Source organism: Streptomyces sp. NPDC051183 (assembly GCF_040682455.1).
In the GTDB taxonomy this organism is placed as follows: Bacteria; Actinomycetota; Actinomycetes; order Streptomycetales; family Streptomycetaceae; genus Streptomyces.
This window is the reverse complement of record NZ_JBFBBA010000047.1, coordinates 1-53,356: the sequence shown is the minus strand read 5'-3', so window position 1 is coordinate 53,356 and position 53,356 is coordinate 1. Positions and strand designations below refer to the sequence as shown.

The window sequence follows — 53,356 nt, the reverse complement described above, 5'->3', positions numbered from 1 at the left end:
CCGGCGTTTGAGGCGCGGGTCCGGGCAGAGCCCGGGGAACGGTGGAAGGGCGGGTAGGGGACGGCCCCGCGCAGCGGCAACCCGCGCCCCCGGCCCCGCCGAGGCCCGACGGACGGAGTCCGGCGCAGCGGGCCGAAGCCGCGAAGCGGTGCGAGGGGCGCGTCGGGAAATGGGTCCGCGCAGCGGTGCGAGGGGCGCGTCGGGGAAGGGACGCGTCAGGAAAGCGCGGCTTACGAAGCCTTCGGCTTCGTCCACGGCCACCGCGGCCTCGGCCTCACCCCGGACGGGGAGTACGCGTACTTCCAGCCCTTCTGGAGCCCGAGCCGCTTCGAATACCCCGCCGGGACCCGCTCGTAGAGCAGCACCGTCGGCGGCCCCCCGTCCGCCGCCGGGACCGGGATCTCGTACCACTTCGGGGGATGACCGGTCGGACCGAGGAGGATCGGCAGGACCCGGCCGTCCATCGGGCCGCCCTCGAAGGGGGTGGGTTCGCTTCTCACCCCACCAGTGTCACAGCAGGTGCGCCGCCTCGGAGACCACCGGGATCACGCGCCGGGCGAGCACGCCCACCGGCCCGTCCGCGGATTCCATCGCGAGCGCGGCCCGCGCGGCGGCCGCCGTTTCGGGGTCCGTGGCCGCGGTGGCCGTCAGCAGGGCGATGAACTGGTCCACCAGCCAGTCCCGGAGGGACTCGACCTGCGGCTGCTTGCCCTCGTCGATCCAGACGAGCGAGGCCGCCTCGACCGCAGTGATCCAGGTGCGCACCATCATCCGCAGCCGCGGCCCCGGCGCGGGCACGGACAGATGGAGGAGGATCTGCTCGGCCGCCGAGCGGCGGATGCCGTCGACCGTGGCCGTCGTGCGGGAGGTCTCGACGACGCTGCCGCCCTGGAGCAGCGCTGCGAAGCCCGCGTCGTGCTCGTCGACGAAGGCGAGGTAGCGGTCCAGGGCGCGGGACAGCCGCTGGGTCAGCGGGCCTTCCTGGGGTTCGGCGAAGCAGAGTTCGAGCAGGTCGGCCGCCGAGCGCAGGGCGGCTTCGTACAGCTGCTGCTTGCCGCCCGGGAAGTAGCGGTAGACCAGTGGGCGCGAGACCCCGGCGGCCTCGGCGACGTCGTCGAGCGAGATCTCCTCCGGCGCCCGGTGCGCGAACAGCGACAGGGCCGCGTCGAGGAGCTGGGCCCGCCGCTCCTCGACGCTCAGCCTGCGGTACGCGCGTACGGTCATGTCCGCAGGGTAGCCCCAAGGCCATCGCCTCAGGCCAGCAGTCCCGAGCTCTTCCACAGCCTCCGGCCGACCCCGCGCAGGACGCCTATGTCGTCGAGGAAGTCCGTGAGGCGCTTCGCGCCGGTCTGCATCACTTCCCGGCGGTGGCCGCTCGCCTTGACCTGGGCGAGCGCCTCGCGCCGGTCGAGGCCGATGTTGTCGTAGACGGCCGGGTTGACGAAGGCGAGGGAGAAGACGCGGGCGGCCTCGCCGCAGCTGATGCGCGTGAGCTCCTGCTCCCAGCGCGGGGCGGTGAGCATCTGGCGGCGCAGTTCCTCGCGGGCGTAGCGGACGTGCCGGGCCTCCTCGATGACGTGGATGCGGGTCACGCCGCGTACGAGGGGCTGGATGCGCTCGTCCGGGAAGGTCAGGCGCTGCATCCAGTCGAGGATCTCCTCGCCGAGCAGGGTGCAGGCGAAGGAGCCGGGGGTGGTGGAGATGGTCTTCAGCACCCGGGCGAGGTTGTGGTTGGTGCGCGAGACCGGGTAGGCGGGGGCGCCGCCCTTCTGGATCATGCGGGCGAACATCATCGAGTGGCGGCACTCGTCGGCGATCTCGGTGAGTGCGTAGCGGACGTGATTGCTGGTCAGGGACTTGTCGTAGATGTGCCGGACCAGCAGCTGCATGAGGATGATCTCGAACCAGATGCCGAGCGAGCCGAGTGCCGCCGCCTCGTGGCGGGAGAGGTCGATGCGCTGCTCCTCGCCCATCTTCCTCCAGAGCGGGGTGTCGTAGAGGGAGAGCAGCTCGGGCGGCCAGTAGTACTTGCCCTCGATCGTCGGGGCGTCCCAGTCGAGTTCCTTGTCGGGGTCGAAGGAGTGCTTGGCCGAGGATTCGAGCAGTCGTTCGGCGATCTGTTCGCGGTCCTTGAGGAGGCCGAGCGCGTCCTGCAGGACCCGGCGATCCGTGCCGGTGCTGCGGTCGGTCGTGGTCGTCATGGCGGGGCACCTCGCCCATTCGTCTGGGGGATTCGGCCGGGGTTACCAGCGGTCACCTGTTATGAGACTGCTTGTCAGCAAGACCGTCAATCCCCCGCGCACGACTTGTTGACCGCGCGTCTACCAACGTGTGACGCTGCCAACTGTCCAGTCCTGTACGCGAGTACGTGAGACGAGGGGGCGTCAGTGTCGACGCACGAGCTCTACACCAACGACCCGGGCGAGGGCGTCTGGCCCGTCCCCGCGTCCGGATCGGCCCGCTTCAGCTGGGAGTACGACGGGGGCCGCGAGCGGCTGCTCGCGCTCTACCAGAAGGGCAAGGACAAGCAGTGGGACGGCGCCAAGCGCATCGCATGGGACCTGGAGGTGGACCCGTACGACCCGCTCGGCACCCCTGACGAGGCACTGACCCTCTACGGGACCCGGCACTGGGCCAAGTTCACCGAGAAGGACAAGGGCGAGCTGCGCCGGCACTACGCCGCCTGGAACTTCAGCCAGTTCCTGCACGGCGAACAGGGCGCGATGGTGTGCGCCGCGCGCATCGTCGAGTCGGTGCCGGACCTGGACGCGAAGTTCTACTCCGCCACCCAGACCATGGACGAGGCCCGGCACGCCGAGATCTTCGGGCGCTTCCTGCACGAGAAGGTCGGGATGCTCTACCCGATCAACGACAGCCTCCAGGGGCTGCTCGGCGACACCCTGCGCGATTCCCGCTGGGACATGCCGTACCTGGGCATGCAGGTGCTCATCGAGGGGCTGGCGCTGGCCGCCTTCGGGATGATCCGCGACACGACCGACAAGCCGCTGCCGAAGCAGATCCTCGCGTACGTGATGCAGGACGAGGCCCGCCACGTGGCGTTCGGGCGGATGGCGCTGCGGGACTACTACAAGCAGTTGACGGACGCCGAGCTGCGCGAGCGCGAGGAGTTCGTGATCGAGGGCTGCTACCTGATGCGTGACCGGCTGCGCGGGGTGGAGGTGCTGGAGAACTTCGGCATCCCGCGGCAGGAGGCGGAGCGGTTCAGCGAGGAGTCGGAGTTCCTGCACCTGTTCCGCAAGCTGCTGTTCAGCCGGATCGTGCCGTGCGTGAAGGACATCGGGCTGTGGGGGGAGCGGCTGCAGAAGGCGTACCTGGAGATGGGCGTCTTCGACATGGGCGACTCCAACCTCGACCTGCTCATGAGCCAGGACGAGGAGATCGCCGAGGCTCTGGACCGCGAACGGTTCGCGGCCGAGGAGACCGAGCGGGTGGCGGAGGTCCGGGCGGCCATCGCCGAGGGCGCCGGGGCCTAGGTCCGGCGGTCCGGCGGTCCGGCGGGAGGGGGCGCGCCTCAAGGGGCCGGCGGTCCGGCCCCGTACAGCGCGGCCTCCATCACCGCCCGCGCGATCGGCGCGGCCGCGCTGTTGCCGCTGATGTCCCTGCGGTCGGCCGCCGCGTCCTCGACCACCACCGCCACCGCGACGGCCGGCAGCGGTGCGCCCTCGGCCTTGGCCCAGGCGATGAACCAGGCGTACGGGGTGCCCGCGTTGCCGACCCCGTGCTGGGCGGTGCCGGTCTTGCCGCCCACCAGCGCGCCGGGGATGGCCGCGTTGCGCCCGGTGCCGTTCTCCACCACCCTCACCATCAGGTCCTGGAGCCGCATCGCGGTCGCCGGGTTCATGGCCCGGCCGAGGGTGCGCTGGTCGGAGCGGCGGACCTGGTCGCCGTCGTCCTGCGTCGTACGGTCCACCAGCTGGGGCGACTTGACCTCCCCGCCGTTCGCGACGGCCGCCGCCACCATCGCCATCTGCAGCGGGGTGGCCGTGGTGTTGAACTGGCCGATCGAGGACAGGGCCAGCTGGTCCGGGCTCATGTCGGTGTCGAAGTTCGACCGCGACACCCAGGACGGCACCCGCAGCCCGCCGTCGTTGAAGCCGAACCGGCTCGCCGCCTCCACCATCCCGCGCAGGCCCACCTGTACGCCGATCTTCGCCATCACGGTGTTGCAGGACCACTGCACCGCGTCCGCCATCGAGGCGTCCTGGCAGCCGGTGCCCGCGTTCGGCAGCAGGGTGCTGGTACCGGGCAGCGGGTAGGGGTCGGGGGTCTGCGTCGGCGCGTCCACGTCGCTGACCACGCCCGCGTCCAGGGCGGCCGCCGCCGTCACGATCTTGAACGTGGAGCCGGGCGGGTACGTCTCGCGCAGCGCCCGGTTGAGCATCGGCCTGGCCGGGTCCGCGTTCAGCCGCTCCCAGGCCGCCTTGACTCCGGAGCCCGTGCCGGACAGCAGCGCCGGGTCGTAGGAGGGGCTGCTGACCAGCGCGAGGATCCTGCCGGTCGCCGGCTCGACGGCCGCCACGGCGCCCCGCTTGCCCGCGAGCCCCGTGTACGCGGCCAGCTGCATGCCGGCCCGGACCGTGGTGACGGCGTTCCCGCCGCCGGGGCGGCCGCGCGACAGCTCGTACCAGAGCGGGAAGGCGGAGAGCCCGGGATCGGTGCCGGCGAGGATCCCGTCCTCGGCGCGCTCCAGGAAGCTGGTCCCGTAGGTCTGCGAGGAGAAGCCGGTGACCGGGGCGTAGAGCGGGCCGTTCTTGTACGTCCGCTCGTAGCGCAGCAGTTGGCGGCTGTCGCGGGAGCCGGTGACGGCCCGGCCGTCGACCAGGATGTCGCCGCGGGGCTCGGCGTAGCGCTCGATGGCGGGGCGTTTGTTGGCCGGGTTGGCGCCGTAGGCGGCGGCCTCCCAGACCTGCACGCGGGCGACGTTGACCAGCAGGGCGACGAGCAGCAGGACGCAGAAGTACGCGCACCACCGGATGTAGCGGATCATTCGGCCGCCCCCTCTGCGGGCCGGGGCCTGCGGGCGCTGTCGCTGAGCCGGATCAGCAGGGCGACGATGATCCAGTTGGTGACGACGGAGGATCCGCCCTGGGCCAGGAAGGGCATGGCCATGCCGGTGAGCGGGATCAGCCCGGTGACGCCCCCCGCGATGACGAACACCTGGAGCGCGATGATCGAGGCGAGCCCGGTCGCCAGCAGCCGGCCGAAGGGGTCGCGCAGGGCGAGGCCGGCGCGGAAGCCGCGGGAGACGAGGAGCCCGTAGAGGAGCAGGATCGCGGTGAGGCCCGCGAGGCCGAGCTCCTCGCCGGCGGTGGCGAGGATGAAGTCCGATTTGGCGGCGAAGCCGATGAGGAAGGACTGGCCGTGGCCGAGTCCGGCGCCGAGGAGTCCGCCGGCGCCGAAGGCGAAGAGGGACTGGGCGAGCTGGCCGGGGCCCTGGCCGCGCTCGATGGAGGCGAAAGGATTCAGCCAGTCGTCCACGCGGCTGTTCACGTGCGGCTCGAAGGTGCCGACGGCGTACGCGCCCACGGCGGCCAGCAGCAGCCCGATCGCGATCCAGCCGATCCGCCCGGTGGCGGTGAACAGCATGATCACGAACAGTCCGAAGAAGAGCAGCGAGGTGCCGAGGTCGCGCTCCAGGACGAGGACGCCGACGCTGAGCAGCCAGATCGCGAGGATCGGGCCGAGGACGCGGCCGGGCAGGAGCTTCAGCTTCCAGAACAGCCGGCGGCCGGTGAGCGCGAGCGCGGTGCGGTTCGCGGCGAGGTAGGCGGCGAAGAACACGGCGAGCAGGATCTTGGCGAACTCTCCCGGCTGGAAGGAGAGTCCGGCGAACCGGATCCAGATGTGGGCGCCGTTGACCGCCGGGAAGAAGACGGGTACGAGCATCAGCGCGAGGGCGACGGCCACCGAGAGGTAGGCGTAGCGCTGGAGTTCGCGGTGGTCGCGCAGCCCGGCGACGACGAGGACGAACAGCGCCAGCCCGAGGGCGGACCAGCGCAGCTGGTCCCCGGCGGTGAGGTGGCCCGGGGTGGTCGCGTCGAGGCGCTGGATGAGGACGAGGCCGAGGCCGTTGAGCAGCACCGCGATCGGGAGCAGGAGCGGATCGGCGTACGGGGCGCGCAGCCGGACGGCGAGGTGCGCGGCCAGCGCCGCGACGGCGAGTCCGCCGGCGTAGGAGGCGGCGGCGCCCGGGATGCGGCCGGTGGTGGCGAGGCCGACGTAGAGGTGGCCGAGGACGGCGATCAGGACGGCGCCGGCGAGGAGCGACAGCTCGACGCCGCGGCCCGTGGGGGCGCCGGCGTCGGGGGGTGGCGGGGCGGGGTCGGCCACCTTCGCCGTCAGAGCGGTCATACGGGAAACGTAGCAAGCGGGCGGGTCGTATGTCCGCTTATGTCATAGTGTGCCGAAGAGTCGTCAGAACCGGTCGGATGTGAAGTAGGGAATCGGGAGTCTCGCCCCATGGGACCTGTGGAGTTCATCGTCCTGGCCTTTCCGGAGGAACAGCTGCGGGTGCCGGCGGTCGAGGCGGTGATGGGATTGCGCAAGACCGGGGTCGTACGGCTCATCGACGGGCTCGTGGCGACGAGGACCGCCTCGGGGGAGGTGCTGGCGGCGGAGTTCGACGAGTTCATCGAGCTGCAGGGCCTGCTGACGGGCCGTGACGTCGCCCGGCTGATCGGGCCGGAGGACGTGCGGGAGGCGGCGGAGCTGCTGGACCGGGGGAACTGCGCGCTGCTGCTGGTGGTGGAACACGTGTGGGCGGAGGACGCGGCCGTCGCCGTACGGGCGGCGGGCGGGCGGATCGTGGGCTCGGTCCGCATCCCGGCGGAGCGGGTGGGGGTGGCCTGATGTTCATCCGGCCGGTCGGGGTCACGGTCCGGGCGGCGAACCGCCCGGCGGGCCACCCGCTGCTCCAGGGCCTGCTCTCCCGTGCGGCGGGACCCCCGCCGCGGGGCCTGCTGGGCCGGGCGGTGAAGGCCGCGCAGGACACGGGCGCGGCGGACTGGGAGCCGGAACCGGACCAGGGCCGGGACGAGGACTGGGAGCCGGAGGACCAGCACCAGGGCTGGGACCCGGAGCAGGAGCCACGACCGGAGCACGAGCCTGAGCCGGGACACGAGCCGTGGCCGCCGGACCCCCGCTTCCCGCAGGAGCCGCCACCGGCCGGCTCCGCTCCCCCGTCGGGCCTGGTCTCGGAGCTCACCCGGCTCGCGGACCTGGCCCGGGAGGGCCTGCTCACCCCGGAGGAGTTCACGACGGCCAAGGCCCGGCTGCTGCGGGGATGACGAGAAGCCCGGGCCCCTTCCCTGAGGGAAGTACGGCCCGGGCTTCACTGTGCCACCGGCGCCACGGCGCCGAAGGGGTTCAGCGCCGTGTCATCCGTGCTCAGAACTTGTTGCGCACCACGCTCTTGAGGTTCTTGCCCAGCTTGTCCCAGTAGCCCTTGGCCTGGTTCTCGCTGCAGGTGCGGCCGCAGATGGCCGCGGCCCCGCCCAGCTTGCCGCGGATCTCGAGCTTCATGTGGCCCTTCGACTTGTAGAGGTCGAAGCCGATCCAGCCGCCCGGCCAGTCCGGGTGCCCGAACCGCGCGCCCAGCTGGAGGTAGCTCTTGCCGATGCTGTTGACGTTCACCGGGAAGTACATCGAGATGCCGTGGACCACCGGCCGGAGCGTGAAGTCCTGGCCCTCGTGCGTGATCTTGTTCGGGCGGCCCGGGATCGGGAAGACCGCCTTGAAGTGGCTCTTCCAGTAGTTGAACACCGACTTGTCGGACGCACCGGTCTTGCCCAGGTCGTAGTACCGGTAGTAGCTCGCCTGCCCGCTGATGTCACTGCAGCCGACGGGGTCGCCGCTGCAGTAGCCGTAGGCGTTGGAGCCGCCCGCGTACTTCGGGTCGGACTGCAGGAACCGGCCCGTGGCCGGCTCGTAGACGCGGGCACCGGTGAGCGCCAGGCCGCTGAGCGTCTCGCCGGAGACCTGCGCGGAGCCCTTCCAGCCGTAGCGGGCCGCGCCGGTGTCGTCGAGCGGCACGCCGTACTCGTCGTACCGCTGGACGGTCGACGCCGCCGGGTTGGTCAGGTCGAGCCGTACGGCGACGTCACCGCGCAGGTTCGCGAACTGCAGGACGACACCGCCCGCCTGGCCCGTGGTGGCACCCAGCGCGCCGCCGATGTCGTTGACGAACCGGGTGACGCTGCCGTCGGCCTCCGTGAGCCAGTCGGGGCTGGCCGACTCGTCACCGTAGTGCTGGGTGATCTTGCCGGTCATGCTCCAGGTGCCGTCGGTGCCCTGCGTCTGGGTGGTGGCGACGGCGGCGCGGCCGCCGGCGTCCAGGTCCCAGATGCGGCGCTGCGTGCCCACCGTCTCGGAGCGCAGCACGTCACCCGCGAAGTAGTCCAGCTGCACGCCGCCGTTGACCGTGGTGCGGCCGAGGGCGTCGTACGTGCGGCCCGTGAGCCGGTCCGCGCTGTCGTACGTGTAGGCCTGCGTACCGGTGACCGCGTCCGCGGTGCCCGGGTCGCAGTCGTCCGCGGCGGACGACTTCGAGGTGCGGTTGCCGTTGGCGTCGAACGCGTAGCCGCGCACGGTGCAGCCGGCCGTACCGGAGTCCGTGACCTGGGTCAGGCGCCCGGTGGCGTCGTAGCGGAATCCGCTGGAGACCGTGGCGCCGTCGGTCTGGGTGTGGCCGGCCTGGCGCCCGGTGATGTGGTACTCGGCGACGTCGGCCAGCGCGATCACACCGGCGGAGTCGGTGTACTGGCGGGAGGTCACCCGGCCCGTGGTGTCGGCGCCCAGCTTGAGCTGGTAGCCGCCGGGCAGGTTCTGCGAGACGAGCCGGCCCTCGACGTCGTACGCGGCCGTGAACGTGCCCGCGACGGAGTCGGTCAGCGTGCCCAGGTCACCCTTGGCGGTGTAGCCGAAGGTGGTGGAGGCGGAGGTGGAGTCCGAGGACTTCACCGTCCGGTCCAGGTTGTCGTACTCGGTCCGGGTCGTGTTGCCGGACCCGTCCGTGTAGGAGATCAGACGGCCGAGCGCGTCGTGGGCGTAGCTCACGGTCTGCCCGTTGGACGTCTGGGTCTTGGTGTGGCCGGTCTCCGAGTCGTAGGTGAACACGGTGTCCGACACCGCCGTGCCCGGGCCGCCGCTCGCGGAGGCCTTGGCGCGCCGGCCGGCGTCGTCATAGGTGATGGTGCTGGTGACGGTGGCGCCGTTGGCCGTCTTGGCCGTGATGGCCACTCCGCCCCAGCGGTTGTACTGGTAGGTGGTGGTGGCCAGCTCGGCGGGGTTGGCGCCGCCCCCGGTCACCGTCGCGGCGGGCGCCGTCCTGCAGAGCAGACCGGCCCACTCCGGGCGGGCGGCGCACTCGCCGCTGCCCGTCGCCGTGTAGTAGGTGTACAGGAGGGTTCCCGCGTCGCTGCCGTTGGAGGCGGCGACGCTGGTGGTGGCCAGCCGGCCGTCCGCCCGGTAGGTGGAACGGGTGTTGGCCAGCTGCGCGCCCTGGCCGTCCTTGGTGGTGAGCTCCTCGCCGGTCGCCCAGTTGTACGTGGTGACCGTGGTACGGGCGTCCGCGTCCTGCGGGTACCCCTCGATCGCCGCGCCGGCCACGCTGGAGGTGACCTGGCCGGACACCTCGGCGTCGGCGGGCCGGCCCTCGTCGTACTTGTTCGCGGTGTGGCGGCGTACGGGCACCAGGGCGCCCGCGGGCAGGGCCGGGTTGGCCCCGGAGGCTGCCACGTCGCCGATGAGGACGGCCTGGTGGACCGGGCCGTAGCTGTCGAGGACGCGCTGGCCGTCCGCCGAGTAGACGCTCGTCTCGGACAGGCGCTCGGCGCGCTCGGACGTGGACAGCGCGCTGAGGCCGAGCCCGGAGAGCGTGGCCGCGGCGTCCGGGGCGGTGCCCAGGGCCAGGTCGCGGTTGGCGGCGCTCAGCGAGGCGACCGGGTTGGCGTAGGCGTCGTACTCGGTGGTGGTCAGACCGCCGCCGGGGGTGGCGGTGTTGGTCTCCCGCCCGTTGGCGTCGGCGTACGTCACGCTCGCGCGGGCGTAGGCGGCGGCCGTGAGGTCACCGCCCGTCGAGGAGGCCGGCACGGCGTCGGCCGGGAAGACCGCGGTCGCGTCGGCCGGGACCTCGTTCTGGGCCCAGGTGGCCACCGTGGCGGCGTCCATCTGGAACGGGGCCTTGGCGCCGGTCAGCGGCACGTCGTAGACGACGGTGTTGACTGCCTCGCCCGCGACGGTGGTCGCGGAGCCCTGTTCGAGGGTCGGGCGGGTCACCTTCAGGAGCATCCCCTCACCGGCGGTGAGGGAGGAGCCTGCCTTGCCGTAGTGGAAGTTCCACGGCAGTTCGCTGCCGGGCTTCATCCAGAAGACCCGGTTGCCCGCGTCGTAGGAGTACTGGACCTGCGTGGCCTGCGAGTAGTGGGGGTTCCACTGCTGGCGCAGCCGGCCGCTCTTGTCGTAGCGGTACACCGACAGGACCTCGTCGCGTGCGGTGGCCGCGCCGGGGTCGGTGGCCCAGAGCTTGATCTCCTTGACCTGTCCGGCGAAGTCGCCGAAGTCGGCCGCCGTGGACCAGCCCGTGGCGGTGGTGGCCGTCGCGTAGACGAACTCCACCACGCGGCAGCCCTTGGTGGAGGGGGTGGCCTGGCAGGTGGCCGCGGTGACGCCCTCGGTGGGCGAGATCAGGTACTTGGGACGCGCGACCGTTTCGGTGCCCGCGGCCACGGTCTCGGAGACCTGCGTGACGGTGGAGTCGTCCACGGCTGCCGCGGAGGTGGCCAGGGTCCACGTGGTGGCTCCGGCGGCGGCCTTGGTGAAGACGTTGACCGTGGCGTCGCCGGTGTCGCGCAGGGTGAAGGAGCCCGAGGTGAGGGACCCGGTCAGGGTGAGCGTGCCGGCTCCGGTCTCGGCGGCCCAGCCGCCGCCCGCCGTGGCGGTGAACGCGGTGGAGGAACCGTCCGCGTCGAGGATCTCCACGGAGGTCGCGGAGGTCTTGCGGAGCTGGGTGTAGCCGTTGCCCGAGGTCTGCGCGACGACCGAGGAGACCCAGCCGGGACCGTAGATCTGCGCCTGGCCCTCGGAGTCGGACGGGTTGGCCCGGGAGGAGGCAGTACGGGCGACGGACACCTCGAACGCGGAGACGTCCTTGGCGCTCAGGCGGTAGTCACCGGTGAGCAGGTTGAGCGAACCGGGGCCGACCGAGGTGGTCGGGGCCTCGCCGGCATTGCGGTCGACGGTGACCGTCGCTTCCGGGGAGGAGTCCGAGAGCGTGCCGTCGGTGAAGACCGCCCGCACGTCGACGGGGCCGTCGTTGCTCAGGGTGTCGGTGACGTTCCAGTACAGGGAGGCGGGCTTGCCGCCGGTGACGGCGACGGGCCAGGCGGTGATGGCGGTGCCGTCGGAGCTGCGCCGGACGTTGGGCGCCGGCACGTCCTTCCACGTGTCCGTCTCGCCGTGGCGGTACTGGTAGCGCACGCCCGTGTAGGTGGGCTTGCCCTCGGACAGCAGGGTGACGCGGCGCGCGGGCCGGTCCCCCTCGGCGGGGGCGGTCAGCGCCGCGCCCTTGCCGGCCGAGAAGGCGTGCGTGACGTCGGCGGAGGTGTTGCCGGCCGCGTCGCGGGTGTGCGCCGTGACGGTGTGCGGGCCGGCCTTGAAGGTGAGCGTCTTCGACACGGCCGCGCCGGTCGTCGCCACGGTCACCCAGGCGCCGGAGTCCAGCCGGTACTGGATGTCCTTCACATCGCTCGCGGGCGGGGTGAAGGTGAAGGAACCGGAGAAGTCGCCGTTCGCGTCCGCCGTACCGGACCACTGGCCGGCCGGGAAGGCCGTCGAGGAGATCGCGGTGCCCGCGGGCTTGGCCGTGTCGACGGTGAAGGTCTGCCAGGCGGACCAGGTGCCGTTCCAGGTCGTGCCGTCGTAGACGGCCGCGCGCCACTTGTAGCTGCCCGGCGCGAGCGCCGTGGCGGGGGTCCACGGCGCGGCGACGCCGGAGGCCGTGAAGGCGGACTTGCCGGCCTGCACGGCGGCGGTGCCCGTCGGCGTCCAGATCTCGTAGCTGAGCTGGACGGTGTTGCCGTCGGCGTCGGTGGCCTTGGCGGTCAGCGTCGGGGTCGTGTCGGCCGTGGCCGTGCCGGACAGCGGCGAAACGGGGGTGGCCGCACCCGGCTTGGTGTTGTAGTTGACCGTCAGCGAGGGCTCGAAGGCCGCGTTGTGCGATCCGTCGGTCTGGTTCGCCGAGTGGTAGCGGCGCCAGGTGAGGGCGTCGCTCTCGTTCACGGCCGCGATGCGGACACCGTAGTTCGGCTGGCCGTCCGCCCAGGCCTGCACGATCGCGTCGACGTCCCAGGAGACGTGGCCGGCGGGGCACGCGGAGCTGTAGCCCTTGGCGGCGGTGGAGGTCACGGCGCCGGCGGACGTCGTCGCGGGCTGGTTGGACCAGGTGATCGCGGACGGGTCCCAGGCGGCGGTGATCCGGCTCACCTGGTTGCCCGAGTTGGCCGTCGAGCAGCTGGAGGAGTAGTACGAGTACAGGCGCAGGTCCGTGTCGAGGATCTGCTTGCCCTTGTACTTGTCGACGTTGAACTGGAGGAACGAGCGGGCCTTCTCGGCGCCGTTGTACGTACCGGCCTTCAGCTCGGTCGAACCGCGCTGGGAGGTCAGGTAGTCGTCGTACTGGATCCAGGTGTCGGTGACCGGGCCCATCAGCGAGTCGGTCGGGTCGATCGTCACCGGGTAGGTGAGCTTGGGGTCGTTCAGGAACTCCAGGCTCGGCTTGAGGACCAGGACCTGGCCCTTGCCGCCCTTGGCCTCTTCGACCTCCACCTCGACCGGGGCTATGTGCTCGGCGTCGCCGGAGGCGCGGTCGTAGGAGGAGTCCCACATGACCGGGGCGGGCGCGGTCGCCTTGGTCTTGTCCGCGGAGTCGTTCCAGCGCAGCCGCTTGTCGGCCGTCTCGGCGAGCTTGAGGCCGCTCGCCTCGACCGGTATCCGGTACTCCACGGGCGTCTTGGGTGCCTCGTGGAGGACGACCGAGTGGGAGAAACCTTCCTTCAGAGCGGTGACGACGAGGTCGCCACCGCCCGCGACGGCGTTCTTGTACGTCGCCGTCGAGCCCTTCAGCTGCGGCGCGGGCAGCTTGTCCTGCCAGCCGATCCCCAGGGTCTGGCCATCACGGCCCACCTTGACGAGGGGCTCGCCCGAACCGCCGTCCGAGAGCGCCACATCGGCCGCGGCCGACTTCGGGCGCACGACGTCGCCGGCGTCGACGAGGCTGGTGTCGATGGGCTGCCAGCGGCCCTGGGCGTCCTTGACGCGGATGGGGCCGGTGTACGTCCGCACCGAGGTGCTGCCGTTCGGCTCCGCGAAGGAGGTGGTCGAGTCGGTGCGCTCGTCCAGGATTTCGATGGGGCGCTTCTGAAGGCGCGCCAGGAGCTGTGCGGTGGCCGCGTCCTTGGCCTCGGCCGGGCCGGCCGAGGGCCCGGCGGCCGGCTTGGGAGCGGGCGGGGCGGCAACGGCCGCCTGCGCGACGAGCACGGTGTTGGCGGCCAGGACCAGGGCCGCCGCGGCGGCCACCGTCCTGATCCGCCGGGATGAACCTCCGCCTGCGGAACGGGGGTGACCCGCATCCGCCGGGGATATGGAAGATCTGTTCAACGAACACACTTTCTAAGGGCAGGAAAACGGAGGCGATCCTCGCACTTCAAGATTGGAGCCGCAAGCAGCCTCGCCCCCGGTGCGGAACGCACCGTTCCGGTACGTCGGACGAGCCCGCCGGGGCGGCTCCGGGCCGCCACGCGAGTGACCTCTCCAGGACTGGCCGACCCGGGTGGGCGATTTGTCATACCGGGCGTGGCAGCATCGGCTGCTCCTGGAGGTGATTACGTGTCAGCTCGGCTGCTCCGCGCCGCCTGCGTCGCCGCGGTCCTCGTCGTGACCGCGCCGCCCGCCCGCGCCGAACCCGCCGCCCCCGCAGCCCCCATCGCCCCCGCCGAACCCGTCGGCGTACTGCTCACCCGGCTGCAAGGGCTCTACCAGAAGGCCGAGCAGGCCACCGAGGCCTACAACTCCGCCGAAGCCGCGCTCACCGCCCGGCAGGGCGAGGAGCAGCGTCTCAGCATCGAGCTCGGCAGGGCCCGCAACGTCCTCGGGGCCGAGCAGGCGGCCGCCGGGCGGCTGGCTCGGGAGCAGTACCGGGAGGCCCGCGGGTTCTCCCCGTACGCCCGGATGCTGTTCTCCGGGGACCCCCAGAGCGCCCTCGACCAACGCCGGCTCGCCGCCCGCGAGGGGGCCCGGCGGGCGGGCGTACTGACCCGGCTCGCGCGGGGCGAGCGGCACGCCGACTCGCTCGCCGCCGCGGCCCGCAAGGCCCTGGACTCCGAGCAGTTGCTCACGAAGGAGAAGAAGCGGCACCAGGCCGAGGTCGCGCTCCAGCTCAAGGAGGTGGAGAAGGTCCTCGCCTCGCTCACCCCCGAGCAGCTCACCCGGCTCGACACCCGCGAGGCCGAGAACACCGCCGCCGCGCAGCGGGCGTTGGTCGGCTCCGGCAGGCTCGGCCCCGCCGCGACCCGTACGCCCACCGCGGCCGGCGGGGCGGCCCTGACGTACGCGACCGCGCAGATCGGCAAGCCCTACGTGTGGGGCGCCGAGGGGCCGGGGTCCTTCGACTGCTCGGGGCTGACCTCGCAGGCCTGGGCGCACGCCGGCCGCGCGATCCCCCGTACCAGCCAGGAGCAGTGGGCGCAGCTGCCCAAGGTGCCGCTGGACCGGCTGCGGCCCGGGGATCTGGTGGTGTACTTCCCCACCGCCACGCACGTGGCCCTGTACATCGGGGACGGGAAGGTGATCCAGGCCCCGCGGCCCGGCGCCACCGTCAAGGTCTCGCCGATCGCCGCGAATCCGCTGCTCGGGGCGGTCCGCCCGGACCCGGACGGCACTCCCCTGGCCGAATTCGCCCCACCGCCGCTGCCCGAGGCGGCCGCGGCGGGGGACGACACCGGCTACTCAGCGGAGTCCGGACCGGATTCCGGGTCGACGGCGGCGGGAGCGGGGGCCGAAGCGGAGGCGGCCGAGGCGACCTCCGCCAGGTAGTCCGCCGCGTCCTCGGGGTCGTAGAAGTACGCGTCGAAGTCCGCCGGGTTGTCGAAGCCGTTGGCGAATCGGTCCGCCACCGGCTGGAGCTGCCCGGCCGCCCCGATCAGGTTCAGCACGTGCTCCGGCGGGACGCCGAGCATGGCGTTCGTCCACTGGGTCACCGGCTTGCCCGTGGTGAACCAGAACTTGTCGAAGGTCGCCTTCATCCACGCCTCGTCGAACGGCTTGTCACCGTGCATGAGGATCGAGGAGAGGTACGAGGCCGCGCACTTGGAGGCGGAGTTCGAGCCCTGCCCGGTGATCGGGTCGTTCGCCACGACCACGTCCGCGACGCCCAGCACCAGGCCGCCGCCGGGGAGCCGGCCGATCGGGTTGCGCACGACGGGCGCGTAGCGGCCGGCGAGCGTGGCGCCCGCGTCCGTCAGCTCCACGTTCTTCGCCCGCGCGTACTCCCACGGCGTGAACTTCTCCATCAGCTCCAGCGTCAGGGCGAGGTGTTCCGCCGGGTCCCGCACCCCGTTGAACGCGTCCAGCGGTCCGCCCGGGATGCCCTCCCAGAACAGGATGTCCGCCCGGCCCGAGGTGGTCAGCGTCGGCATGACGAACAGCTCGCCCACGCCCGGCACCAGGTTGCAGCGCACCGCCTCGGTGTCCGGGTGCTCGGGGCGCGGGCCGAGCCCGTGCACGTAGCTGACCGCCAGGGCCCGCTGCGGGGCGTCGTACGGGGAGCGCGCGGCGTCCCGCCCGAACATCTGCACCAGCTCGCCCTTGCCGGCGGCGACCAGCACGAGGTCGTACGTACGGGAGAAGTAGTCCAGGTCGGCGACGGACGCGCCGTGGATGACCAACTGCCCGCCGCGCTGGGCGAAGGTGTCCAGCCAGCCGGCCATCTTCACGCGCTGGTCCACGGACTGCGCGCAGCCCTTCAGCCGGCCGAGCCAGTCGACGGCGCGGCCGGAGTCGGGGGCGGCGACCGAGACGCCCAGGCCCCGGATCTTCGGTGCCTGCTGCTCCCAGAAGTTCAGCTGGAGGTCGCGCTCGTGCTGCAGCGCCGTGTCGAACATGACCTGCGTGGACATGACCCGGCCGGTGCGTATCTCGTCCGCCGTCCGGTTGGACATGAGGGTGACCTCGTACCCCTTGGACCGGAGTCCGAGGGCGAGCTGGAGACCGGACTGGCCGGCGCCGACGACGAGTATCCTGCGCATTTCACGTTCTCGATTCGGTCTGTGTACGGGCTATTCGGGCGTCGCGTCCAGGGCGTGGCCCACCAGGGTCAGCAGGGACTCGACGACCGTGGCCCGGCGCCGCGCGTCCATGATCACGACGGGCACGTGGGGCGGGATGGTCAACGCCTCGCGCACGTCCTCGGGCTCGTACGCGCGCGTGCCCTCGAAGTGGTTGACGGCGACGGCGTACGGCAGCCCGCAGCTCTCGAAGTAGTCGAGGGCGGGGAAGCAGTCGCGCAGCCTGCGCGTGTCGGCCAGCACGATCCCGCCGATGGCTCCGCGGACCAGGTCGTCCCACATGAACCAGAAACGTTCCTGCCCCGGCGTCCCGTACACGTACAGCACGAGGTCGTCGTCGAGCGTGACGCGCCCGAAGTCCATCGCGACGGTGGTGGTGTGCTTGTCCGGGGTCGCGGACAGGTCGTCGGTCGGGACGCTGGCCTGGGTCATCACCGCCTCGGTGCGCAGCGGGGTGATCTCGGAGACGGAGGACACGAAGGTGGTCTTGCCGACCCCGAACCCACCCGCGACCAGCACCTTGACGGCCACGGGCGCGCGCGAGCGGTCGTACTGCCAGGGCTGTACGGGATCGTCGGCGGTCCCCGCCTCCCGGCCGGCGGAGTCAGAGACGGCGAAGACCACCGAGCACCCTTTCGAGCAGTGCGCGTTCGGGGCGGCCGGTGCCGTGCCCGGTCCCGTAGACGCGCAGCCTTCCCTGGTCGGCCAGGTCGCTGACCAGGACGCGGACCACGCCGAGCGGCAGCTTCAGCAGCGCGGCGATCTCGGCGATCGTGCGCATGCGGCGGCAGACCTCGACGATGGCGGGCATCTCGGGCATGCGGTCGGGCTTCTGCGGCTCGGGCGCCTTGGTGTCCAGGGCGGCGACGAAGGTCTCCACCAGCAGGACGTGTGCGACCCGGGTCCGGCCGCCCGTGAGGGAGTACGGGCGGACGCGGGCGGGGCGGCGGTCGGCGCCGCGTATCGGCAGCCGGTCGGAGGCCGGACTCCTCACGGGGTTCTCTCCATCGACTGGCGCAGCTCACTGCGGACTTCGGGGGTCAGGACGTGGCCGGCGCGGCCGACGAACAGGGCCATGTGGTAGGCGACGACGCTCATGTCGCAGTCGGGGGCGGCGTGCACGCCGAGGAGCGAGCCGTCGCTGATGGCCATGACGAACACGGAACCGTGCTCCATGGCCACCATGGTCTGCTTCACCGCGCCGCCGTCCATGAGGGCGGCGGCTCCGGTGGTGAGGCTGCCGAGGCCGGAGACGATGGTGGCCAGGTCGGCGGAGGCGCCGCGCGGCCCCTTGGGGCGGTCGGCGGGTGGCTGGTCCTGCTCTCCGACGGGGTCGGAGGAGAGCAGCAGCAGCCCGTCCGAGGAAACGACGGCCACGGAGTCGACGCCGGGCACCTCCTCGACCAGGTCGGTCAGCAGCCACTGAAGGTTGCGGGCCTGGCTGCTCAGTCCGTACGTACTGGGCGCGGTCATGTGCGTGCCTCCTGTGCGGTGTCCCCCCGGTCGGTCTGCCCTTGGTCCTGTCTCTGGTCCTGCCCCTGATTGCGGTGCTGGTTCCGGTCCTGCGCGATCTCCGCCGCGGCGACGCGCCGCCCGTCCTGGGCGCCCCGGTAGAACCCGCCGAGCCGGCGGCGCAGTTCGTCGGCGTCCACCCGGCTCGGTTCGGGCCGTACGTCGTCCCCGCGCCCGGCGGCCACGACCCGCGGGGTGCGCTTGGGCAGGCCCTTGTCGGTGACGGGCTCGGCGTCGGCGCCGGCCTGCGCCTCGGCGGTCTCGGACAGGGGGTGGCTGCCCCGGCGGGGCAGCCAGTCGTCGTCGGCGGCGGGGGCGTGGCCGTGCGGTTCGGGCGCCGGGTCGGGTACGACCCGCGCGAGCAGTTCCTCGCCCGGGTCCCCCTGGGCCGGAACGGTGAACACCTGGTCGGCGGGCGGCAACTGCCCGTCCTCGGCGGCGAACTGCGCGGGCGCGGCCTGCGGCTGCGCTTCGGGGACCGTCTCCGGCTCGGCGGCGAGCCCGGGCTCCGGGACCGGCGTGGCGCCGAACTCCGACTCGCTCTCCGGCCCGGACTCCGGCTCGGCCGCGAACTCGAACTCCGGCGACGGCTCGGCCTCGAAGCCCGCCGACGGTCCCGGCTCGGGTACGAGCACCGGCCCGGGCTCGGCGGTCGGCTCGGCGGTCGGCTCGGCGGCGAAGTCCGCCTGCGGCTCCGGCCGGACGGTCGGCTCCGGATCCGTGAGGTCCCGCAGCCGCGCCTGGAGGGTGTTCTGGTTCGCCTCGGCGATCACGCCCGGCAGGTGCAGGGCCTGCGCCCCCGGCGTCGCCAGGGCGTGCACCGGCGACACCGGCGGCGTGTCCGGCAGCAGCGCCGCCGGGACGACCACCAGGGCCTCGGTCCCGCCGTACTGCGCCGCGCGGAGCTCCGCCGTCACCCCGTGCCGCGCCGCGAGCCGCCCGGCCACGTACAGGCCGAGGCCCAGGCCGTGTTCCGACTCGGGCTCCTCGTCGTAGGCCTCCGGCGTGGCCAGCCGGGAGTTCAGCGACTCCAGCCGGTCCCCGGTGACCCCGATGCCCGTGTCCAGGACGGACAGCACCACGTCGCCGGAGTCCAGCAGCCGGCCGGACACCTTCACCTTGGCGTCCGGCGGCGAAAAGGTGGTCGCGTTCTCCAGCAGTTCCGCCAGCACGTGCGAGATGTCGTCGGCCGCGTGGCCGGCCACCTGCGTGTACGAGGGCAGCGCGGCCAGGTCGACCCGCTCGTAGCGCTCGATCTCGCTGACCGCCGCCCGCATGACGTCCACCAGCGGCACCGCGGCGGCCTGTCCGTGGCCGTGCTCCTGACCGGCCAGGACCAGCAGGTTCTCGTTGTGGCGGCGCATCACGGTCGCCAGGTGGTCCAGCTTGAACAGGGTCGCCAGCCGGTCCGGGTCCTGCTCCTTGGACTCCAGCTCCTCGATGACGGCGAGCTGGCGCTCCACCAGGCCGAGCGTGCGCAGCGAGAGGGAGACCGAGGTCGTCGACATGATGCGGCGGTGCTCCTCCAGCCCCGCCCGCAGCTGCGCGAGCTCGTCCTCCAGTACCTCGCGGCCCGAGGACAGCGCCTCGTTGCGGCCGATGATGCGGCGGCGGTCCGCGTCGAGCCCGGCGATCCGGGTGTGCAGGGAGACCGTCTGGTCGCGAACCGCGTTGAGGTGGCGGACGACCTCGGCGAACTCGTCGTTGCGGCCCGTGAACCGCACCGGTTCCACCGAGCCCTCGGGGGTCGCCAGCCGGGCCGCGCCGCGCCGGAGCACCGACAGCGGGCGGGTCAGGGAGCGGGCGACCGCCGTGGAGACGGCGACGGTGACCAGGAACAGCAGGCCGAGGAAGGCGACGAGCACCTCCAGCGAGGTGACGTCGTCGTCCCGCAGCGCGGCCAGCGCGGTGGCCCGCTGGCCGGCGAGGGTGGATTCCACCGACCGCATCCGGTCGATGCGGGCGGTGAGCGCGGAGCCGACGGTGGGCCCGTCGAGCCTGCGGTCGGCGGCCGCGAGCGTGGGCCGGTCGGTGAGGCGTCTGAGGTAGTCGTCGGCCGTCTTGACCTCGGGCCCGGTGACGGTCGCGGCGAGGGTCTGGCGCACGTCGGGGCGCGCGGCCCGGGCGAAGTCGTCCAGGGCGGCCTGTTCCCGTACGCGGGCACGCTGGGCGGCGGTGGTGAGTTCGTCCACCACCGCCGAGTTGGGGAGCTGCTCGCCGCGGGGGACGGCCAGCGCGGCGAGCAGCAGTCCACGGGTGGCCGCGGCCTGTTCCACGGCCTGGCCGAGGGGGGCCAGCGGCCGGGTGGTGGCGAGGGCGGCCCCGGCGCGCGGAGGGGTGAGCTCGGCGAGCCGGTTTCCGGGGGCGAGGAGTTCGGCGATGACGCCGGCGTAGGCCTGGTGGGCGGCGAGGGCGGTGCCCTTGCCGTCGACGGCCTCGGTCCGGACGGCCCGGACCCGGCCGATGGCGCGGGCGAGTTCCTCGTCGGCGTCCGCCTGGACCTCGGCGAGCTGCCGGTCGGTACGGGCGAAGCGCTCCTGGACGGGGCCCTTGGCGGCGGCGCCGGGGCGGCCCTTGGCCACGTACTCGATGACGGCGTCGCGCTCGTCGCCGAGGAGGTGGGAGAGGGTGAGGGTCTGCCGGGTCTGCTCGGCGAGCGTGACCAGGCGCTGGGAGTCGTTCAGGTCCGCCGAGGCGGAGACGGCGGCGGGGGCGCCGGCCGCGAGGACGGTGAGTCCGGCGACGGCGACGCCGATGACCAGGCGGCTGCGCACGCGGACGGGGCGTCCTGCGGGGGCGGGCCCGTCGGGGGCGGTGCCGTTCTGCCGAGACCGCTTCTTCTGCACCGGTGCTCGCAATCCTGTACGTGTTGCTCGTGCTGCTCGTCTACTCGTGTGGCCGAGGTAACGGCCGGTCAACAAGTAAACGCTCCTTGCCCCCTCGTACCGCCACAGACCATCGCAGTGTGTTGGGGAGAGAGCCGCCCATCGCCCACCCGGCCACTCGAAGGAGTGAACATCACGGATGAGTTGGCAACCAACTCGGCGATCGGGTGTCAGGGCGCGGCGGTGGACAGGCGGTTGAAAGATCGATGCGGCTTTTGGCAGTATGCCCGCCCACATCTCCGGGCGGCGCCTCCTGTCCCACACCCGGCTCCCTACGCCTCACGGGCCCCAACTGCCTCGGCATTGGTACGGACTTTTCGCGAGCCGAGCCGCGCCACCGGGCCCCGCCGGGCAGAATGTCCGTATGCGCATAGACCTGGCCTCGGTCCCCGGCAGCCCGGAACGCCCCAATGAGGACTGGGTGTCGGCCGCCGTCCCCGCGTCGGGCGGCGGCGTGCTCGTCACCCTGGACGGGGTCACCCCGCCGCGCGGCGAGGTCGGCTGCGCGCACGGGGTGCCCTGGTTCGTGACCCGGCTCGGCGGCCGATTGACCGAACTGTCCGGATCGCGGCGGGACATGCCGCTGAGCCGGATCCTGGCGGAGTCCATCACCGCCACCGCCGGGGCCCACCGGGACACCTGTGACCTTTCTCACGTACGCACCCCGCAGGCGACGGTGGTCGTCGTGCGCTGGGACGAGGAGTGGGTCGAGCACCTGGTGCTCTCGGACTCCGTACTCCTGCTCCAGGCACCCGGCGGCGAGGTGACGGCCGTCCTCGACGACCGGCTGGACCGGATACCGCGCGAGGCGCTGCGTACGGCGGACCGGGCGGACGCCCTGCGCAACGCCGAGGGCGGTTTCTTCACCGCGGCCGCCGACCCGTCGGTGGCCGCGCGGGCGGTCACCGGGCGCACCCCGCGGTCGCAGGTCCGGGCGGTGGCCGCGCTCACGGACGGGGCCAGCCGGTGGACGGACACCTTCCGGGAGGGCGGCTGGGCCGAGTGCATGGCCGTGCTGCGCAAGGAGGGGGCACACGGGCTGATCGGCCGGGTACGGGCCCTGGAGTCGGCCCCGGGCCGCCCGCTCGCGCGCGGCAAGCGGCACGACGACGCCTCGGCGGTGTACGCGGAGCTCTGAGCCCCGCTGCTCTGAGCCCCGCCGCTCTGAGCCCCGCTGCTCTGAGCCCCGCTGCTCTGAGCCCCGCCGCTCGACGCCCTGCTACCTCGACGCCCCGCCGCTCGACGCCCTGCTACTCGACGCCCTGCTACTCGACGCCCGCGTTCAACTGGTTCAGCAGCCGTGCCAGTTCCGCGACCTCGCCCCGGTCCCAGTCGGCGAGCTTGCGCATGTACTGCTCGCGCCGGGCGTCCCGTACCCGCAGGAAGCGCTCGCGGCCCTCGTCCGTGAGCCCGACCAGGAAGGCCCGGCCGTCCGCCGGGTCCGGCTCGCGGGCCACCAGGCCCAGCACCTCCAGCGCGCGCAGCTGGCGGCTCATGGTGGCCTTGCCGACCCCGAAGTACGCGGCGAGTTCGGTGGCCCGCTGGCGGCCCGCGGCCTCCAGGCGCGTGAGGAGCCCGTACGCGGCCGGCTCCAGCTCGGGGTGCAGGGCGCGGGCCATCTCCCCGGAGGAGGCCCGGGCGCGCCTGAGGAAGACGGACAGCTCCCGCTCCAGGGCAAGGAACTCCTGGTCTTCGCTCCCGTGCACGTCCTGCTCCTTCGGTGGGGTGCGGCGCTCCGGCCGCGTCGGCTCCCAGTATTTCGCAGCGGACGCACCACGGGCCCGGGACCCCGCCGGAGCGGGTTCCCGGGCCCAGCCGTCTCGCCCTGCCGGTCCGGCCGGTCGGGCCGGATCAGGCGGCCGTGGTGAAGGAGACCTCCTGCCGGGCGAGCGCGAGCTCCAGGACCTGGCGCACGTCCGTCACCGGGTGCACCTCCAGCCCCTCCAGCACCTCGGCCGGGACATCGTCCAGGTCGGCCTCGTTCCGCTTCGGGATGATGACGGTGGTCAGCCCGGCCCGGTGGGCGGCGAGCAGCTTCTGCTTGACGCCGCCGATCGGCAGGACGCGCCCGGTCAGCGACACCTCCCCGGTCATGGCCACGTCCGTACGGACCTGGCGCCCGGACAGCAGCGAGGCCAGCGCCGTCGTCATGGTGATGCCCGCGCTCGGCCCGTCCTTGGGGACCGCGCCCGCCGGGAAGTGGATGTGCACGCCCCGGTCCTTCAGGTCGGCCACCGGGAGCTCCAGCTCCGCGCCGTGCGAGCGCAGGAAGCTGAGCGCGATCTGCGCCGACTCCTTCATGACGTCGCCGAGCTGTCCGGTCAGCGTGAGCCCGGCCGCGCCCGTCTCGGGGTCGGCCAGCGAGGCCTCGACGAAGAGCACGTCGCCGCCCGCGCCGGTCACCGCGAGGCCGGTGGCCACGCCGGGTACGGCGGTGCGCCGCTCGGCCGGGTCCTGCGCGGACTCCGGCACGTGGTGCGGCCGGCCGATCAGCGCCCGCAGGTCGCCCGCGCCGATGCTCAGCGGCAGCTCCCGCTCGCCCAGCTCGTGCTGCGAGGCCACCTTGCGCAGCAGCCGCGCGATGGACCTCTCCAGGGTGCGCACGCCCGCCTCGCGGGTGTACTCGCCCGCCAGCTTCCTGAGCGCCTCCTCCTCCAGGACCACTTCCTCCACGCCCAGCCCGGCGCGCTCCAGTTGGCGCGGCAGCAGGTGGTCGCGGGCGATGACGACCTTCTCGTCCTCGGTGTAGCCGTCGAGGCGGACCAGCTCCATGCGGTCGGCGAGCGCCTCCGGGATGGCCTCCAGCACGTTGGCGGTGGCCAGGAAGACCACGTCGCTCAGGTCGAGCTCGACCTCCAGGTAGTGGTCGCGGAAGGTGTGGTTCTGCGCCGGGTCCAGGACCTCCAGCAGGGCTGCCGCCGGGTCTCCCCGGAAGTCGGACCCCACCTTGTCGATCTCGTCGAGCAGCACCACGGGGTTCATCGAGCCGGCTTCCTTGATGGCCCGGACGATCCGGCCCGGCAGGGCGCCGACGTACGTCCGGCGGTGGCCGCGGACCTCGGCCTCGTCCCGTACGCCGCCGAGGGCGACGCGGACGAACTTGCGGCCCATCGCGTGCGCCACGGACTCCCCGAGGGAGGTCTTGCCCACCCCGGGCGGGCCGACGAGGGCCAGCACGGCCCCGCCGCGGCGGCCGCCGACCACGCCCATCCCGCGCTCGCTGCGCCGCTTGCGGACGGCGAGGTACTCGGTGATCCGGTCCTTCACGTCGCTCAGCCCGGCGTGCTCGGCGTCGAGCACGGCGCGGGCGCCGCGGATGTCGTACTCGTCCTCGGTCCGCTCGTTCCAGGGCAGTTCGAGCACGGTGTCGAGCCAGGTGCGGATCCAGGACCCCTCGGGCGACTGGTCGCTGGCGCGCTCCAGCTTGTCGACTTCCTTGAGCGCGGCCTCCCGTACCTTCTCGGGCAGGTCGGCCGCCTCGACGCGGGCCCGGTAGTCGTCGGACTCCTCGCCGTCCTTCTCGCCGTTCAGCTCGCGCAGTTCCTTGCGGACGGCCTCCAGCTGCCGCTTGAGCAGGAATTCGCGCTGCTGCTTGTCGACGCCGTCCTGTACGTCCTTGGCGATGGACTCGGCGACGTCCTGCTCCGCGAGGTGGTCGCTGAGCGCCTTGACCGCCAGCTTGAGGCGGGCGACCGGGTCGGCGGTCTCCAGCAGCTCGACCTTCTGGGCCACGCTCAGGAACGGCGAGTACCCGGAGTTGTCGGCCAGGGCCGACACCCCCTCGATCTGCTGGACCCGGTCCACGACCTGCCAGGCTCCGCGCTTCTTGAGCCAGCTGGTGGCGAGCGCCTTGTACTCCTTGACGAGCTCGGCGACGGCCCCCGGCAGCGGGTCCGGCACGGTCTCCTCCACGGTCTCGCCCTCGACCCAGAGCGCGGCGCCCGGCCCGGTGGTCCCGGCGCCGATGCGGACCCGCCCGCGGCCCCGGATCAGCGCGCCGGGATCCCCGTCGGAGAGCCGTCCCACCTGCTCGACGGTCCCCAGCACCCCGGTGCCCGCGTACTTCCCGTCGACCCGCGGCACGAGCAGCACCCGGGGCTTCCCGCTCCCGACGGCGGCCTGGGCCGCCTCGACGGCCCCGCGCACTTCGGCGTCGGACAGGTCCAGCGGAACGACCATCCCAGGCAGCACGACCTCGTCGTCGAGCGGCAGCACGGGCAGAGTGAGCGTTACGGACGTCGAAGCCATGATCTTCCCTCCGGCAGTGAAGTTGAGCTATGCCGACTCAATGCATGTGCGCCCCCCGATGTTCCCCAACCCCCGTTCGCCCGGGGCGAACACCCCTAAGTCGGTGGACACGGGCCGCGGGCCTCGCCGATAGTGCGCCGCATGGCTTCTCTTGTACGACACCTCACTTTCGACTGCTCCGACGCCTACAACCTGGGGCAGTTCTGGGCCGGCGTCCTGGACGGCTCGCTCGACGACGAAGACTTCCCCGGGGACCCCGAGGCACTGGTCACGGCGCCCGGCACGGCCCTGCTGTTCGTCACGGTGCCCGACGGCAAGACCGTGAAGAACCGGGTGCACGTGGACCTTCAGCCCGTGGACCGGTCCCGCGACGAGGAGGTCGAGCGCGTCCTCGCCCTGGGCGCCACCGTCGTCGGCGACCACCGCAGGGCGGACGGCTCCGGCTGGGTCACCCTGGCCGACCCCGAGGGCAACGAGTTCTGCGTCGAGCGGAGCGCCGCCGAGCGCGCAGCGGCCACGACGGCCTAACCCCCCGCTCAGCCCGCCGCCGAGATGCGGACGTCGCCCGAGGTGGTCTTCGCCGAGAGGCGGGAAGCGGCCGAGGGCGTGGTGGGGAGCGTGACCTCGCGGTCGCCGGAGGTGGTGGAGACCGCGATCTCGTACGGGGCCGCCGGGACCTTCAGCGTCACGTCGCCCGAGGAGGCCTCGGCCGTCACCGACTTCGGGGCCGCGGCGAAGTCCAGGCGGGCGTCGCCCGAGGCGGAGCGTACGTCCGCGCTCGGGCCGGACAGGCCGGCGGCGGCGATCCGGCCCGAGGAGGTACGGACCTTCAGCGGGCCGGCGATGCCGTCGGCCTTCACCTCGCCGGAGTCCGAGGACAGATCGGCCGCCGCCACGCCCGTCACCGTGATGCGGCCGCTGCTGCTGTCGAGCCGGACCGCGGCTGAGGCCGGGACCTCCAGGCGGTAGTCGATGAAACAGTCGGCGGTGCCCGTACAGCCGTTGGTGAAGGTCAGCACGCCGTCGGACACCCGCTGCCCCGGCGTGGGCGCGGTGTCGCCGCGGTAGTGGACGGTACGGCGGATGGTTACGCCGGGGCCGGTGCCCGGGCGGACCTCGATGGAGCCGGCGCGGGCACCGGTGACCTCGACCGCCGTCACGGCCTCGCCGACGGTGGCGTCGGCCGTCGCGGTCTTCTTCGGGCCGCCGTCCGTGAACGAGCAGCCGGCCAGCAGGAGTCCGGCCCCGAGGGCGGCGATCGCCGTACGGACGGGGCGGGATGATGCGGCGTGAGCGGGGCGAGTGGGCATGCCCCCGATTCTGGCCGCGGCGCCGCCCCCGGCCGATGGGGGCGGTACCCGGGTACGCGGTGGGGTTAACCCCCCGTGGCCACCGGCCGGTCGGACGGCATGCCCCACTCGCTCCAGGAGCCGTCGTACACCGCCAGCCCGCCGTACCCGGCGAGGGTCGCGCCGAGGGCGAGGACGCACGCCGTCACGCCCGAGCCGCAGCTGAACAGCAGCCGGTCGCGGTCGCCGACCCCGCCGACCAGCGGCTCGAACGCCGCGCGCAGTTCCGCGGGCCGCAGCATCAGGCCGCCTTCGCTCTGGAGCTCCCCGAAGGGGAGGTTGGCCGCGCCGGGCATGTGGCCGCCGCGCAGGCCCGGCCGCGGCTCGGGAGCGGTGCCGGCGAAGCGCTCCCGGGTACGGGCGTCCAGTACGGCGGCGGCCGGGTCCGCGAGGGCTGCCGCGACGGCGGCGCCGTCCACCAGCAGCCCGGCGCGCGGGCGGGCGGTGAAGGAACCGCGCGGTCCCTCGTACGCCGGCCCGCCGGCCTCCACCTCCCGCCCGGCGGCGCGCCACGCGGGCAGTCCGCCGTCGAGGACCGCGACCCTGTCGAAGCCCATGGCGCGCAGCATCCACCAGGCGCGGGCGCTGGAGTAGACGCCGGCGCCGTCGTAGACGACCACGGTGTCGGTGTCGTCGACGCCGAGGCCGCGCATCGCCTCGGCGAACTCGGCGGCGCCGGGCATGGTGTGCGGCGCGGGGGCGTCGTGGTCGGAGAGGGCGCCGTCCAGGTCGAAGGGCCGCGCCCCCGGGATCCGGTGGTCCGCGCCGCGGTGGGCGCCGACGGAGGCGTCGAAGAGGACCAGGCCGGGTGCCCCGAGCCGCTCCGCCAGCCAGTCGCCCCCGACCAACGGCCCGGGCAGTGCGGCCTCGCGGAACACGGCGTTCTCGTACGTGAGCGACATGGACACCTCCATCAGAACCGGTCGCCCACCCAGCGGGGCGCCCCCTCATCCTCCTGCGCGGCCCGCGCGCTCCCGCCCCCGGAGGGCTACGGGCAGCCTCCCGGGCGGGCGAAGACGGCTACTCGGGCGCCCCGGGTCCCGGTCACCGAGCACAGGTCGAAGGAGGAGACCAGGGTCTGTCGTTTGACCGCCTCCGCCGGGTAGCCGTCCAGCGGCTGGCCCGCGGGGTCCAGCAGCGCCACCACCCGGTCGGCACCCAGCAGCGCCTCCCGGATCTCCTCCGGGGGCAGTTCCGTGCCCTGGAGGCTGCGGGAGGCCGCCGGGGAGCGTTCCAGCGCCACGTCGCGCAGGGACCCGTACAGCTGGGGCGAGGACAGCAGCCACTCGCGCCGCCGCGACGGCAGGAACAGCACCGCGTCCCCCGGCCGGGCCCGCTCCCGGACGGCCGCCGCCACCGCGAGCACGTCGTCCTTGCGGCTCTCCGGGGTGCGCAGCCCCACCGACCACCAGCCGAACCACGCCAGCAGCGCCGCCACGAGCAGCCACGGCAGCGGCCCGCGCGCGTCCGCGAGCCGCGCCCCGGCCAGCAGGGCGAGCCCGGCCAGGGCGTAGAGCACGTACCGGTCGACGTACCAGGGGTGGACCAGCGAGACCACGAGCAGCAGCCCCGGCGGCAGCAGCACCAGCGGCAGGGCCACCCGCCGCAGGGCCGGCGCTGCTCCCCGCGCGAGGAGCAGCGCGGCCGCCGCGGCCACCCCGTACGCGGTCCAGTCCCGCCAGCTCGGCCGCCCGAGCCAGCCCAGCTGCTGCTGCGCCTGACCCGCGCCGACCAGGGCCAGCGGCAGCACCCCGGCCACGACCGCCCCGGCGCTCCACCGCCAGCCGCGCGAGCGCCGGGCGGCGAAGGCGTGCGCGGGCAGGGCCAGTACGGCGAACTCGTGCAGCCAGCAGCCGAGCAGCAGCACCACGGCGTACGCGGCCCAGCGCTCGCGCAGCATCAGGTACGTCGCCCAGGCCACGGCCGCCGCGACGAGGGCGTACGAGCGGCCCTCCTGGGCGTACATCTGCACCGGCGGCGCCGCCGCGTAGGCGAGGCCGGCGATCAGCGCGGCCCGCTCCCCCGCCAGCCGGCGCCCGACGGCGGCCACGCCGGCCGCGGCGAGGGCGGTGGCGGCGACGGAGGGGAGCCGCAGGGCCCACAGGCCGCCGTCCGCGGCGCCGGTGTCCCAGACCGCGAAGACCCCGTGCATGAGCAGGTAGTACAGGCCGTGGACGGCGTCGACCTGGCCGAGGAGCTCCCAGAGCCCGCCGAGCGGGCGGTGCGCCGCCTGCCAGGTGACGGATTCGTCGCGCCACATGCTGCCGCCGCGCTCCAGGCCCCAGAGGCCGAGGGCGACGGCGGCGAGCGGCGGCAGCCAGCGCCAGGGGGCGATACGGCTGATGTCGGCCTCCGGGTGCTTCCGCGCGGGTGGTGCGGACTCCATACTCGGGGTTCGGACCGGCTTCCTGTGGGGGTGGGGTGTGCGAGCGTTTCGAACGGCCGTGGTCACGGCCGTGGTGCCCGTCGTACTGGTGCTGGGCGGGTGCACCTCGGAGGGGTCGGACACGCCCCCTTCCGGCGACGGCGGTGTCACCGTCAGCGCGCAGCCGACGCCCAGCGGGAGCGGCAGCCAGAGCCCGCCTCCCAGCCGGTCCGGGACGCCGGGCGCGAGCCCCACGCCCCGGGCGCCCGACCCCGACGAGACGCTCGTCCGGGTCACGCGCAGCGGCGGCTTCGCCGGGACGACCCACAGCCTGGAGATCAAGGGCGACGGCTCGTTCCTGCGGCTCGACGGGAAGGCCAGGCAGACCGGCACCGGCAAGCTGTCGGCGGCCGAACTGGAGAAGCTGCGCACCGCGCTGCGGGAGGCGGACTTCGCCCACCTGCCCCGCGTCTCCATGGGCGAGACGGTCTACGACGGGTACACGTACGCGGTGGTCCACGGCGGCTACGAGGTGGCCGCCGCCGAGGGGTCGGTACCGCCGGGCCTGTCGAAGGTGATCGCGGCACTGCCCGCGTTCGAGGCGCGCTAGGCCTGACGCGCGCGTCAGGCCGCCGGGAGCCCCGTGCCCGCCGTCGAGATCTCCCGCAGCCGCCCGTCCGCCTTCAGGGCGGCCGTCGCGGCCGGCTGCGCGCAGATGATGCCGTACTACGGCCAGCCCGTCGGCACCGACTGGGAGGGGTCGGCTTCGGCTTCAACAAGGGGGTCGTCACCGGTCTGCTGCGCGAGGAGCTCGGCTTCCAGGGCATCGTCTGCACCGACTGGGGACTGCTCAGCGACGCGGTGATCTTCGGCGAGGTGCACCCGGCGCGGGCCTGGGGCCTGGAGCACCTGAGCACCGCCGAGCGCGCGGCCCGCGCCCTGGACGCGGGCTCGGACCAGTTCGGCGGCGAGCAGTGCCCCGAGGTGGTGGTGGAGCTGGTGCGCTCGGGCCGCGTCACCGAGTCCCGCATCGACGACTCCGTACGCCGGCTGCTGCGCGAGAAGTTCACCCTCGGCCTGTTCGAGAACCCGTACGTGGATCCGGACGAGGCGGCCGAGACGGTCGGCCGGGCCGACTTCGCCGCGCTCGGCGCCGCGGCCCAGCGGCGCTCGCTCACCGTCCTGACCAACACCGGCGCCACCCTCCCGCTCACCGGCCGGCCGAAGCTGTACGTCGAGGGCGTGGACGCGGCCGTCGCCGCCGCCTACGGGCAGCCGGTGTCCGAGCCGGCCGCGGCGGACCTGGCGGTGCTGCGCCTGCGCACCCCGCACGAGCCCCGCGAGAACCTCTTCGAGTCCTTCTTCCACTCGGGTTCGCTGGCCTTCGCCGAACCGGAGCTGACGCGGATCCTGGCCCTCCTCGACGCCGTCCCCACGGTGGTCTGCATCAACCTGGAGCGCGCCGCCGTCATCCCGGAGATCGCCGAGCGCGCGGCGGCGCTGATCGCCGATTACGGCGCGAGCGACGCGGCGCTGCTGGACGTGGCCTTCGGCCGGGCCGTCGCCGAGGGCCGGCTGCCCTTCGAGCTCCCGCGCTCGATGGCGGCGGTCGAGGCCTCGCGCCCGGACGTCCCGAACGACACCGAGAACCCGGTCTTCCCGCACGGCCACGGCCTGAAGATCTGATTCCGAATACTGCGGGGCCCCTGACGGCCCCGCATATGCCGGGCGCCTTTCCCGTGGGGGGATCGGCGCCCGGCACCTTCACGCTCCGCAGTCGTCCCTGTCGGAACCACGCATAGCCGCAGGCCGGTGCCTCCTCTACGCTGCACCCCTATCACGCGGGATCTTCAGGGGCGGGACATGGAACAGACACACACCACCCACAACGGCGCCGCGGCCACCCCCGGCGCCCAGCGGCGCGTCCTCGTGGTCGAGGACGACCGCACCATCGCCGACGCCATCGCGGCCCGGCTGCGGGCCGAGGGCTTCCAGGTGCAGACGGCGTACGACGGCCCGGCCGCGGTGGCCGCGGCCGAGAGCTGGCAGCCCGAGCTGCTGGTCCTCGACGTCATGCTGCCGGGCTTCGACGGGCTGGAGGTCTGCCGCCGTGTCCAGGCCCAGCGGCCGGTCCCGGTGCTGATGCTGACCGCGCGGGACGACGAGACCGACCTGCTCGTCGGCCTCGGGGTCGGGGCCGACGACTACATGACGAAGCCGTTCTCGATGCGCGAGCTGGCCGCGCGGGTCCACGTACTGCTGCGGCGGGTGGAGCGGGCCACGCTCGCCGCGCACGCACCGCGCGGGGCCACCCTGCGCCTCGGCGACCTGGAGATCGACCACGCGCAGCGGCGGGTCCGGGTGCAGACCGAGGACGTGCACCTGACGCCGACCGAGTTCGACCTGCTGGTGTGCCTGGCGGGGACCCCGCGGGCGGTGCTCTCGCGGGAGCAGCTGCTGGCGGAGGTGTGGGACTGGGCCGACGCGTCGGGGACCCGTACCGTCGACAGCCACATCAAGGCCCTGCGCCGGAAGATCGGCGCGGAGCGGATCCGTACGGTCCACGGCGTCGGGTACGCCCTGGAGACCCCGGCGCAGGCGTGAGCACCGGGCGGCCCGACCGGGGGCGCGGCGGCAGCCGCTCCGGTGGAGCCGGTGCTCGCGCCGGAGGGCTGCGGCCCTTCTCGCCGTTCTCGATCAAGACCAAGCTGGGCACGCTCGTCGTGGTGTCGGTCTTCATCACCACGGGCCTGCTGATGGTGGCCGTGCGCACGGACACCGAGTTCCGCTTCATCACGGTGTTCTCGGTGATCGCCTCGATGCTGATCACGCAGTTCGTGGCGCACGGCCTGACCGCGCCGCTGGACGACATGACCACGGTCGCCCGTGCGATATCCCACGGGGACTACACGCGCCGGGTGCGCGGGGCGGGGCGCCGTGACGAGCTGGGCGACCTGGCCTCCACGATCAACCTGATGGCGGACGACCTGGAGGCGGTGGACCGGCACCGCAAGGAGCTCGTCGCCAACGTCTCGCACGAGCTGCGCACGCCGATCGCGGCGCTGCGGGCGGTGCTGGAGAACGTGGTGGACGGGGTCTCGGACCCCGATCCGGAGACCATGCGGACGGCCCTGAAGCAGACCGAGCGCCTCGGCCGGCTGGTGGAGACCCTGCTGGACCTGTCCCGCGTGGACAACGGGGTGGTACCGCTGCGGGCCCGCCGCTTCGAGGTGTGGCCCTACCTGTCGGGAGTGCTGAAGGAGTCCGGTCTGGCCGCCGCCGGCCGCCCGGGGCTCACCACCGGCTCGGGCGGGCACACCCGCAACGACGTGCACCTGCACCTGGACGTCTTCCCGTCCGACCTGTCTGCGTACGCGGACGCCGAGCGGCTGCACCAGGTCGTGGCCAACCTGATCGACAACGCGCTCAAGCACAGTCCCCCCCACGGCCGGGTCACCGTCCGCGCGCGGGCGGGCGACGCGCCGGGGAGCCTGGCGCTGGAGGTGCTGGACGAGGGTCCCGGGATCCCGGAGGCCGAGCGCCACCGGGTCTTCGAGCGGTTCAACCGGGGCAGCGCCCACGGCGGGGACGGGGGCACCGGACTGGGGCTGGCCATCGCCCGCTGGGCCGTCGGACTGCACGGCGGGCACATCGGAGTGGCCGAATCGTCACGGGGATGCCGCATCCTTGTCACGCTTCCGGGCAGCTCACAGGTGCCGGGTTGACGTAGGGTTCCTGTGGGAAGGACATGATCTCGGCCACACGTCCCGAGGTCCGTCAGGGGTGCGAAGCCAAGGGGGCCGCAACCACGGTGGCTCCTGCCCGAACCACGCTTGTTTCCCGCCATTCCAGGCAGTGAAACCCGCCGTTCGATGTGACCTGCACGACGGAAGTCCCGCCCGGTCTGCATCTGACGCCCGGGGAGGCGTAGCCTTTATTCCCGCTGTCCATACCTTGTGAAGCGGAAGAGGGCGGTTGCCGCCGTGTCGCCACAGTCCCCCAGTAACTCGAGCACCACGACCGAAGCAGCAGAGGGCGGGAAGAACCCCGCCTCAGGCTTCGGCGCCAATGAGTGGCTCGTCGACGAGATCTACCAGCAGTACCTCCAGGACCCGAATTCGGTCGACCGGGCCTGGTGGGACTTCTTCGCCGACTACAAGCCGGGGGGCGCTGCCGCTCCGGTGAAGGCCGAGAAGTCCGTACCCTCCGCGCCGACGACGGAGGGCGCCTCCGCACAGGCCGCCGTCTCCGCCGCCGCCGCGGCCCCCCAGGCCTCCGACGCCGCCGCCACGGGGGCGGCGAGCGCCACTGCCGCCGCGCCCTCCGCGACCGCGCCCACGCCTGTGTCAGCTCCTGCCCCTGCTCCTGCCACCCCCTCTGGTGCCCCTGCTGTGACTGTCACCTCCCAGGCCCCGGCCGCCGCACCGGCCGCCGCCGCTCCCGCTCCGTCTCCCGCCGCCCCCAAGCAGGCCGCGCCCGCCACCGAGGCCCCCGCGGGCCCCGAGCTGGTGACGCTCCGCGGCCCGGCGGCTGCCGTGGTCAAGAACATGAACGCCTCGCTGGAGGTGCCGACGGCCACGTCCGTCCGCGCCGTCCCGGTGAAGCTGCTGTTCGACAACCGCATCGTCATCAACAACCACCTGAAGCGCGCCCGGGGCGGGAAGATCTCCTTCACCCACCTCATCGGCTACGCGATGGTGCAGGCCATCAAGGCCATGCCGTCGATGAACCACTCCTTCGCGGAGAAGGACGGCAAGCCGACCCTGGTCAAGCCGGAGCACATCAACTTCGGCCTCGCGATCGACCTGGTGAAGCCCAACGGCGACCGCCAGCTCGTCGTCGCCGGCATCAAGAAGGCCGAGACCCTCAACTTCTTCGAGTTCTGGCAGGCCTACGAGGACATCGTCCGCCGGGCCCGCGTCGGCAAGCTGACGATGGACGACTTCACCGGCGTCACCGTCTCGCTGACCAACCCCGGCGGCCTGGGCACCGTCCACTCCGTGCCCCGCCTGATGCCCGGACAGTCGGTCATCATGGGCGTCGGCTCGATGGACTACCCGGCCGAGTTCCAGGGCACCTCCCAGGACACGCTGAACAAGCTGGGCATCTCCAAGGTCATGACCCTGACCTCGACCTACGACCACCGGGTCATCCAGGGCGCGGCCTCCGGCGAGTTCCTGCGCATCGTCGCGAACATGCTGCTCGGCGAGAGCGGCTTCTACGACGACGTCTTCGAGGCGCTGCGCATCCCGTACGAGCCGGTCCGCTGGCTCCGGGACATCGACGCCTCGCACGACGACGACGTCACGAAGGCCGCCCGCGTCTTCGAGCTGATCCACTCCTACCGGGTCCGCGGCCACGTCATGGCCGACACCGACCCGCTGGAGTACAAGCAGCGCAAGCACCCCGACCTCGACATCACCGAGCACGGCCTCACCCTGTGGGACCTGGAGCGCGAGTTCGCGGTCGGCGGCTTCTCCGGCAAGTCGATGATGAAGCTCCGCGACATCCTCGGCGTGCTGCGCGACTCGTACTGCCGCACCACCGGCGTCGAGTTCATGCACATCCAGGACCCGAAGCAGCGCCGCTGGATCCAGGACCGCATCGAGCGCCCGCACTCCAAGCCGGAGCGCGAGGAGCAGCTGCGCATCCTGCGCCGCCTGAACGCGGCGGAGGCCTTCGAGACCTTCCTGCAGACGAAGTACGTCGGCCAGAAGCGCTTCTCCCTGGAGGGCGGCGAGTCCGTCATCCCGCTGCTCGACGCCGTCATCGACTCGGCCGCCGAGGCCCGCCTCGAAGAGGTCGCCATCGGCATGGCCCACCGCGGCCGCCTGAACGTCCTGGCGAACATCGTCGGCAAGTCGTACGCGCAGATCTTCCGCGAGTTCGAGGGCAACCTCGACCCGAAGTCCATGCACGGCTCCGGCGACGTCAAGTACCACCTGGGCGCCGAGGGCACCTTCACGGGCCTGGACGGCGAGCAGATCAAGGTCTCGCTCGTCGCGAACCCCTCGCACCTGGAGGCGGTGGACCCGGTCCTGGAGGGCGTCGTCCGCGCCAAGCAGGACATCATCAACAAGGGCGGCACGGACTTCACCGTCCTGCCCGTCGCCCTGCACGGTGACGCGGCCTTCGCGGGCCAGGGCGTCGTCGCCGAGACGCTGAACATGTCGCAGCTGCGCGGCTACCGCACCGGCGGCACCGTCCACGTCGTGATCAACAACCAGGTCGGCTTCACCGCCGCCCCGGAGTCCTCGCGTTCCTCGATGTACGCGACCGACGTGGCCCGCATGATCGAGGCGCCGATCTTCCACGTGAACGGCGACGACCCGGAGGCCGTGGTCCGCATCGCGCGGCTCGCCTTCGAGTTCCGTCAGGCGTTCAACAAGGACGTGGTCATCGACCTCATCTGCTACCGCCGCCGCGGGCACAACGAGTCCGACAACCCGGCCTTCACGCAGCCGCTGATGTACGACCTGATCGACAAGAAGCGCTCGGTGCGCAAGCTCTACACCGAGTCCCTCATCGGTCGCGGCGACATCACGCTGGAAGAGGCCGAGCAGGCGCTCCAGGACTTCCAGGGCCAGCTGGAGAAGGTCTTCGCGGAGGTCCGCGAGGCCGCCACGCAGCCCGCGGTCGCCGCGCCGGCCCCGGTCGCCCAGGCCGACTTCCCGGTCGCGGTGAACACCGCGGTCTCCCCGGAGGTCGTCAAGCGGATCGCCGAGTCCCAGGTCAACATCCCCGACGGGGTCACCGTCCACCCGCGTCTGCTGCCGCAGCTGCAGCGCCGCGCGGCGATGATCGACGAGGGCACCATCGACTGGGGCATGGGCGAGACCCTGGCCTTCGGCTCGCTGCTGATGGAGGGCACCCCGGTCCGGCTGTCCGGCCAGGACTCCCGCCGCGGCACCTTCGGCCAGCGCCACGCGGTCCTCATCGACCGGGAGACCGGCGAGGACTACACCCCGCTGCTGTACCTGTCGGACGACCAGGCCCGGTACAACGTCTACGACTCGCTGCTCTCCGAGTACGCGGCCATGGGCTTCGAGTACGGCTACTCGCTGGCCCGCCCGGAGTCGCTGGTCCTCTGGGAGGCCCAGTTCGGTGACTTCGTCAACGGCGCGCAGACCGTCGTCGACGAGTTCATCTCCTCGGCCGAGCAGAAGTGGGGCCAGACCTCCGGCGTCACGCTGCTGCTGCCGCACGGCTACGAGGGCCAGGGCCCGGACCACTCGTCCGCGCGTCCCGAGCGCTTCCTGCAGCTCTGCGCGCAGAACAACATGACGGTGGCCATGCCCACCCTGCCGTCGAACTACTTCCACCTGCTGCGCTGGCAGGTCCACAACCCGCACCACAAGCCGCTCATCGTCTTCACCCCGAAGTCGATGCTGCGTCTGAAGGCGGCGGCGTCGAAGGCCGAGGAGTTCACGAGCGGTTCGTTCCGCCCGGTCATCGGCGACTCCACGGTGGACCCGAACGCGGTCCGCAAGGTCGTCTTCTGCGCCGGCAAGGTCTACTACGACCTGGAGGCCGAGCGGGAGAAGCGCGGCATCACGGACACGGCGATCATCCGCATCGAGCGGCTGTACCCGCTGCCGGGTGCGGAGCTCCAGGCGGAGATCGCCAAGTTCCCGAACGCGGCGAAGTACATCTGGGCGCAGGAGGAGCCGGCGAACCAGGGTGCGTGGCCGTTCATCGCGCTGAACCTGATCGACCACCTCGACCTGGCGGTCGGCGCGGACATCCCGGCGGGCGAGCGCCTGCGGCGCATCTCGCGCCCGCACGGCTCGTCCCCGGCGGTGGGTTCCGCGAAGCGCCACCAGGCGGAGCAGCAGCTCCTGCTGAACGAGGTCTTCGAGGCCTGAGCCCCGTGACCACCGGAAGGCCCGGCACCCCCTCGGGGGCGCCGGGCCTTCCGGCGTTGCGGGCCGCTGCGGGCGGCCGCTACGGCTGGGGCTCGAAGTCCCAGTACGGGCGGGCCTGCTGGCGGGCGGAGACCGTGTGGACGTGCTGGGGGCCGAGGGTGCGGATCAGGCCCTTGATGCCCGCGTCCTCGTGCTTGCCGGCCTCGGTGTCCTCCCGGACCGACCGGAGGTCGGCGGCCAGCGCGATCTGGGCGCTGAGCGCCATCGGATGGTCCGGGCCCAGCACCTGCTCGGCGGTGCGCAGGGTCTCCCGGCTCAGGTCGACCGCGGAGTCGAGCCGTCCGGTGATGTTGCGGTGCCCGGTGGCGTTCAGGGCGCAGCCCAGCGTCCAGGGGTGCCGGTCGCCGAGCGCGCCCCGCATCCCCACCAGCGCCTGTTCCGCGAGCGAGAGGGCCTCGGTGCGCTCGCCCTGGGCCCGCAGTACGAGGCCGAGGTTGCCGACGGTGCCGATGCTGTACGGGTGGGCGAGCCCCAGCTGGGACTGGTAGCCCCGTACGACGTCCTCGGAGATGCGGCGGGCCTCGCCGACGTCCCCGTACTCGCGCAGGTACGTCGCGTAGTCCGAGGCGACCATCAGCGTCCAGGGGAACTCTGCGCCGAAGACGCGGGTGGAGCGCTCCAGGACGCTGCGCAGCCGGGCGCCGGCTCCGGCGATGTCCCCGGAGCGGCGCAGGCACATGCCGAGGTTGTGCTCGGCGCGCAGGGTCTGGGGGTGGTTGGCGCCCAGGACCTGGATGTGGATCTTGAGACCCTGTTCCTGGCGGGCCAGCGCCTCCCGGTAGCGGCCCATCAGCCGCAGTCCCATGGCGCAGCCGATGCCGGAGGAGAGGGTGGCGATGTGCCGTACGCGCAGGACGCGTTCGCGGCGGCGCAGGGTGTCCAGGTCGGTGTCGTACGCCTCCTGGTAGCGGCCGAGGAGGCGCAGGACGACGGCCACGTTGTTCTGGGCGTTGAGGGTGGTGGAGTCGTCCTCGCCGAGCAGTTCGCGGTAGGTGGCGAAGGAGTGCTCCAGCAGTTGCCGGGCCTCCTCGAACTTGGCGGTGCTGAGCAGGACCCCGGCGTAGGTGCTGGTGGCGCGCAGGGTCTCCAGGTCGCGGTCGCCCCGTTCGGCGAGGAGGCGGTCGGCGCGGGAGCGGGCGAGGGTCTCGGCCCGGCGGAAGTGGCCGAGCATGCGCAGGGCGCCGCTGTGGTGGTAGCTGAGCTCGCGCACCTGGTCGTGGTCGTCGCCGAGCATGGCGCGCCAGATGCCGTCGGTCTGTTCGGCGAGCCGCAGGCAGGTGCGGTACTCCCCGGCGAGCATCAGGTAGCGCAGGCAGTGCAGCAGGAAGTTCTGGATGCGGGGGTTGGTGCTGGTCAGGACCCCGGAGGAGTCGAGGTGCGGGATGAGTTCGGCGTAGCGGGGCCAGAGCCTGGAGTCGGCGGGCCGTCCGGGGTCGGCGGCGGCGAGGACCTGGCGGACGGCGCGGGAGAGCGGCTCGGCCTCGTCCTCGCCGAGGTCCTCGCGGACGATGTTGTGGACCATGCGGTGGAGTTGGACGGTCTCCAGGCCGCCGCCCTCCTCGACGGGGAGGTCGGAGTACTCCAGGCGGACCACGGAGAACTGGACGAGCTTGTTGAGGGCGGCGTTCCAGCGGATCTGGTCGTTGATGAGTCCCGCGAGGTCCTCGGGCACGTCGTCGGCGGGGAACTCGCGCAGCAGCCGCAGCGGGACCCGGCCGGGTGCGAAGAACACGAACAGCCGGAGCAGGGCGAGGGCGTCGGGGAAGTTCTCGCGGATGTTGTTGAGCAGTATCGCGAGGGCGGTGGGGAAGGGCAGCGGGTAGTCGTCGGAGATGGTGACGGCCTCGTGGGAGTCCAGCCGGCGCTTGAGCAGGGCCAGGTAGTCGCCGACGGGGAGCGGGGAGTCGGCGAGCCAGCCGGCGGTCTGGTCGAGGGCGAGCGGGTAGTCGTCCAGGGCCTCGGCGAGCTGGTCGGCCTCCTCGCCGGTGAGGCGCAGGGCCCGGCGGCGGATGAAGGTGACGGACTCGGGCCGTGCGTAGAGGGGCACTTCGACCAGGCTGGTGTGCCGGGAGGCCCATTCGCGGTTGCGGGAGGTGATGATGACGTCGCCCGCGCCCGACGGCAGCAGGTCGGTGAGGTCGTCGGGGTTGTCGCAGCCGTCGAAGACCATCAGCCAGCGGCTGTACGGGGCACCCCGCCGCAGGGCTTCGAGGACGGCCCGGATCTGCTCGCCGTAGCTGCCGGCGCCGCGCGGCAGGCCCAGCGCGGGGGCCAGGTCGGCGAGGCGTTCGCGCAGGGTGGGCCGGTCCTCGGCCGGTACCCACCACACGACGTCGTACTCGGAGGCGAAGCGGTAGGCGTACTCGGTGGCGACCTGGGTCTTGCCGACGCCGGAGAGCCCGAGCAGGGTCACGGTGGAGGCGCCGGCCGGGGCCTGGGACAGGGCTTCGCGGAGGTTGCCGATGACGTCGTTGCGGCCGGTGAAGCGGGGGTTGCGGCGCGGGACGCGGCCCCAGATCTCGGGCGGGTCGTTGGGGAAGCGCGGGCCGCGGCGGCCGGTCTCGGCGCCGACCCGGTCGGTGGGCAGGTCGAGGCGGCGCAGCACGCGGTACTCGGCCTCGTACGAGTCCAGGCCCCACAGGTCGGTCTTCTCCAGTACGGCGACGGCGCTGGGCAGCGGGGCGTCGGTGAGGCAGACGGCCGCGAACCGGTCGGGGTGGCGGTCGGTGACCTCGCGCAGGGCGGTGTTCCACTCCTCGTCCGTGCGGGTGCCGGCGGAGAAGTAGCGCTCGCTGAGGATGAGCAGGACCCGGCCGCCGCCGCGCGCGAGGTCGTCGAGGGCCTCGCCGACGCCGGGGCTGTTCTGCGGGTCCCAGCGCTGAAGGGTGACGCGGTGGCCGTATTCCTCCAGGCGGTGGGCGATCCACACGGCCCAGGGGCGGTTGAAGCCCGCGAAGCTGATGACGAATCGCTGCGGCTGGAGCATTCCGTCACGGTCCTGCCGAGTGCCGGTGGTCATGCTGCCGTCTCCCTGGATGCGGGCGGTGGACGGGGTTGAAAAGGTACCGCAGCGGTGCTCGCGGAGGGGCCCCTCAGCCGTGTGCGAAAGCGGCGAGTTCGGGGTGCGCCCGGCACCAGTCGAGGCGTTCGCGGTCGACGGCGCGGCGGGCGGCCGCGTGCTGGTCCCCGGGCGGCGCCAACTCGTCCATGGCCCGCTCGGCGGCGGCCATCGCGTCGGCGAACTCCCGCCCGGCCCCGGTCAGTTGGTCATGGGCGCGGATGACGGGCAGTACGGCGGCCACCTGCGCGCGGATCCTGGCGTGCTGGGCCCACGCGCCGCGGGCCCCGTAGAGGGCGGCCCGCTGCCAGTACCCGGCCAGCGCCAGGTGGGCGTACGCGCCGTGCAGCAGCCCGTCCAGCGGGCGGGGGTCCGAGCGCCAGGGGGCCCAGTGCCGGGGCGTGCGGTCGGCGGTGTGCAGGGTGACCACGTCGGCCAGGGCGGTCAGTTTGCCGTGCTGCACCTCGTGCACGAGGGTCGCGGCGAGCGCCGGCGGGGCCTGCGCCCGGGCCAGCAGCGAGCCCGCGGCGGCGGGCAGGGTCGCGCCGTTGGAGCGGGAGCCGCCGCCGAGGGGGACGACGGAGCGCAGCAGCAGGGCGGTCTCCTCCGCGCGGGCGGTGTCGTAGCGCTGGAGCAGGGTGAGGGCGCCGCACCACTGGATGTCCCACCGCTTGTGGCCCTTGGGGGTGAGCCGGCGGGCCGGCCGCACGGGCGCCGGCCGGTCCGTACCGGGGGCCCGGTAGGGGTCGAGGTCGTCGAGGGCGGTACGGCCGCCGGGCAGGACGTGCAGGGGCAGCGTGGCCGGGTCCTCGGGGTCCCAGGAGCACTCGGTGAGGGCGAGCGGGCCGGGGCGGGGCGGGCGCAGCAGTCCGAGGGTGGGCAGGGCGAGGCGGCCGTGCACGGGCCGCAGGGTGGCCTTGAAGGCGATCCCGGAGCGCAGGGCGGCGGCGACGGCGAGCGCGCCGAGGTGGGCGAGGTCGGCCGGGGGCCCGTACGGGGCGTGCAGGCGGCGCAGGGTCTCCTCGGCCCACACCCCGGTGGCCGGGTAGTGCAGGACGTCGCGCACGGCGTCCGGGGCGTGCCGTTCGGCCTCCTCCAGCAGGGCCCAGTGCTCGGCGGCCTCCCCGGCGCGCCCGCCGGGGGCGGCGTCGAGCACGGCGCGCAGCAGGACCAGGCGCTTGGAGCGGCGGACGTCGCGCACGAGGCGGGTGCCGTCGGCCGAGGGTTCGGTGGAGGCGAGGGCGCGCAGGGTGGCGGAGGTGACGGTGAAGGGCTTCACGACGCGGCCTGCCGGGTGGCGTCGCGCAGGGCGTGGGCGATGTGCCGGATCAGAGCCTGGAGGTCGGCGCAGTACACGGACGGCTGGCGGAACCCCTCGCCGGCGAGGTAGCGGTGGGGGTAGTGGCCGCCGCCGCACACCTCCACGAGTTCGCAGGAGCGGCAGCCGGCGGCGAGCGCGTCGCGGCCGAGCTGGCGGGCGACGAGCCCGGGGTGTTCCAGCAGTTCGTCGAAGCTGTGCGTGGCGAGGTCCATTCCGGTGCCGGCGGCGCCCTCGTAGGCGGACTTCAGCGAATCGGCCTGCTCGATGGTGCCGTCGGTCTCGACGACTGCGGTGGCGGCGGGCGCGAGGCCGAGGGTCTCGGTGGCGCCGGGCAGGCCGAGCAGCAGGGCGATGACCTCCTCGAAGATCCGGATCCGGGTGCGCCGCTGCCCGTCGTGCCACCAGCGTTCGAAGACGGCGAGGAGCCAGTCGGCGTACGGGGTCTCGTGGGGGCGCCGGCCGGGTGGCGGGGCGCTCCAGTTGGCCAGGGGCAGCAGCAGGCCGATGCCGGGCGGCTTGAAGGCGAGCAGGGACTCGTACGTCTCCACCGGGTCCTGGGCGAGGTCCACGACGCAGAGCACCCCGGCGTAGCTCTCGGGGTGGCGGGCCAGGAGCCGCAGGCCCCGGGCGGCGGCGGTGAACCCGGGGCGCCCGGCGTGGTCCACGCGGCGGGCGTTGTGCGCGGGCAGCCCGCCGTCGAGGCTGACGCCGACGCGTATCCCGGCGGCGGCCAGCGCGGCGAGCCGGCCCCGGGTGAGCAGGACGCCGTTGGTCTGGACGGTGGCGGTGACCCGGGTGCGCGGGGAGGCCGCGCGCAGGGCGTCCCGTACGGCGTCCACGGGTGCGGCGAGTTCGGCGGGTGCGGTGAGCAGGGGCTCTCCGCCGTGCAGGACGAGGTCGACGCGGGGCAGGTCGTGGGCGGCGGCGTGCTCGGCGATCCGGCGGGCTGCGCGGGCGACGGTGGCCGGGGTCATGGCGGTGGGCTGGGCGCGCCAGCCCTGGTCCTCCATGGCGTAGACGTAGCAGTAGGTGCAGGCGAGGTTGCAGCGGCTGCGGGTCTTGAGGACGAACTGGCGTATGGGGTGCGGCCGGTGGCCGCCGGCCCGGGCGGCGGGCACGTCGAGCCGGGTGTACGGCCAGGGCGCGTGCCGGGCGTGCCGCGCGTGACTCGCCCGGGCGGACTGCTCGCGGTGCGCGGGCAGCAGGGCGTCGCTCGCGTTCGTGTGCCTCATCGCCCGTACCTCCCGCCCCCCCGGCTGCCGCACCCGGACTCCGCCCGGGGGACCCCCGGGGAGGTGCCCCTGCGGACGGTCCATCCCTGCCCTTCACAGAGCCCGGGCTAACGGCGGAAAGTGGTCAACTCCCGGTCAGCGGACGGTCCGTACGTCACACCCCGTCACATACGGTGTCCGATCAGGCTAATCCGGAGTCGAAGGCGTTCAGGATCTCGGCCGGGTGGGTCACCCGCTCGACCATGCCCTCGATCACCTGGGCGAGCACCGGATGCTCGATCCCCCGCAGTGCGGCCAGGTCCAGACCGGAGAGGTCCGGTAACCGCCCGGGGCACTCGGAGGCCGCCGCCACCGCCGCTTCCTGATGTTTGGTCACCATGGGCCGCCTGTCCCCCTGTTGCGTCGCGTTCGATGGTCCACTGCCCTTTCCCTCCGGGGGGTCGCCGGAAACGACGCCGCGGCCCCGACCGGCGCTCCGCCCCGGCCCCCGAGCCTCGAACGCCGACGGGTCCGGACCTGCCCCTGCGCGGCAGCTCCAGCACGCCGAGCGGCGGCACCCGCCCAGATCCAGGCGGCAACTCCCGCACGCCGAAGGACGGCACCGCCCAAATCCTGCCCCGCCGGTCACGGCCCCCCAGGCGGCAGCTCCAGCACGCCGAGCGGCGGCATCAGCCCAGATCCAGCCCCGCCGGCGTTTGAGGCGCGGGGGTCCGGGGGCCGGCCCCCGGCAGCGGCGCCGCACCTGGGCGGTCACGGGGGCCGACCCCCCGCAGCGGCGCCGCACCTGGGCGGTCACGGGGGCCGGCCCCCGGCAGCCGCCGCGCACGGGCGGTCACAGGGGCCGTTCCAGGGCGCGGATCCGGGCCCGCAGGGCCGCGGCACGGTCATCGGCGGCGGCGCCGAGCCGCGTCCACGACTCCAGCGCCGAGCGGTACGCGTCAAGCGCCGCGCGCGGCCGCGCGAGCCGCTCCAGCACCTCCCCGCGCAGCTCCTGCACCCGCGCGGCCAGCCCGACGGCGGTGTCCCGCCGCTCCCCCCGCTCGGCCTCCAGCGCCACCCGCCACGCCCGCCGGTAGGAGTCCGCTGCCCGGTCGAGCCGGTCCAGCGCCCGCGTCTGGGCGTGGATCTGCTGCTGCACGTCCCCGTGGTCGCGCCAGGCGCCGGCCTGCTCCAGGGGGCTGCGGCTCTGCCGGACGGCCAGCTCCAGCAGGTACTCCGCCTCGCGCAGGTCCACCAGGTCACCCTCGTACGTGTGCCGCAGGCGCAGCCCGGCCGCCAGCCGGATCAGCCGGTGCGCGGCCCGGGGGTCGGACTGCGGCACCGCGGCCCGGCTCTCGCGCAGCACCCGCACCGCGGTGGAGGCGAAGGCGCGCCCGTCGGCCTCGGCGGTCCCGGCGCGGGCCAGGAGTACGTCGCCCCACTCGGGCAGCAGCTCGCCGAACGTGTCCCCGTCCCGGGGGATCAGCCGCCGGGCCCGGCTGTAGGCGCCGGCCGCGTCCTCCAGGGCGGTGGGGTCGGCGTCCCGTTCGTGGCGGGCCCGGTGCACCCGCGCCAGGCAGAGCAGGGCGGACACGCGCAGTTCGGGGTCGTCGGCGGCCTCGGCCAGCGCGGCCTCCAGCTGCCCGGCGGCCTCCTCCAGCCGCCCGGGCAGGTACCGCAGCGCGGTGGCCAGTTCGACGCGGACCCGGGCCCGCGCGTCCTGCCCGGCGGCCGGGTCCACGGCGAGGCGGTCGGCGGCCCGGGCGGCCAGGGCGGTGCGCGCCCCCGGGTCGGAGGTGTACGGCAGCAGCGCCAGCAGGACCCGGCCGAGGGCGAGTCGCAGCGCCGGGTCGGGGGCGTCGGCGGCGGGGGCCCGGCCCGCCGTCCCGTCCGCCGCGGGGCCGGAGCCGGGGTCGGAGCCGGGGCCGGAGCCGGAGCCGGGGTCGGGGTCCGGCCCGGTCAGGGCCTCCAGCGCGGCCCGCGCCTCCAGCAGGGCCGCCGGGTCCGCCCGCAGCGCGCTCAGCTCGGTCAGGGCCCGCGCCCGCCGCACCGCGCAGTCCACCCGCAGCGCCGGGTCGAGGTCCGCCGCGGCCCCGGCGGCGGCGAACTCCCGTTCCGCCGCGGCCAGCAGCCCGGCGTCCGGTTCGGCCGCCAGGGCCCGCTCGTACAGCACCCGGCCCAGCACCGCCCGCGCCCCGGGAGTGCGCAGTCCGGCCAGGGCCCGCTCGGCCTCCGCCAGGAGTCCGGGGTCGCGCTGGAGCGCCCACAGCCGCAGCAGCGCCCCCGCCAGCTCGGTCTCGGCCTCGCCCGGCAGGTCCCCGGGTCCGGCGGGGGCCGCCACCGCCCGCCGCAGTACCGTCACCGCTTCGTGCAGCGGGCGCTGGCCGCGCGCGTCCCCGCTGCGGTCGTGCTCCGCGAGCCGTTGCCGCGCGGTCCGAAGTGCCCCGTCCCGGCCGGGCGGTGGCGGGCTGCCCGGTTCCGCGGCCGGGCCGTCGGGGGGCGGGCCGGGCAGGTAGCGCCGTACGACCTTGGCGGAGACCTGCGCGAAGGCCTGCGGCAGCCGGCCCGCCGGGACCCGCTCGTCGGTGCCGCTCACAGCCGGCGCGGGCGCCCCGGTCAGCTGCGAGACGGCGAGCGCGGGGAAGTTGCGTACGCCCCGCCCGAAGTGCGCCAGCACGTACTCCGAGCAGTGCTTGAGGACCAGCGCGGCCTCGTCCCGTCCCAGCGGCCCGAGCAGTACGTCCTGCACCCCGGGCGCGAAGGCGTACCAGCCGGCCTCGGAGGTGCGCCGCAGCAGCCCGCTCAGCAGGACCTCCGCCAGGTCGGAGGGCTCGGAGTCGGGCAGCATCGTGCGCTGCACCAGCCGCATCACGGGCAGGGTCAGCGGCGCCGCGGACAGGTACACCGCGAGCTGTACGGCCCGGGGCGCGGCCGAGGCGCGAAAGCGCCGCACGAGTTCGCGCGGCGGCCGGGCGGCCCGCGGCGGCGGCGGGGGCGCGGCCGGGTGGCGGGCCAGGACCCGGCCCACCTCGGCGGGGACGGGTCCGGTGCCGAGCCCGGCGACGAGCCGGGCCCAGGCGCCGAGCGCGGTGGCGCTCGGGGGCAGCACGGGTACGGTCAGCCCTCCGGTGGGCCGCCCGGGCCGCGGCGGCCGGTCCGGGCGGAACCGCAGCTTCCCGCCGCCGCCCTCGACCCGCGCGAGCGTGCCCCGCTCGGTCGGCAGCCAGCTGCGGCTCCAGAGCCGCTGCGGCAGGGGCTGGACGACCACGCAGGGCGTGCACTCGGCCCACCGGTGCAGCAGCCGCTGCGCCTCGCCCTCGCGCCACACCGGCCCGGCGCAGTCGGAGACCACCATGGTCAGCGCCCGCCCGGTGGGGTCGCGCAGCTGGTCCCCGGAGGCCATGCCGGCCCCGGGCAGCGGCCTGCGGCCCACGGCCGCGCTGCCGTCCGCGAGCCGGTGCAGGTAGTACACCTGCACGTCCCGGAAGGCGCCCAACCGCTCGCACACGGCGCGCAGTTCCTCGAACATGTCCTGCCACACCGCCATCGACGGCGACGCGTCCATCACCAGCCGTACGGTCGCCTCGCGCCGGCTCTCGCGCCGGAAGACGGGGATGACGAGCCCGAGCGCCCGGGCGCTGGCCTCGGCGGTGGCGGGCTCGTCGAGGATCCTGCGGCCGGGCAGGGAGGGCGGCCGGTGCCGCTGGAGGGCGCGCAGGGCCCGCTGGACGTCGAGGATCCGGGGCAGCCCGGCGGCCGCGGGGACCCGTACGGGCACGCCGTCCAGGGCCTCCGGCGCGCCGGGAGCCGGCTGCCCGCCTCCGGGGTCGGAACCGGGGCCGGTCCCGGCGCCCGGGCCGGCCTCGGGCGCGTACAGGCCGACCGGGTCCTCGGCCTCGGGCCGCGGCGGGCGTACGGGCTCCCGCCCGGGCGCCGTCTCCTCCCCCTCGGGGACCTGCGACCGTCCGGGCGCGTCCGTTCCCGGCGGCGGACCGCCCGGCGGGCCGATGTGGCCGGCGAGCCAGAGCGCGTCGGCCATCTCCTCGGTGGACGGGTCGAGCCCGGCGGCCCTGAGCAGGGCGGCCAGCTCGCGGATGCCGGACCCGGCGGGTGGCACGGCCCGTCACCTCGGGCGGTCGAGGCGCTGGATGAGCAGGTCCGCGAGGTCCTCCCGGGTGGGCGGCGCGGCGTGGTGGGTGAGGTAGATGGCGTTGAGCAGTTGGTCGGCGGCGACCAGCTCGGACTGCGAGCGGCTGAGGAACTCGCGGATCAGATCGGCCCCCAGCCGGGCCGCCTCCTCGCCGAGGTGCGCCCGCACCATGGTGGCGAGCCGCTTCTCGCCGGGCTGTCCGAGCTTGAGCTGGATGCAGCGGCGCAGCAGGGCGGCCGGGAAGTCCCGCTCGCCGTTGCTGGTCAGGATGATGAAGGGGAAGGCCCGGCACCGCACCCGCCCGTCCCGGACGGTGACCTTCGCCCCGTCGTCGGTGAGCACCTGCACCTCGGGCTCGCTGTCGGCGACCCGCTCCAGCTCGGGGAGGGCGAACTCCCCTTCCTCCAGCACGTTCAGCAGGTCGTTGGGCAGGTCGATGTCGCTCTTGTCCAGCTCGTCGATGAGCAGGACGCGCGGACGCTCGGCCGGCAGCAGGGCCGTGCCCAGCGGCCCGAGCCGGATGTACTTCCCGATCCCCGGCGGGTCGGCCCGCCCCGCGGCGCCGCCGCCGGCCGCGAGCTGTACGTCCTGGAGCCGGGCGATGGCGTCGTACCGGTACAGGCCCTCCTGGAGCACGGTCCGCGAGACCACGGGCCAGCGCAGCACCCGCCCGAGCTTCAGCTCGTGGGCGACGGCGTGCGCGAGGGTGGACTTGCCCGTCCCCGGGTACCCGGTCACCAGCAGCGGCCTGCGCAGGTACAGCGCGGCGTTGATGGCCTCCAGTTCCTCGGGCTCGGGCCGGTGCATCTCGGCGGCCTGCCGGTGCGCCCCGAGGCGGCGCGCCACGTTCCCGTCGGGCTGCGCGGCGGCCGTCCCGGCCTGCGCCACGGGTCCGCCGTCGAAGTCCCGCCAGGGCGGCGGATCGGGCAGCGCGGCGATCCCGTCGTGGGGCTCGCCGACCCCGCGGTAGATGAGCCATTCCTCGTTCACGCGTACCCCTTCCCTCGCATCCCTCTCCCGCCCCCGCCGGCCACGGGCCCGGGCGCCGCCGCGGGGCCGGCTTGCGCGGCCGGGGTGCGGGCGGTCACAGGTCCCCCTGGAGCGGCTCGTCCTCCGGTAACGGGCGCCCCGGGTCGTTCCAGATCAGCGCCACGCCCGCCGCCCAGTAGGCGTCCGGGTCCGCCCCGTGCACCCGGCCCCGCAGCGCCTGGAACCGCTGCGGCAGCACCGGGCCCCGGCCGGCGTCCGCGAACTCCTCGCGCAGCCCCCGGTGGTACGGCTCGCACGACACCCCCGGATCCGGCGGCGGCCGGCGGCACACCGCCACCGCGTACCCGGCAGCCCGTACGGCCGCCAGCGCCCCCAGCGTGGGCTCCAGCCCGGGCGCCCGGCAGTGCACCGGCACCGTGTTGTCCGCGAGCCCCGCCAGCCACTGCGGCGAGGGGCCGCGCGGCCGCCCGCCCGCGCAGTCGGCCCGCTCGTCCGGGAGCGGGCCCGTCTGCACCCGCTCCCAGCGCCGGGCCGCCGCCCGCGGGTCCGGGCCGTCCGCCGGGTAGCGGAACACCACCGGCCGCTGTACTCCCACCGGCAGCCCGCCGGCCACCGTCCACTCGTCCACCGCCAGTCCGAACAGCTCCGGCGCCACGGCCACTTCGAGCCGGGCCGCCGCCTCGTGCGTGTCGCAGCGGCGGAACGCCTCGGCCAGCGGCGCCCGCAGCGCCTCCGGCAGGGCCGCCAGGGTCGCCCGTACGCCCGAGTCCACCGGTGTCACCCGGCCGGGCCCCGACAGCACCGACACCCGCCAGTCGTACACGTCCTCCCAGCCGTGCGCCCACGCCTCCAGCAGCGCCGAGGGGCCGTCCGGCCGGGGCGCGGCCCCGTTGCCGCCGCGGCGGTGGCCGTGGACGGAGAGCGCGGCCGGGGCGCGCCGGCGCTGCTCCCGCTCCGCCAGGCCCCGGTCGCGGCGCTCGGCCAGCTCCCGGCGCAGCGGGCGCCACAGCCGCTCCGCGGTCGCCCGTACCCAGTCCCACAGCTCCTCGTCGGCGCCCGGGGAGGGCGGCTCGCGGTGGGCCGCCACGCTGACCTCGGTCGCGTACCGGAGCATCGCCGCGGCCTCGCCGGCGCCGCCGGGCGGGTCGCGCAGCAGGCCCAGCCCGTCGCGCCAGCTCAGCGGGGCCGCCGCCGAGGGGTCCGGCTCGTCCCCGCGCGCCGCCTCGACCAGGGCCCGTACGGCCTCCGAGGAGCCCGGCGCGGGCAGTTCGGCGAGCAGCCCGCACAGCGTGGTCCGCTCCCCCGCGGTGAGCCGCCCGCGCGCGCCGTACGGGTCGGCGTCGGGGGACGGCAGCTCGCCGTGCACGTCGGTCCAGGTGCGGCGGCTGTTGAGGTCGCTGCGGTGCTGGTCGTAGTGGTACAGGTCGTGCGCCTGCATGACCCGGCGGTACGTCCCCACCTGCCCGGTCGCGGGAACCAGCGGCAGCGTCCGCAACTGCACCACCGACACGGCGAGTCCGCCGCCGCCGGTGTGGCGGCGGGCCTTGACCACTCCGACCACCTCGCCGGTGGCCAGGTCCACCACCGGTCCGCCGGACATGCCGGGCTCGATCTCGTCCTCGCCGCCGAGCCGGATCGCCGCGCCGTTGCCGGCGGAGCCGCGCAGCCGGGTGATCCGGCCGGTGATCTCCGGGGTGCCGAGGTCCTCGGTGACACCGAAGTAGGCGACCTCGGCCAGCCGGGGTCTGGGCCGGTCGGTCAGCCATGCGCAGGCGTGCGAGACGGGCGCCAGCACCCGGACCAGCGCCAGGTCGGGCAGGTCCCACAGGGCCCGCCGGCCGGGGCGGTGGCCTTCCAGCCGCTCGGGCAGCACGCAGTCCACGCGCCCGGCGACGGTCCCGGTGGGCACGCCGTTCCCGGCAGGGCTCCCGGACTGGAAGGTGATGCCGACCTCGCGCCCGACCAGACGCACCGCAGCACCCCCTTCGCCGACCACGTGCGCGCACGTCAGGACCCAGCCGGGGGCGATGAAGAAGCCGCTCCCCCACGTGGGGCCGGACCAGCCGCTGCCAGAGCCTTCATACCCGCCGGAGGGGGCGTGGACGCGTACGGTCGCAGCCCGGACGAGGGGCTCCAGAAGCTCGTAGGCGCGCGCGGGGCCCTCCGAGCGCCCGTCCGGCATCCGCTGGCCCGCCCCCCGCTCGCCCTTTGAGGCCATCAAGGCTAGCGCCGGGGGCCGGAGCGCGGGAGGTGTCTTCGGCAGGCGGATTATCCTGGCGGGAAACACCCCATCACGACCGCCTGTACGGCACGGAGCCCGACTTGTACTTCACCGATCGCGGCATCGAGGAGCTGGAGAAGCGGCGCGGCGAGGAGGAGGTCACTTTCGAGTGGCTCGCCGAGCAGCTGCGCACGTTCGTCGACCTGAACCCGGACTTCGAGGTTCCGGTGGAACGCCTGGCCACCTGGCTGGCCCGCCTCGACGACGACGAAGAGGACGACGAGTAGCCGACGCACGGCCGCGGGGATCCTGCGGCCCGGCCCGGCACGACGCAGGGGCCCGACCGCAGTACGCGGCCGGGCCCCTGCGTCGTGTGCAGACACCCCCTAGTGCTGCGTACGGGCCCGGTCGTACGCCAGGGACAGCGCGCCGTGCGTGACCAGCAGGCCGCCCGCCGCCAGCCAGCCCGGGCTGCGCCGGCGGGCCGCCCAGAGCATCAGGGGGGCGCCCGCCGCGAGCTGGGCGGCGCCCAGGCGGCGGGCCTTCGGGCCGCGGACCCACGGGCCGAGCGGCCCGCCCTCCACCACGTCGAGCTCGGCCCGTACCGCGTCGCGCCAGCCCGACCACTCCACGCTCTCCGCGCCCGGCGCGACCCGGGCCGCCTCCCGCAGCCGGTCGGCGGGCTCGCCGGGGGCCAGCCCCGCGGGCAGCGCCAGTCCGGCCCGGGCCAGCAGGGCGATCAGCCCGAGCAGCCGGGCGGCGCCGTCGGCCGCTGCGTCGGGGCGCGTGAGCCGTTCCAGTTCCTCCAGGTCCAGTACGGGGTCCAGCCCGAGCCGCGCCGCCAGCACCCGCATGGCGTCCGCGTCGCCTACCGGGCGGCCCGCCGGGTCCCACGCGTAGGCCGCGGGCCGCCGGAACCCGGAGGACAGTACGAAGCCGGTGTGTCCCGACTCCCACCACAGGCTCAGTACCGGCCAGTTGACGCCGATCGCGACCGCCGAGCCCCAGCCCGACAGCACCTCGTCCACGGACTCCTCGCCGCCGAGCCACGGCTTGCCCTCCGGGACCAGCACGCTCCACTCGCCGGCGGGGGCGAGGAGCAGGCGTTCGCGCAGCATGTGCGCGGCGGGGCGGGCGACGAGCGGCTCGGTGCGGCAGAGCAGCAGCCCGCCCGCCGTGGTCTGGGAGATCGACATGTCCACACGCTAAGGCAAATCACCTCAAGTGGCCCAAATCAGATCTCATCAGCGCACTTGACTTCCCTCAACCGCGATATATCGTGTTGAAGAGAAGACGCGATATGTTGCGTGCGTCGAGACCTTACGCCGAGGAGGATCAGCACCATGGCTGAGCAGAAGACGTGGTCGGTCGCCGAACCGCAGGAGCTCACCTTCGAGGAGCCGGTGACCGAGGTCCGCGTCCGAGTGGTCGCCGGCACGGTCAATGTCGTCGCGGCGGCCGCCGCCGACCGGGGAGCGGCCCGCCTGGAGGTGGCCGAGGTCGACGGACCTCCCCTGCACGTCGTGCAGGAGGACGGCGTCCTCACCGTCTCCTACGAGGACCTTCCCTGGAACGGCGCCCAGGGCTTCAAGAAGTGGTTCGAGGGCAAGCCCTGGAAGGCCTGGTCCCCCTCCGACTCCGGCCGCAAGGCCTGGGAGCGCAGCGCCACCGTCACCCTCACCGTCCCCGCCGCCACCCGCGTGCAGCTGGCGACCGTCAGCGCGACCGTCTTCGCCTCCGGCCTCAGCGGCGACACCGACGTCAACGGGGTCTCCGGCGACGCCACCCTGGTCGGCCTGTCCGGCCGGGTCCGGACGCACACCGTCTCCGGCGGCGTCGAGGCGCAGTCCGTGACCGGCGGGCTCGGCTTCCACTCCGTCTCCGGCGGCCTGACCGTGGTCGACGGCGCGGGCGGCAGCGTACGGGCCGACTCGGTCAGCGGCGACATGCTCATCGACCTGGCCCCCGGCACCGCCGAGCCGCGGCCGGTGGACATCTTCCTGAACTCCGTCTCCGGCCAGGTCGCCATCCGCCTGCCCCACCCCGCCGACGCCCGCGTCGAGGCCAACACCGCCACCGGCGGGGTCTCCAACGCCTTCGAGGACCTGCGGGTCTCCGGCCAGCTGGGCGCCAAGCGCATCACCGGCACGCTGGGGGCCGGCACCGGCACGCTGCGCGCCACCACCATCTCCGGCGCGATCGCCCTGCTCCGCCGGCCGCAGGCCGACGCCCCGGCCGCCGAAGCCCCGCTCGCGCTCGACAAGAAGGTGCTCTGACATGCCGCCCGTCTTCGCCCACGGCCGCCTCCGCCTCTACCTCCTCAAGCTGCTGGACGAGGCCCCGCGCCACGGGTACGAGGTGATCCGCCTGCTGGAGGAGCGCTTCCAGGGCCTGTACGCACCCTCCGCGGGCACCGTGTACCCGCGCCTGGCCAAGCTGGAGGCCGAGGGGCTGGTCACGTACGCCACCGAGGGCGGGCGCAAGGTGTACTCCATCACCGAGGCGGGCCGCGCCGAACTGGCCGACCGCAGCGGCGAACTGGCGGACCTGGAGCTGGAGATCCGCGACTCGGTGTCCGAACTGGCCGCCGAGATCCGCGCCGACGTGCGCGGCGCGGCGGGCGACCTGCGGCGCGAGATGCGGGCCGCGGCCTCCGCGTCGGCGACGCGGGTGGAGGACGAGTCCTGGAAGGCGGCCAAGGAGGAGCTCCGCAAGGCCAGGGCGGAGTGGAAGGAGCAGGCGCGGCGGGCGAAGGACGAGAGCCGCCGGGCCCGCGAGGAGGCCCAGCAGGCCCGCCGCCAGGCCAAGGAGGCGCAGGACCGGGCCCGCGAGGAGGTCCAGCGCATCGCCGGCCAGCTCCAGGAGCAGTTCGCCAAGTCGGGCGGGGTCCTGGGCAGCCTGGCCGGAGCCTGGCTCGGCGGCGGCGCGGGCACCTCCGCACCCGGGTCCGAATCCGGATCGGGGTCCCCGTCCGGGTCGCGATCCGCACCCTCGGCCGCGCCCGCCGCGGCTCCCGCCTCCGACTGGGCCGATGACCTGGTCCCGACCGGGGATCCGGCGCGGGACCTGGACCGGTTGCTGGACCGCTTCCGCGACGAGGTGCGCGACGCGGCCCGCGACCACGGCGTGACCCCGGACCGGCTGGCCGAGGCCCGCGCCCACCTGGCCGCGGCGGCGGCCGGCCTCACCGCCGCGCTGCGCACCCGGTAGCCGGGGCCGCGGCCGCTGTCGGGCCGTTGACGGTCAGGCCGCCAGGCCCGACTCCGCCGCCGCGTAGGTGACTCCGTGGTCCGCGAGGACCTCGGAGGGGGTGCCCGTCCGGGACAGCAGCGCCAGCAGCAGGTGCAGGGACGCGATGTGCCGGTCGCCCCGGCCCAGCGCGATGCGCAGGGACTGCTCCAGCACCTTCTTGGCACCCTGGGTGAAGGGGACGTGGCCACTGCCCGGCTCCGGACGGCCGAGGGCCGAGCGGAGCGAGGAGCCGAGGGTGCGCCGGCGCGGTGCCGCCGAGGCCAGGGCGCCCTCGCCGTGGGTCTCCTCGACCCTGGAGACGATCTCCGTGAGATCGATGCCGAGACCGGCCAGCGCCGCCTCGTCCGCCTTGGACATGCCGCCCCGGCGGCGGGCCGCGGCCAGGTCCGCGGCCACCGCGGCCCGGTCGACGCCCAGGGGGTGAAAGCTGCTACAGATTTTCTAGTCATTCATAGTCATTTCTAGTCGTACGTTCCGGATATCTTGATCTTGTGAAGCTTTCGGAGTGGGC

The 53,356-nt window shown here is 74.0% G+C and carries 38 protein-coding genes and 1 pseudogene; 14 read left to right on the top strand and 25 right to left on the bottom strand.

Annotated elements, in window-relative coordinates; genetic code table 11:
* Nucleotides 1-230: 230 nt before the first annotated feature.
* The 3 genes from AB0M99_RS31640 to AB0M99_RS31630 are packed head-to-tail and all read right to left on the bottom strand — an operon-like array spanning nucleotide 231 to nucleotide 2,201.
* Nucleotides 231-500 (bottom strand): hypothetical protein, encoded by a 270-nt coding sequence (locus AB0M99_RS31640; protein ID WP_365926536.1) that lies wholly within the window; start codon nucleotides 498-500, stop codon nucleotides 231-233.
* A gap of 10 nt (nucleotides 501-510) precedes the next feature.
* Nucleotides 511-1,224, bottom strand: a complete 714-nt coding sequence (locus AB0M99_RS31635) for a helix-turn-helix domain-containing protein (RefSeq protein ID WP_365926534.1) — start codon at nucleotides 1,222-1,224, stop codon at nucleotides 511-513.
* Between the two features lie 29 nt (nucleotides 1,225-1,253).
* Entirely contained in the window at nucleotides 1,254-2,201 is a 948-nt protein-coding gene (locus AB0M99_RS31630; protein WP_365926532.1) for a diiron oxygenase, read from the bottom strand.
* 186 nt (nucleotides 2,202-2,387) lie between these two features.
* Between AB0M99_RS31630 and AB0M99_RS31625 the strand changes: the two genes are divergently transcribed.
* A complete protein-coding gene (locus tag AB0M99_RS31625) occupies nucleotides 2,388-3,494 on the top strand; it encodes a ferritin-like domain-containing protein (RefSeq protein WP_365926530.1) in 1,107 nt (368 codons plus the stop codon).
* Nucleotides 3,495-3,532: 38 nt separating this feature from the next.
* Here AB0M99_RS31625 and AB0M99_RS31620 read toward each other — a convergent pair whose 3' ends face one another.
* Nucleotides 3,533-5,008: a penicillin-binding transpeptidase domain-containing protein gene (locus AB0M99_RS31620; protein ID WP_365926528.1), complete on the bottom strand. Its 1,476-nt coding sequence runs from the start codon at nucleotides 5,006-5,008 to the stop codon at nucleotides 3,533-3,535.
* Nucleotides 5,005-6,363, bottom strand: coding sequence for an FtsW/RodA/SpoVE family cell cycle protein (locus AB0M99_RS31615; RefSeq protein WP_365926544.1), 1,359 nt, complete (start codon nucleotides 6,361-6,363; stop codon nucleotides 5,005-5,007). The genes AB0M99_RS31620 and AB0M99_RS31615 overlap by 4 nt, the downstream gene beginning before the upstream one ends.
* A gap of 117 nt (nucleotides 6,364-6,480) precedes the next feature.
* Between AB0M99_RS31615 and AB0M99_RS31610 the strand changes: the two genes are divergently transcribed.
* Both AB0M99_RS31610 and AB0M99_RS31605 read left to right on the top strand, forming a co-directional pair.
* Nucleotides 6,481-6,870 carry a DUF6325 family protein gene (locus AB0M99_RS31610; protein WP_365926526.1) on the top strand — a complete coding sequence of 130 codons (390 nt, stop codon included), beginning with the start codon at nucleotides 6,481-6,483 and terminating at the stop codon, nucleotides 6,868-6,870.
* Nucleotides 6,870-7,307 (top strand): SHOCT domain-containing protein, encoded by a 438-nt coding sequence (locus tag AB0M99_RS31605; RefSeq protein WP_365926524.1) that lies wholly within the window; start codon nucleotides 6,870-6,872, stop codon nucleotides 7,305-7,307. The genes AB0M99_RS31610 and AB0M99_RS31605 overlap by 1 nt, the downstream gene beginning before the upstream one ends.
* A 100-nt stretch (nucleotides 7,308-7,407) precedes the next feature.
* Here the strand turns inward: AB0M99_RS31605 and AB0M99_RS31600 are convergent, their stop codons facing one another.
* Nucleotides 7,408-13,593 (bottom strand): DNRLRE domain-containing protein, encoded by a 6,186-nt coding sequence (locus AB0M99_RS31600; protein ID WP_365926522.1) that lies wholly within the window; start codon nucleotides 13,591-13,593, stop codon nucleotides 7,408-7,410.
* Nucleotides 13,594-13,902: 309 nt separating this feature from the next.
* On the opposite strand from AB0M99_RS31600, the gene AB0M99_RS31595 reads away from it, so the two are divergent.
* On the top strand, nucleotides 13,903-15,108 hold the full coding sequence (locus AB0M99_RS31595; RefSeq protein WP_365926520.1) for a C40 family peptidase: 1,206 nt from the start codon (nucleotides 13,903-13,905) through the stop codon (nucleotides 15,106-15,108).
* Here the strand turns inward: AB0M99_RS31595 and AB0M99_RS31590 are convergent.
* Genes AB0M99_RS31590 through AB0M99_RS31570 form a run of 5 tightly spaced genes read right to left on the bottom strand, consistent with a single transcriptional unit; the run spans nucleotide 15,018 to nucleotide 20,716 of the window.
* A complete protein-coding gene (locus AB0M99_RS31590; protein ID WP_365926518.1) occupies nucleotides 15,018-16,319 on the bottom strand; it encodes a styrene monooxygenase/indole monooxygenase family protein in 1,302 nt (433 codons plus the stop codon). The genes AB0M99_RS31595 and AB0M99_RS31590 overlap by 91 nt on opposite strands.
* 30 nt (nucleotides 16,320-16,349) lie before the next feature.
* On the bottom strand, nucleotides 16,350-16,982 hold the full coding sequence (locus tag AB0M99_RS31585) for an ATP/GTP-binding protein (RefSeq protein ID WP_365926516.1): 633 nt from the start codon (nucleotides 16,980-16,982) through the stop codon (nucleotides 16,350-16,352).
* Nucleotides 16,963-17,352, bottom strand: coding sequence for a DUF742 domain-containing protein (locus tag AB0M99_RS31580; RefSeq protein ID WP_365926514.1), 390 nt, complete (start codon nucleotides 17,350-17,352; stop codon nucleotides 16,963-16,965). The genes AB0M99_RS31585 and AB0M99_RS31580 overlap by 20 nt, the downstream gene beginning before the upstream one ends.
* Nucleotides 17,349-17,831, bottom strand: coding sequence for a roadblock/LC7 domain-containing protein (locus AB0M99_RS31575; protein ID WP_365926512.1), 483 nt, complete (start codon nucleotides 17,829-17,831; stop codon nucleotides 17,349-17,351). Before AB0M99_RS31575 ends, AB0M99_RS31580 begins: the two co-directional genes overlap by 4 nt.
* On the bottom strand, nucleotides 17,828-20,716 hold the full coding sequence (locus AB0M99_RS31570; protein WP_365926510.1) for a nitrate- and nitrite sensing domain-containing protein: 2,889 nt from the start codon (nucleotides 20,714-20,716) through the stop codon (nucleotides 17,828-17,830). The genes AB0M99_RS31575 and AB0M99_RS31570 overlap by 4 nt, the downstream gene beginning before the upstream one ends.
* A gap of 403 nt (nucleotides 20,717-21,119) precedes the next feature.
* On the opposite strand from AB0M99_RS31570, the gene AB0M99_RS31565 reads away from it, so the two are divergent.
* On the top strand, nucleotides 21,120-21,893 hold the full coding sequence (locus tag AB0M99_RS31565; RefSeq protein WP_365926508.1) for a protein phosphatase 2C domain-containing protein: 774 nt from the start codon (nucleotides 21,120-21,122) through the stop codon (nucleotides 21,891-21,893).
* 127 nt (nucleotides 21,894-22,020) lie between these two features.
* Here AB0M99_RS31565 and AB0M99_RS31560 read toward each other — a convergent pair whose 3' ends face one another.
* Together AB0M99_RS31560 and lon are read right to left on the bottom strand one after the other, a co-directional pair.
* On the bottom strand, nucleotides 22,021-22,461 hold the full coding sequence (locus AB0M99_RS31560) for a MarR family transcriptional regulator (RefSeq protein WP_365926506.1): 441 nt from the start codon (nucleotides 22,459-22,461) through the stop codon (nucleotides 22,021-22,023).
* 145 nt (nucleotides 22,462-22,606) lie between these two features.
* Nucleotides 22,607-25,003, bottom strand: coding sequence for an endopeptidase La (lon, locus tag AB0M99_RS31555; RefSeq protein WP_365926504.1), 2,397 nt, complete (start codon nucleotides 25,001-25,003; stop codon nucleotides 22,607-22,609).
* 141 nt (nucleotides 25,004-25,144) lie between these two features.
* Here lon and AB0M99_RS31550 point away from each other — a divergent pair, with 141 nt between their 5' ends.
* The gene (locus AB0M99_RS31550; RefSeq protein ID WP_365926502.1) at nucleotides 25,145-25,531 is read left to right on the top strand and encodes a VOC family protein; all 387 of its coding nucleotides are present in this window, start codon (nucleotides 25,145-25,147) and stop codon (nucleotides 25,529-25,531) included.
* 8 nt (nucleotides 25,532-25,539) lie between these two features.
* On the opposite strand, the gene AB0M99_RS31545 is transcribed toward AB0M99_RS31550, so the two are convergent.
* The 3 genes from AB0M99_RS31545 to AB0M99_RS31535 all read right to left on the bottom strand — a co-directional run bounded on the left by AB0M99_RS31545 (nucleotide 25,540) and on the right by AB0M99_RS31535 (nucleotide 28,738).
* Nucleotides 25,540-26,313, bottom strand: a complete 774-nt coding sequence (locus tag AB0M99_RS31545) for a DUF4097 family beta strand repeat-containing protein (RefSeq protein ID WP_365926500.1) — start codon at nucleotides 26,311-26,313, stop codon at nucleotides 25,540-25,542.
* Nucleotides 26,314-26,378: 65 nt separating this feature from the next.
* The gene (locus AB0M99_RS31540) at nucleotides 26,379-27,254 is read right to left on the bottom strand and encodes a sulfurtransferase (RefSeq protein ID WP_365926498.1); all 876 of its coding nucleotides are present in this window, start codon (nucleotides 27,252-27,254) and stop codon (nucleotides 26,379-26,381) included.
* 86 nt (nucleotides 27,255-27,340) lie between these two features.
* Nucleotides 27,341-28,738, bottom strand: a complete 1,398-nt coding sequence (locus AB0M99_RS31535; RefSeq protein WP_365926496.1) for a glycosyltransferase family 39 protein — start codon at nucleotides 28,736-28,738, stop codon at nucleotides 27,341-27,343.
* A 37-nt stretch (nucleotides 28,739-28,775) separates the two neighbouring features.
* On the opposite strand from AB0M99_RS31535, the gene AB0M99_RS31530 reads away from it, so the two are divergent.
* The 5 genes from AB0M99_RS31530 to AB0M99_RS31510 all read left to right on the top strand — a co-directional run bounded on the left by AB0M99_RS31530 (nucleotide 28,776) and on the right by AB0M99_RS31510 (nucleotide 36,582).
* Complete coding sequence (locus tag AB0M99_RS31530; protein WP_365926546.1) at nucleotides 28,776-29,327, top strand: hypothetical protein; 552 nt, start codon at nucleotides 28,776-28,778, stop codon at nucleotides 29,325-29,327.
* 2 nt (nucleotides 29,328-29,329) lie between these two features.
* Entirely contained in the window at nucleotides 29,330-30,403 is a 1,074-nt protein-coding gene (locus AB0M99_RS31525; RefSeq protein ID WP_365926542.1) for a glycoside hydrolase family 3 N-terminal domain-containing protein, read from the top strand.
* Between the two features lie 177 nt (nucleotides 30,404-30,580).
* On the top strand, nucleotides 30,581-31,321 hold the full coding sequence (locus AB0M99_RS31520; protein ID WP_365926494.1) for a response regulator transcription factor: 741 nt from the start codon (nucleotides 30,581-30,583) through the stop codon (nucleotides 31,319-31,321).
* A gap of 68 nt (nucleotides 31,322-31,389) precedes the next feature.
* Nucleotides 31,390-32,442, top strand: a complete 1,053-nt coding sequence (locus tag AB0M99_RS31515; RefSeq protein ID WP_365926540.1) for a HAMP domain-containing sensor histidine kinase — start codon at nucleotides 31,390-31,392, stop codon at nucleotides 32,440-32,442.
* A gap of 258 nt (nucleotides 32,443-32,700) precedes the next feature.
* Nucleotides 32,701-36,582, top strand: a complete 3,882-nt coding sequence (locus tag AB0M99_RS31510; protein WP_365926492.1) for a multifunctional oxoglutarate decarboxylase/oxoglutarate dehydrogenase thiamine pyrophosphate-binding subunit/dihydrolipoyllysine-residue succinyltransferase subunit — start codon at nucleotides 32,701-32,703, stop codon at nucleotides 36,580-36,582.
* Between the two features lie 79 nt (nucleotides 36,583-36,661).
* Here AB0M99_RS31510 and fxsT read toward each other — a convergent pair whose 3' ends face one another.
* The 7 genes from fxsT to AB0M99_RS31475 form a co-directional block, all read right to left on the bottom strand.
* Entirely contained in the window at nucleotides 36,662-39,661 is a 3,000-nt protein-coding gene (gene fxsT, locus AB0M99_RS31505) for an FxSxx-COOH system tetratricopeptide repeat protein (protein WP_365926490.1), read from the bottom strand.
* A 73-nt stretch (nucleotides 39,662-39,734) separates the two neighbouring features.
* On the bottom strand, nucleotides 39,735-40,979 hold the full coding sequence (locus AB0M99_RS31500) for an HEXXH motif domain-containing protein (protein ID WP_365926488.1): 1,245 nt from the start codon (nucleotides 40,977-40,979) through the stop codon (nucleotides 39,735-39,737).
* On the bottom strand, nucleotides 40,976-42,253 hold the full coding sequence (locus tag AB0M99_RS31495; RefSeq protein ID WP_365926486.1) for an FxsB family cyclophane-forming radical SAM/SPASM peptide maturase: 1,278 nt from the start codon (nucleotides 42,251-42,253) through the stop codon (nucleotides 40,976-40,978). Before AB0M99_RS31495 ends, AB0M99_RS31500 begins: the two co-directional genes overlap by 4 nt.
* Nucleotides 42,254-42,434: 181 nt before the next feature.
* Entirely contained in the window at nucleotides 42,435-42,632 is a 198-nt protein-coding gene (fxsA, locus tag AB0M99_RS31490; RefSeq protein ID WP_365926484.1) for an FxSxx-COOH cyclophane-containing RiPP peptide, read from the bottom strand.
* Between the two features lie 453 nt (nucleotides 42,633-43,085).
* Nucleotides 43,086-46,349: an SAV_2336 N-terminal domain-related protein gene (locus AB0M99_RS31485; protein ID WP_365926482.1), complete on the bottom strand. Its 3,264-nt coding sequence runs from the start codon at nucleotides 46,347-46,349 to the stop codon at nucleotides 43,086-43,088.
* A 6-nt stretch (nucleotides 46,350-46,355) separates the two neighbouring features.
* Nucleotides 46,356-47,372, bottom strand: coding sequence for a MoxR family ATPase (locus tag AB0M99_RS31480; protein ID WP_365926480.1), 1,017 nt, complete (start codon nucleotides 47,370-47,372; stop codon nucleotides 46,356-46,358).
* Nucleotides 47,373-47,466: 94 nt separating this feature from the next.
* Nucleotides 47,467-49,590 (bottom strand): trypsin-like peptidase domain-containing protein, encoded by a 2,124-nt coding sequence (locus AB0M99_RS31475; protein WP_365926478.1) that lies wholly within the window; start codon nucleotides 49,588-49,590, stop codon nucleotides 47,467-47,469.
* Nucleotides 49,591-49,694: 104 nt separating this feature from the next.
* Between AB0M99_RS31475 and AB0M99_RS31470 the strand changes: the two genes are divergently transcribed.
* A complete protein-coding gene (locus AB0M99_RS31470; protein WP_365926476.1) occupies nucleotides 49,695-49,880 on the top strand; it encodes a DUF6104 family protein in 186 nt (61 codons plus the stop codon).
* 99 nt (nucleotides 49,881-49,979) lie between these two features.
* Here AB0M99_RS31470 and AB0M99_RS31465 read toward each other — a convergent pair whose 3' ends face one another.
* The gene (locus tag AB0M99_RS31465; protein WP_365926538.1) at nucleotides 49,980-50,783 is read right to left on the bottom strand and encodes a hypothetical protein; all 804 of its coding nucleotides are present in this window, start codon (nucleotides 50,781-50,783) and stop codon (nucleotides 49,980-49,982) included.
* Between the two features lie 153 nt (nucleotides 50,784-50,936).
* Here AB0M99_RS31465 and AB0M99_RS31460 point away from each other — a divergent pair, with 153 nt between their 5' ends.
* A complete protein-coding gene (locus AB0M99_RS31460; protein WP_365926474.1) occupies nucleotides 50,937-51,869 on the top strand; it encodes a DUF4097 family beta strand repeat-containing protein in 933 nt (310 codons plus the stop codon).
* Nucleotide 51,870: 1 nt separating this feature from the next.
* Nucleotides 51,871-52,803 (top strand): helix-turn-helix transcriptional regulator, encoded by a 933-nt coding sequence (locus AB0M99_RS31455; protein WP_365926472.1) that lies wholly within the window; start codon nucleotides 51,871-51,873, stop codon nucleotides 52,801-52,803.
* Nucleotides 52,804-52,836: 33 nt separating this feature from the next.
* Here the strand turns inward: AB0M99_RS31455 and AB0M99_RS31450 are convergent.
* Nucleotides 52,837-53,259 (bottom strand): annotated as a pseudogene (locus AB0M99_RS31450) (Clp protease N-terminal domain-containing protein); the annotation flags it as partial.
* Nucleotides 53,260-53,356: the final 97 nt, after the last annotated feature.

Bases quoted from the DNA above. Each gene is read 5' to 3' on its own strand.
- AB0M99_RS31550 (WP_365926502.1), top strand. From the start codon at position 25,145: ATGGCTTCTCTTGTACGACACCTCACTTTCGACTGCTCCGACGCCTAC.
- AB0M99_RS31495 (WP_365926486.1), bottom strand. From the start codon at position 42,253: ATGAGGCACACGAACGCGAGCGACGCCCTGCTGCCCGCGCACCGCGAG.
- AB0M99_RS31475 (WP_365926478.1), bottom strand. From the start codon at position 49,590: ATGGCCTCAAAGGGCGAGCGGGGGGCGGGCCAGCGGATGCCGGACGGG.
- AB0M99_RS31605 (WP_365926524.1), top strand. From the start codon at position 6,870: ATGTTCATCCGGCCGGTCGGGGTCACGGTCCGGGCGGCGAACCGCCCG.
- AB0M99_RS31535 (WP_365926496.1), bottom strand. From the start codon at position 28,738: ATGGAGTCCGCACCACCCGCGCGGAAGCACCCGGAGGCCGACATCAGC.
- AB0M99_RS31540 (WP_365926498.1), bottom strand. From the start codon at position 27,254: ATGTCGCTCACGTACGAGAACGCCGTGTTCCGCGAGGCCGCACTGCCC.
- AB0M99_RS31630 (WP_365926532.1), bottom strand. From the start codon at position 2,201: ATGACGACCACGACCGACCGCAGCACCGGCACGGATCGCCGGGTCCTG.
- AB0M99_RS31460 (WP_365926474.1), top strand. From the start codon at position 50,937: ATGGCTGAGCAGAAGACGTGGTCGGTCGCCGAACCGCAGGAGCTCACC.
- fxsA (WP_365926484.1), bottom strand. From the start codon at position 42,632: ATGGTGACCAAACATCAGGAAGCGGCGGTGGCGGCGGCCTCCGAGTGC.
- AB0M99_RS31565 (WP_365926508.1), top strand. From the start codon at position 21,120: ATGCGCATAGACCTGGCCTCGGTCCCCGGCAGCCCGGAACGCCCCAAT.
- AB0M99_RS31520 (WP_365926494.1), top strand. From the start codon at position 30,581: ATGGAACAGACACACACCACCCACAACGGCGCCGCGGCCACCCCCGGC.
- fxsT (WP_365926490.1), bottom strand. From the start codon at position 39,661: ATGACCACCGGCACTCGGCAGGACCGTGACGGAATGCTCCAGCCGCAG.
- AB0M99_RS31620 (WP_365926528.1), bottom strand. From the start codon at position 5,008: ATGATCCGCTACATCCGGTGGTGCGCGTACTTCTGCGTCCTGCTGCTC.
- AB0M99_RS31610 (WP_365926526.1), top strand. From the start codon at position 6,481: ATGGGACCTGTGGAGTTCATCGTCCTGGCCTTTCCGGAGGAACAGCTG.
- AB0M99_RS31545 (WP_365926500.1), bottom strand. From the start codon at position 26,313: ATGCCCACTCGCCCCGCTCACGCCGCATCATCCCGCCCCGTCCGTACG.
- AB0M99_RS31575 (WP_365926512.1), bottom strand. From the start codon at position 17,831: ATGACCGCGCCCAGTACGTACGGACTGAGCAGCCAGGCCCGCAACCTT.
- lon (WP_365926504.1), bottom strand. From the start codon at position 25,003: ATGGCTTCGACGTCCGTAACGCTCACTCTGCCCGTGCTGCCGCTCGAC.
- AB0M99_RS31590 (WP_365926518.1), bottom strand. From the start codon at position 16,319: ATGCGCAGGATACTCGTCGTCGGCGCCGGCCAGTCCGGTCTCCAGCTC.
- AB0M99_RS31455 (WP_365926472.1), top strand. From the start codon at position 51,871: ATGCCGCCCGTCTTCGCCCACGGCCGCCTCCGCCTCTACCTCCTCAAG.
- AB0M99_RS31635 (WP_365926534.1), bottom strand. From the start codon at position 1,224: ATGACCGTACGCGCGTACCGCAGGCTGAGCGTCGAGGAGCGGCGGGCC.